The sequence below is a fragment of the Ruegeria arenilitoris genome (assembly GCF_013031355.1).
GTDB classification, from domain to species: Bacteria; Pseudomonadota; Alphaproteobacteria; order Rhodobacterales; family Rhodobacteraceae; genus Ruegeria; species Ruegeria arenilitoris_C.
This window is the reverse complement of sequence record NZ_WPZO01000002.1, coordinates 458,717-516,154: the sequence shown is the minus strand read 5'-3', so window position 1 is coordinate 516,154 and position 57,438 is coordinate 458,717. Positions and strand designations below refer to the sequence as shown.

Genomic DNA, 57,438 nt, shown 5'->3' with positions numbered 1-57,438 from the left:
TGTTGGCCAGAAGTCCAGAGTGGCAGGAGAAGCTGCTGGAGGAAGTGAACGATATCTGCGGCGATGCCCCACTACAGCCGGATCATATCGGCAAGCTGAAAAAACACGAAATGGTTGTGAAAGAGGCGATGCGACTATTCCCGCCGGTCTATGCGCAGGAAAGGGTTGCCTTAGAGGACGTGACGTTCCCGGATGGCACCTCTGTTCGCCGCGGCGACACCGTGGTTCTGGCTACATATCCGATGCACCGGCACGAAAAGCTTTGGGATAATCCCAACAGGTTCGAACCTGAGCGGTTCGCACCGGACCGAGCCAAAGGCCATCATCGTTTTCAGTTCATTCCGTTCTCGGGCGGACCCCGGATTTGTATTGGAATGGGACTTTCAATGCTGGAAGCTGTCTCTATCCTCGCCTCGATAGTCAGGTCGAATGAGATAAAACCTGTAGAAGGTCATACACCTTATCCGACATCTCGTATCGTGCTTCGTCCGGCCGGAGGGGTGAAGCTGTATGTAACGCCAAGAAAGTAGCCTTTGTTATAATGGGCGGTAGGCCGGACAAACCCCTCAAACAACCAATTGAACAATATACCACATGCTCAATTGAGTGCTTTGTTTATCAACGCCATCGTATCGATCCAGGCTTCGCGGGCGCCCCGTGATAACTCGGACATGCCGGTGAACCCGTGGATAAGGCTCGCGTAGACCCGTATTTCTACGTTGGCGCCGGCCTGTCGCAGTCGCTCAGCATAGGCCAGATTGTCGTCCAGATACGGGTCGAATCCCGCTGCCAAAATGATGGCTGGGCACACGCCAGTCAAATCATCGGATGCAGGTGTGGCAAGCGGATTCATTAGGTTCTTCGGATCCGGCGAGTATGCATCGTTGAATTCTTGAATCTCGTTCAAGTCCAAAAGGAACCCGGATCCGAGAGTTTCAAAAGATTGTCGCGCCGTTGATCGCTCGGTATTTGGATACCAAAGAATCTGCAGGCGTGGTCGGACGGGGGCTGATCGGCGGTGGTTGGCAACCACAGCCGCCAAATTACCACCAGCGCTGCCACCTGCTAAAGCGATCTTGGTTGGATCGATGCCTAACTCCTGATGGTTTTCGGCCACAAAATCGAAAACTGCGAGGCAGTCCTCGATCGCTGCGGGAAACGGGTTTTCCGGAGCAAGACGATAGTCAGGGACGACCACGATACTTTGCGTATCCTTGGCCATTCGATTGCTGGTTCTGCGATGGCTTTGAGGCGATCCCATTACGTGACCCCCACCGTGAAAATGAATAATTGCACGGCCCGAAGAAGGCAGTCCTGAAGGGCAATGCAACTCACACTTGATGTCGCCACCGGGTCCAGGAATGGTCAGGGTTTTGATGGATACATTCGGATCTATTTTGTGAGCCAGCCATGCTCCGCGGATATCCAGGTCCTTTCGTTTGGCTTCCAGAGGTGGAGGATTTTGTGGATCTGGCGCAAACTTCTGACAAATAATCTGCATCAACGGGTCAAGGCGTTTGCCTTCTACTTCTACCGGCTTCCCCGCAATAATCTTCAGTATCGGCATTGGCGCGCGTGCAATCGCACGTACCACATGCTCCAACAGTTTGTGCCGGAAAGTAATGGGAGTGGATGTAATCATCTCACTAGAAAGGACGAGATTTTCAATCAGGTTATCCCCTCGCTCAGGCTTGATTGTCAATTTGTCAAAACAAACTGCTAGCAAAACCTGATTTTGTCGGCAACACGCTGGAAATCTGAAATCATCTTGTCCACTTCCCGAATTCGCACCGATAGGGGATGCGACAGTTTTCATGCGCCGCAACTTCGAAGACTAAAGGATCAACTCCAAGCAAAAGCAACGCCGTATCGCTGCGCGCGGCTTGCGTGACATTACTTCCCAGCCAACTAGTGAATGAGCAAAACTCAGGGTTTCACCAAAGTGAACCTTGGTGCGTGGTGCAGCAATTGTCAAAGTGGGCTCATAGCCGGCCTCTGAGAAAGCACAGCAACCAAGATGGAATACGTCTCGAAAATAATCACTCTCGGAGAAAAGCGGGCATTTCGATTGTAAAGCCGGTCTTCCGTTGTTAGGCCCATTCCTGACGCTCGGCGTCGTAAACTACTGGCAGTAAGCAGATCGTCATGACTCCTTACGCCAACGTCTTCCATTCTAAGTCCAAGTTCTTTGCATTGACGCTCAGAAGGGATTTAGTGAATCCGGCCAGCGCCTTGGATGTTCAGTAATCACGAGCAGAACATCCGCATCAGTTAGTGCCTCGCGCGCGTCCTGAATCATGCGCAGGTTTAGGTCGTCGACAACTGCTGCGGAAACTGCTCGACCGGGGTCGTAATAAACCGTGACGAAGAAAACGCGACCCAACTTTGTGACAGACAGGTCTTGCAGTGATCCACCATCCTCGGCAATCGCGGCACGTAGCGACCTTCGTGCAGCGGCAATATGACTGGGGCTTGCACTGACGCCGGCTAATTCGCCCAATCCACCACGAAAATCCCTTAGGTATGATCCTATTGCCAACAAACACAGCAGCAATACGATCAATGAATCTCCTACGGGAGCTACCGGTGCCAGCGGCCCCTCTCGAAAATAATAGATTGCAGCCAACCCCACACCAGCTGAGGCTGTGATCAGTCCGTCGAACGCTGCGGCCTTGGCTTCGAGCTTAAGGATCGAGCTGCTCTTTCCAGTTTTTTTCCAGGTGAAGTGATGGAAGCCCCACAGGATGGCACAAGTAAGCCCAATCCCAACAAAATAGACGATCATCGGCGCAAAATTCAGCGGAGCTGGAACCATTCCATTGAGATAATTGTAGATACTCTTGATCGCATTTGTGATTGCGAACAGGACTAAACCAAGAAGTGAGAGTGAACGGAAAGTCGTGAATATCGCTTCGTCAGCTGCATACCCGAAGGGGCGGACTTTGTCGGGGCCAGCGTTGATGCGATGGCTGATCCGCCTTGCAAGCAGGGCCGAGCCAAACCCAATCAACGAAAACAATCCATCCATCATAACCGCGTTGGAGTTCGACAACACACCAGCGAATAAACCAGCTGCAGCCATAAACAGGTTGCCCCACATGGCCACAACAAGCGACCGGCTTTCGAGGTGCTTTTTGCTGTTTGTATTCGGAGTTGTCATACTGACGGTCCTGCCTTCAAATCGTACGTGGCTACTAATATCCGCTCGTAGAGACCGGGCCAACAATCACATCGCGAGAGAGTTTGATCCTTCGAAAATTCGGAGATCTCGACGGCGGCCGTGCTGGATGTGTAGCCTTTTTTGCGGATATGGCAGAGGTTTGACGTTTCAAAACTCCGACGGCTGTCATTTTCTCACTAAACGGATATGGATTACAGGTATCTCTGCCAACTTACTCTAATGACGCGCTTCACCGCCCAGGTTGAAGAGTGGACAAGGGCTATGGTTCATTTCCCAAAAGCTACGAAGTCCGCAAGTTGCGTGTTGCAGACCTTAGCGCAGCCCGCAGCATCGATCGCTTCGGGCTCTTTGCCGACCTCAGGGGCAGCGCAGCAACCTTTCAGAAATTCCTTTTCGCTCCGACAAAGTCGGCCTATTGCGGACATTTGCCATACTGAATGTGCCGCGTCGCAGCGTTCCCAAAACAGACCTTGGTTGGCTGCAGAGAAAGTACTGAGGAACGTTCAGATGTCTCAAATTATGACTGTTCAGACGCAAATTATTCGCGTCTTTCAGACCACCCCCTTCTGAATGAAGTTGGCGCTTCGCCGTAGCGTTTCTTGAACCGTACTGTAAGTTGTGTAGCGCTGCTAAAGCCTGTGGCTGCCGCGATTTCCGCGACCGCCATCTCGGTTTCGCTGAGCAATGCGTAAGCCCTCGAAACGCGCAGCTCAATATAAAACTGTACAGGCGAAATTTCGACATACTTTTGAAATAGACGCTCTAACTGGCGACGTGATATCTGCACGGCTTCTGCTATTTCAGAGATATCTAACGGCTCTTCCAGGTTGTCTTGCATGATCTGCATCGCGTTGATGAGGTACTGGTTGCGACTACCCAAAGCTACCGAAAAGGCTGATTTTTGGAGCGTTTTACTATTGTTGGACCGAAAGTGGATGCACATGTCCGAAACAATGACCGCCAGGTCATTTCCGAAATCGGATTCGATCATGTCCAACATCATGTCGGTTGCGGCATTTCCGCCGCCACATGTCATAAGCTCATTGTCGATCTCATACAGGTTTGACGATGGCTCCAAGTCATCAAAATGTTCGATGAAAGCAGGGTGGTTTTCCCAGTGCAATGTGAATCTTTTACCTGACAGAACTCCAGCCTTGGCAAGGGCGAAAGCTCCCGTGCAAATACCACCCAGATTACATCCAAAGGTTCTTTGGCGGCTGATCCACGACAGGACCTTGGGGTTCGTACTTTCCGCCGGTTCAATACCCGAGCAAACAAACAGCCGCGACGATCGCGGTAGGTTGTGCAACGCAAAATCCGGCGTAATTTCAATCCCATTCGAACAAGAGACCGGATTTCCATCTTCGGTGATCAGAAACCATTTATACAGTTCTTTGTTTGTAACCTGATTAGCGATCCTCAGAGGTTCCACTGCGGCGCTAAAGGCCAGCATGGTCAGCTTTGGCAGCAGAAGGAAATAGATTTCCTTGGCCGATCCATCATAGTCTATGCGATAGCTGGCCGCGCCCTTTGGGACAAAGTTTCTCGGGTCCATATGCTCTCCTCCCAGTATCGACCAAGGCGGATGAAGGGCACCAACACCTCATTTGGTGTTGGTGCAGAAAGATTAGGCACTCATCTGCGCAACAGGTTCGCCACTTTCCTCCCAGGAGCGGATTTCTTCTTCGCTTGCTTTAGGCGAAAAGAGCCCTGTCATGGCATAGAAGATACCGATGACCGGTGACAGCCAGCAAGCGAATGCAAGCGGAATATACAGCAGGTTTTCGAAGTTGCCGTCTGCGATACCCAAGCCAAGCGCCGTGATGACAAACGCTCCACCCGCATTCCACGGGATCAGAGGGGAAACCAGAGTTCCGCCTTCCTCGACCGCCCGGGATAGGTTCAGTGGGGAATAGCTCATCGCGCGATAGACCGGTGCATACATCCGTCCTGGCAGTGCAATTGACAGATAGGGGTCACCTGCAACGGTGTTGGTCGCGACAGACGTCAGGATGGCCGAGGTTTGAATTCCGGCAAACGTTTTCACCTTCGAGATGACAACTTTGATAATGGCCTGAAGACAACCTACGCGTTCAAGCGCTCCGCCAAACCCCAAAGCCAGCAGCACCAGTGAAATCGTCCACATCATCGACTGAATACCTCCGCGGTTCAACAGAGGATCGATCTCCGGAACCCCGGTATCGATCGCGTAACCGCTATTGGCGAAGGTGAACGTCTCATGCAGCCCAGCCCCCTGACAGAAGATAGCCATGATGCCGCCCGCAACGGCGCCTGCAAACAGTGACGGGATCGGAGGTTGTTTCATGACTGCCAGAACGATGACCAGAACAGCCGGAAACAGCATGATCGGCGAAATCCAAAACGCGTCATCCAGTGCAGTTGTGATTGCATGAATGCGGTCAAACGAAACCTGAGACGTGTCGATCAGAGTGAAACCAACGACAAAGTAAATCACCAGCGCAATCAACATCGAAGGAACTGTCGTCGGAAGCATATTCCGAATGTGATCGAACAGATTAGTCCCTGTCACGGCAGGAGCCAAGTTGGTTGTATCGGACAAAGGCGAGATCTTGTCTCCAAAGAATGCACCAGAGACCACCGCCCCCGCCGTCCAGTACATGGGAATACCGAACCCGGCACCGATCCCCATCAACGCGAGGCCCACCGTGCCAGTCGTTCCCCACGAGGTACCCAATGAAACAGAGACAATGGAGCAGAGAACCATTCCTGCGGCGAGGAAAAGCTCAGGCGACAAAATCTTGAGGCCATAGTAAATCAGCGTCGGGACAGTGCCGCTTGCGATCCACACACCAATGATCATTCCCACTGTGATCAGTATCGACACTGACGGCAGGGAGATATTGATGACGTGGAACACGCCTTCTTCGATGCTCGGCCATTTGTGACCCAACATGAGGCCAACGATGCCAGTGATCGCGATCCCGAATGCCAGTGGTATGTGCGGGGTAAAGTCCCCGAAATAGAAAAGCTGCAGTCCAAGCACACACAGGGTAAGTACTATTGGCACAAGGGCCAGCACTAAGCCGGGCTGCCGTATGTTGTCTTCATTCGCAGGCATATGGGTCTCCTCCTTTGGATTAATCCAGATCCGTGATGATCTGCGGAAGAAACCAAGTTTGGCGGAGTGAGACTGTCGGTCAGAGCGCACATCTTGTTAGAATTTGCGACATTGGGGCGTCGGATTTCGGCGTCTTCGAATGAACTGAAGATCGACCATTGCGATCACGCCAAACAAATTACCTGCGTTCAGGTCATCTCACCTCCTTTATTGGAGCACCTTACAAACTTTGCTCGAATTGGAGAGGTTCTGTTGGTCACAGCCCAGAGCTGCCGTTGATCGATGGGTTTCGTTACTGCGGCACGGCCCGTCAAAGGAGACAATCGCTGCGCGAGCGAAGCTGGAAGACGGACGGAGGTCCGAAGAGCGGACAATGCGGTCTTGTAGTTAGAGAGATTTGACCAACCGATAAAGTTCTTGTTGATTAATCCGCATCGCTGCAAGGTCGCTTTGAGCCCAGCCAGGTTAAGGCTGCACCGCAGCGTGCGATCCAGCGTTCCGATCAAAAAAAAGGGCGAACCCGAGAAGGGTTCTCAGTTTTCTCGACGTTAAATGACGAGCACGTTTGGCCGCTAATATTCGGTCACCTGCCTTACAGATTTTTAACGCCCGTGAAAAGCGTGAGAAATTTAAGCTCTAGCACACTCAGGCTGATCAGGTGCGGTGTGTGAATCGCGAACTGGCGGAACGGTTCGCTGCCGCCGATATTGCCGAATGCTTGGGATCAATACTGGTGCAGCATCAATATTGAAAAAATCCATCATGCCGAAAGTCACTCCAATCATCCACATTACCTCGCTTCTCGCCAGCTGCATGGGGTGCCTGATGATCCTTTGCGGGCTCGTGGACCAGCACTTTGATTTCTCGCCGATCAGTACGCTGACCAAAAGCGGTCTCGCAATTGCGTCCACGGGATTGCTTCTCGCTATAGCCACGTCGCGACCTGAAATCACCACCATAAACCGCAACCAAGCCTACGCGTTGACTGCAGTGGTTTGGGTCGCGCTACCGATGTTTGGTGCAGTTCCCTTATTTCTTGGCATACAGCACGCTGGGATAACCGACGCCTATTTCGAAGCCGTTTCAGGTATGACCACAACTGGTTCAACGGTATTTCATAACCTTAGCTCTCTGCCACCAGGGATTCAGCTGTGGAGAGGTATTCTTCAATGGCTAGGCGGGCTTGGTATCGTCATTGTTGCAATGATTTTCTTACCGATGATGCGTGTCGGTGGCATGCAGTTTTTTTTGACTGAAGGATTTGATACGCAGGGCAAACTACTCCCTCGTACGCTGGACATCGCCAAGTCACTGCTGGCGATTTACATCTGTTTCACTGTGATTTGTGCGGCTGCTTACGCCGCAATGGGAATGTCGGCATTGGACGCTGTCGTTCATGCCATGACAACGATTTCGACAGGCGGGTTTTCAACAACAGATCAATCCTTCATACGGTTTGAAGGAGCGCTGGAATACGCCTGCATCATTTTCATGCTCGCCGCTAGTTTACCGCTTGTACGTTTCGTTCAGTTGGCGAGAGGGAACGCCCAACCTTTATTGAATGACCCGCAAGTTAGAGGATACTTCCTGGCGATACTTGCCCTGGTCACAGTCTTAGTAGCTTTTCGGACGGCGACGAGTGACGAGCCGTTTTTTGAAATCGTACGCGAGTCGTTGTTTAATGTAGTTTCGGTTATTTCAGGCACTGGGTACGCTAGCGAAGATATCTCTCAATGGGGAAGTTTCGCTCTAACGCTCGTATTGGTCGCTGGATTTCTGGGAGGTTGTACCGGCTCTACAGCCTGCTCGGTCAAGATATTTCGGTGGCAGGTGAGCTTGGCGGCGATAGCAACCCGGATCAAGCAGGTGCGCTATCCGAACGTTGTTAGCCAACCAATGTATAGCGGGAAGAAGCTCTCAAAAGATGTAGTCGACTCTGTTGGGACATTTATGACTCTCTTTGCGGCGACTGTGTGGTTCGTTGCTGCTGCGCTTTCGTTGACCGGCCTGACAATCGAGACCTCCTTCACTTCGGCCTGGACTGCTGTAGCTAATATTGGTCCTGCTTTTGGCCCAAAGGTGGAAAGCTCAGGCTCACTCGAACACTTTAGTCAAGCCGCCAAGTGGATCATGATATTTGGTATGATCGCAGGGCGTCTGGAATTGCTTTCATTGTATGTGATGTTCACTCGACGATTTTGGGATCAGTGGTAACGGGTTGAAGCATCAACCAGAGATACGTTGCGCAACAACCAATACAATGAATGGGTCGAGAGCCTTTGTGTCAGAGCTTCCAATAGGGCATCGGGCATTTTCTGGTAAAATAGCAGCGCCCCCCTTTTAGAGGATTTTGGTGTTATAAGGGTGGGCGCTGCATTTGGCCGAGGAAAGCTTGCTTACGAGTGAGTGGCCCGCGTCTTCACGGTGCCGGTGACACCTTTTCGGAGGGGGTACGAAAGCTTCCTTGACCAAGTATATTGAACTAACTCGAACGATGTGCCCAATGTGAGTGACAGAACTCTCACAGAATTTTCATCGAGTTTACATTTTAGAAATATTTCAACCTGTCTATCTCTCAAATCGTGAGCAAGCCGAGGTTGCAATTAACCTTTTTCACAGTGTCCGTGATCTTCGATGGCAGTCGCTCCATGGGTGGATAATTCGTAGGTCATGGTTGGAAAATGGAGGACCAGCGTCCAGACTTCGTCGGGTTTGATGTGGATGAAAGTCAACCCATCAAGGCCGTGTGCAACGGAGGCTGTGCCTTCTGTTCCCTGAACAATCATACGCGCTTCTGAGAGGTCTCCGTTCCGAAAAACCTGAAGCTCCTCTCCGGATACATCCGATGTGCATCTGAATTCAGTTTCCTCGGCAGTGGCCGTAGATGCAGATATGATTGCTATCAAGATTACGGCTTTATTCATCTTTTTGTTTCCTCGTTTTTTTGGGTTTGAGTGATCCAGCAAGCGGATGGACCCAAGGGGTGGTGTGAAGTGTTCTTCTTACGTGTACTCAAGCGGCCGCGGGGGTAGTTCCAAAGCTCACGCAAACCCTCAAACCTGGTTCATTGTCCTCCGCGACGACTATTGCCCCATGCCGTACTGCAACCGCCTTTACGAGGGATAAGCCAAGCCCGTTTCCCGCTTCGTTTTTGGTGCTGTCTGCCCTGAAGAATGCGTCAAAGACCTTGCTGATTTGTGATGGGGGAACTCCCGGTCCATTGTCTTCCACGACAAGCTCGACGCAATCGGATTTGGCCATCAGGGTAATCTTGATCCAAGAACCTGATGGGCAATACCGGAGTGAGTTATTTACAAGATTGACGAGCAGCTGCTTCAGCATGTTTTCATCGCCACGGATCAATACCGTATCGGCGTTACACTCTGCCGAGATGTGTTTATCCTCGTCTATCGCAACTGGATAGAAGGTTTCGACAATGTCCTCGACGATTGCGCTCAGGTTTACTGTCGCAAAGTGGTTCTTGTACCCGCCAGTCTCGATACGAGAAATTCTCAGGATCGTGTCGAAGACAGCGCTGAGACGTTTCAGTTCGCTTTCCAGTTCGTAAAGCTTTGGACGCGGGTCGCCGCCATAATCGACTTCGCTATAGACCTGCTGCAATGCCAAAAAACCATGGGATAACGGCGTCTTCAGGTCATGGGCAATTGTGACGGCGGTTGTCTGCGTGCTGATGAGCAGACTCGACAGCCGGTCGAGATGCCGGTTTATCAAACGGGAAACCCGATCAATCTGATCGTTTGCTTCTGAAACGGGCAAGCGAATGTCTGTGTCCCCTTGTGAGACAAGATCAAGGGTTCGCTCAATCCGCTGGAGTTTGCGATAGCTTTGCGAACTGACGTAGTATCCCAACCCCAAAACGGTGGCGGTCGTCGCCAGAGTCAATAGCAACAATCCTTCCCAAAGCGTCGTCAAAGCTTGATTGAGTGATGTCAGGCTGCGGGCGACCACCGTGCGATAACCAAGGTAGTCGGACGCATGAAGCAGATAGACAGGAGCAGCCCCACCCGTCGCCACGAAATCCGGATCCACCTCATGCCAGCCATTTGTGTCGGGTACTTTCGCGACAGATCCGGCAAGTGCCGAATTGTGTTTGTCAAACAGCGCGATCATGTGAAGCCCGGATCGATTGGGACTGTTTAGGTGTTCAATTGCCCGCTGAACTGCGTCTGCGCCACCGTCCAACAGTATCTCATGAAGCAGAAGCTCTTCTTCAAGGATTTGTTGCTCGAGGTTAAGGCGGAGCCGATCTTCTAGCGCCAGATAAGCCGCGTACCCGAAAATGGCAGTGATGATCCAGACCACCAGCGCAGCGTAGCAAGCTGTCCGGAACGGGGCGCCTGAAAAAATGCTAGCGCGGTCCATGAAGGCTGTATCCAACATTTCGGGATGTATGCAGAAGAGGCGTGTCAAAGGGCTTATCAATCTTTGACCTCAGCCGACTGATATAGGTCTCGATCACGGTCGAGTTCGGGTCGAAATTGTAGTCCCAGACTTGTTCCAGAAGCATGGTGCGGGTCACGATCCGTCCTGAGTTTCGCATTAGAACTTCAAGAAGCGCGAACTCACGCGGCAACAATTCTATTGTCTCACTTTGCCGCTTGACGACCCTGCTGAGCAGATTCATCGAAAGGTCGTGGACGTGAAGTTCGGTCGTTGTAACCCCGGCAGAGTGGCGTTTGATAATACTATGTAATCGCGCAAGTAGTTCAGAGAAATGAAACGGCTTCACCAGATAATCATCGGCTCCCTCAGTCAAACCCTCAACTCTGTCCTGAACATCTCCAATCGATGTGAGAAACAGAACAGGGGTCAGCCTCTTGGCCGCCCGCAGGGCTTTCAGAACGGAAAGACCGTCCATTCCCGGCAACATGCGATCAAGGATGATGGCGTCACAGTCATTATACAGGCAGTAGGAAAGTGCATCGCGACCATCTTCGTACCACTCCACACTGAAGCCGTTGGCTTGCAGGCCTGAGTTGACAAAATCAGCGGTCTTTTTGTCGTCTTCTGCAACGAGTACTTTCATTCTGTGCGCCTCCAAAACAGTCGGTGCCTGTTCCAAGAAACGTGACTGAACCAACTTTAGAATGGACCCAGCCACATCAAGATGGTCGAGTCCATTTGGCAAATCGCTGCAGATCAGAGGCTCAGCGTTTCCTCAACCGCTTTGACTCGCAACCGCGCTAGGCCCAGGTTGGCCGATTTCTTATCCAACGCGACATATACAAAAATGTTGGAATTTTTTTCCAGCGGACGGACAAGATGAAACTGCTTACCCAGCGTGATCAGAATGTCTTCGATGGAATCGTTGAGCTTCAGAGCTTCGATAGCCTGCAGTTTTGCGCGAACCACCTCAACATTAGCCGCGCCAGCTGTTTCGAGATCAATCTTGGAACCGCCCTCCGTGCCGAGTATGAGGCCGGTGTCACTGTCAACGAGACATGCTCCTAACAGACCTTTAATTTCACCGAGTTTCGAAATGTCTAATGACATGATTGGCTCCTTTTTTGTCTTGGAATCGTTTGCCTGACCCACACGCGGCTTCTGAGGAGGCGGACGGTTCAGATCGTTTGCGGGTGGAATGGTGATCGTGTATTTCTGAACCAGGCCAGCCTTTTCGCCGAACCTGGAAATCACAGAGGCTATGTTGCCCTTGGACTTTGGCATTCGTTATCCAATCTCTGTGATTGTGGGAGTGGTGTGCCCAAGCGCAGATTCACCATTTTGGAATACTTGAGCACGGAGGAACAACTGGTCGACCAGCGGGTCGTCTAAGCTTGGAAGGATATTCGGTTTCTGCGCGGCCCGGTGTTTCAAACATGGCGCAGTCTTCGAAGACGGCATGTCTGGGTTTCGTATGTTCCTGCGGGCGTTGTTCAGGAATTTCAGCGCAGTAACAGAGGTGAGGCTCAAGTATTGGGCGTGGCTGGCCGAGACAATAAGACCGTTTTCAGCATTCAAGTAGAACGTGGACCACAGATATTCGATTTCGAATGTGACACTAGCCAATCCAGATAGCACTAGACTCAGCATTGGACCCCCGTCTCGTTACTCAACAATCAAGCAGCAACCAGAACGTTGGGGCTTTTAACTGACCTTTCGGCAAACTTAAAAAATTGTAAGGTTTCGAGCACACAAAATCGACAAACTGATCTTCGACAATTACGATGCAAAAAGTTTGAAATTCGTTCCCGACTTTTAGCACCCTACATAAATGTCCGCTTTTAGAGCGGACCTGCCGAATGCTACCACCGCAGCCAGCACACCCAGCAATGTTGGCAATGGGCTCAAATGACGCATCTGCTCAGCCGCTAGTAACGAAAGAGGGAGTCTCTTTGTGACCATTTTCTACAACCTGCAAATCTTCACGGCAGAGTGGTCGCATTGATATCGATCAAGTTGGCAGTGGCTCTAAGGATTAGGTTAATTGCGTCACAACCCCTGATTTAATTCGGAGAAGGCCAAATATGCATCAGTCTCCAAGTTGGGTTCGTCCGGTAGCAATAGTCGCTGCGCTTTTTGGCATTTTGACTGTCTTTTCCGGGGGAACGGCATTGTTTGGCGGTTCCGCAGCCAAAGCTGCCTTCGGGGACGCGGTTCCGTTGGTGCTTTGGTTTAATTTCTTTGCTGGTTTCATCTATGTGCTTGGCGCGTTCACGCTCAATAAATCCGTATTCTGGGCCCAGCGAATTGCTTGGTTGATTGGTGTCTGCACACTCCTGGTGTTTGTTATACTGATAGCAATGGCTGTTACCGGCACCCCATTCGAATGGCGAACAATTGGGGCTATGACCTTACGTTCGGCCTTCTGGCTGGCGATAGCAATAGCGCTATCTAAGAATGCGTGAAGCAATCAAAACACATTGCACCCGCGCCAGTTTGAACACCAGCTTTGCCCGCCGATTGCTATTGGCTAACTGCGCAGGAGATGTCCGGTTGGCGCGATTCGCAACGTGCCGCACATGCGAATGACTGCAGTGTGATCAACGGCCGCTCAGGGCTCAAAGGTCCTGTTCTGTTCTACCGGAGAGAACGGCTGCAGTGAGCCCTTTCCAGCTATTTAACGTGGTCCAGCCTTTTGCTTGTGCAGCAGGTCACAAAACTGCGAAAACCGGACATTCGGAGTGCCGGCGAGTAAAGGCACGTGGCGGACAAACAGAGTTATCGCTGCAACCCCATCAAGGAGCCATTGTGGACGGGCGATCAACATTGATCGTTTTTGTCATACATGTATGCCAAGCGCTGGCCGGTTTGGCTGAAACGGCAGCCCGTCACCTGAGAAAATAATGCGCCAAGGCTTCGTGTCTGGCACCTTCTGGACGCAAGGTTGATTGGTATAGGGTAAAGCCGGTCACCGGCATCTTTGGCAAGGCGCTCATAGTGCGCGGACGTTGGACGAGCTGAACCGCTTCGCGTTGCCCTGGTTTGAAGCGAGCAATAGTCACATGCGGGCGAAAGCGCCGGCGGGGCAGCACGATCCCGGCTCGCCGCAAAGCAGTCTGGATTTTTTGGTGCAATGCTACGAGTGCCGGACAATCCTCCACCACGACAGCCAGGACCTGCCCAAAACTTTCGATCCCTGAAAAGGTGACGTCAAAGGGTGGAGCTGAAAGTATCGAAAGCTCTTCATGCAATTCCTCTAACGTCTCCTCGGTCTGATCATCCAGAAAGGCGAGCGTCAAATGCATATTGTCCGACGATACTGGTCGGCCGACCGGCAGCGCGCGTTGCAAGGGCGCAAAAGCTGCCTTTACGTCGTCGTTAAGCGATATCGCAATGAAAGACCGCATAGAGACCTTTGTGGACCTTTGACACGATGTCGAATTCGCTTGCGCAACATGTTGCGAACAGCCCAAACATGAAACGCACATCCTTGCGAAAGCGGCAGCCCATCTGAAAGACCAAAATAAGACGTGTCCGAGACCAATTGCGCATAACAAATGTCTGAACAGACTGCCCCGTCAATCTGATGCAAAAGGTTGCGATACAGCCGGAAGGAGAGCGAAAGTCGAATTCCTTGGACAGTACCAAGCCTCACTTTAAATGCAAATCGCCTTAGACGTTCCCTTTTATATTGTTTGCAAAGCGCGGCCGGGTGAAAACGAAGTTTTCCAGCTCGACGTTGTCCAAGCCTACCTTAAAGCGAGGGACAAACGTGTTGGACGTCTCGACCAGGATGAGCGTGTTCTGATCCGACATCGGCGGCAGCGCATCTTGATATTGACCGATATTAGCGTTCGTCAGCTTTTCGGTATATCCACCGCGAATTGCTGACCAGTTCACCGAGTGGCTTTTGTCGGCCGCGTCATAAAGAACTAACGAGATTCGGATTTTCAGATCGGCATGATTGACCACCATCAACCTGAACATTTCTTCCATCGAGTCGATGTAGGCGCTGTTGATTTCACGGGTTTCACGGGAAATCAGGTCACCAATCGTATGCGCCGCTTTGATGTTCGAGGCATTCTGCCTGTAGGCTTCGAAAAACGTATAGCCCGCCATGATCGTCCATACGAGGATTGGGAAAATGAGGACTGCTTCGACAGAAATCGAGCCGTTTTCCCGTGCTAGGAAACGTTTAGGACGGAGTGTCGGAAATCGCTTGATCCTCATATTAACTAGGCTCCTGTACGAAGACGGTTGTCGCAGTCAGAGCGTATTGGCCTTCGTCGTTGACTAATGCCTTGCCCATTGCAGACGTTGGGAAAACGGGGCTGATCTTGGCGCAGGCCCGAAGAACCATCAACTCGTTCTCAAGCCCATTTTGGAATGTCCGCACGGGTCGAGCCACTTCCGAAAGGTCAGTGCAGTCAGGGGTGGCGGGCACTGAGATAGAGGAAAAAGGATCCTGCCGGATCATTTCCAGACGCAAGTTGGCTTCGCAATTGCCGATAAATCCGGCACGGCTGCAGATGAGAGACTTAATGTCGTCATGTTGCGGGTCAATGCCGGTGTTCAGCCGAATGTCGCGCACAGTCAGGTCGACAGCACGCTCTAGCTGCGCGTGTTTCAGCGTTACCAGGCCAAGCTCTACCCCCGAAAGAATCAAAAATAGGATGGCCGGGAAGACGATAGCAAACTCGACGGTCACACTTCCATCTTCTTGCCTGTGGAGCTTGTTCAGAGCGGAAATCAATCTACGCATCATTGCGTCAACCTCAGCATGCGGACAGAAGACGCGATCGAGGTAAAGGCATCTTTGAGATCAGGGGCCGACGCTTTGTAATAATGACTGGCGGAGCTTGCGCAGTCTTGCAGTACCTTTTGGCCGTTGGTCGGCGCGTCGACGCTGACACTAAAGACGATCACCCCTTCATCCTTGGCGGCCTTGCACACGTGTTTGGTGCGCGCGTCCTTGGCAGTCGCATTTTTCTTGCTGAACGCGCTGCTTTCCCATTGACCATAAGCACTTGGCGACTGGGTGAAGATGTTGTTCTCGATATATTCCAACGATACAAGGTTCAGCAGCTCAACGTAGGACAGTTGTACCGCCTTGCCCGGTTCTTCTTCCTTCACACATGTTGTTTTGCTGCCCTTGGTCGCGCAACGCGAGTCTCCATTGCCGTAGGGGTGATCCTGCCAGCTATTGTCGTGCGGCCACCAGTACATGGGTTTGCCATTCGATTGGAATACCGAGAAACGATCGGCCTCCTCATTGTACCACAAATCCGACATGGTGGTGCGCTTCGACGGGTTAAGCATGTGCTGATCAGTATTGTCTCCATCGGATACAAGGATCAGTACCTTTTGGACATTGTCGCCGTAAGCCACAGGGCGGCCTTTAAACGTGTCCGGAACGATATTGTCGATGGTGGCGAGTTTGTTGATGACCGGACGTGTACCTGGGTCTAGCAGGATAAGGCCCCAATTCGCGCCATTGTCCAAGCCCGAGTCCTCGTCCGCCACTGGGTTGCTGAGCTTGGTCAGGCCGTCGACGTAGTCATGAAGCACCGTTTTATTGTTTTGGAATGGCAATATCGCTGATCCGGGCCGGACAGGGCAAACAGGATGTTCAATCGGCTCTTTTGTCTCGGTGTAAGGATCGAAATGAGCCGTTTGTTCCAGCAATCTGGTCAGCGAAAGATCAGGTTTGCTGAACTCGTTGTCGATAAAGTTGACACAGTGCGAGTGGTCATGGAAGCGGTCCAGATTGTAGTACTGCAACAAGCTCTCGCCAGCGTTAACCTGACTGGAATAGGGGATCAGTGAGAATGAAACCTCGCTGCTCCAAGTACCGTTTTTCGTTCCAATCTGTGTTATGATGCTTTTCGTAGCATCCTTCAGTTCTTGCAGCGCAATCGAGGTCGAGACATCCATAACAATTGAGATTTCGGCCAAACCGACGCTTTCCTCGGCAGTGCTCGCTGCGGGCGCGCTCAATGTCTCGTAGCCAGATAGGCGCATGAATTGGGTCGGGAATTCGGACATGGCTGTAGCCGACACCTCGCGATACCCAGCGCTGTTAACCACATCGATGCTGGTCACGTGCTCCAGAAGGCCCGCCCTTTCAAGGTACGCCCGAACGACGGATTTTGGCTCTTCCTTTTGATCGAGGTCCGCTGCGGCCAAAACAGATCGGTCCAGCGTATACTGCAATTCTGCCCGTTCACTCTCAAAGCGCATAAAATCTATGCCAATGCCCACAAAGGCAACAATAACCAAAAACATAAGGAGGGCGAAAATGGTAAGCGCACCACTCTCGTCACTGGCAAAATGTCGAGCACCTTTTTGCACACGAACTGAAGGGGTAACGCAAGTGCCTATTGTTCTCTCGAAATCCATGGGCATTTTTATCCTCACTCGGCCGAGGAAACCGGCCACAAGACTATTTCTAGGGAAGGCAAACTAGCAGACGCAGGCAGTGCGATTGCGGAAACTCGTAACTGTAACTAAGATTCAGCACCTTCTTAACCCAACAAAATAAGGTTAGCGGCGAGCTGTAACCGTCACCATAAAACCTGTGGTTAAAAAAAGGTTAAAATGTGGCGACGTCCCGGCATTTTGGGGTGATTATTTTTAATGGAATATAACTTCTGGTTAATATTCGATTAATATACGGGCTGAAACGAGAAAAAGCAGGAAATAAGCATTAATAGTTAGATCGTGTTGAATGAGAAAAAGGAAATAACCCTCATTTCCGCCTCTAAAAACGCCAAGATCGCAACATTTATCTCAAGCAGAAGTGGGTTTTTAAATCCAATAAAGCAATAAAAATTAGAACAACAAACCCAAGTGTGCCGAACTTTCTTTTTTTAAACCCTTTAATTAAATTCCTAACTTATTAATTTACAGCCTAAACTACCCCATTGGTGCTGACATCCGACAAGCCCTGCAAAAGCAGGGTGCGGACATAGTTCGTAAATCGGTTGCCAATCCTAGTTTAGCTGGAAACTTGGCAACAGACTTTGCAACGTCCCTTTACTGCGCTTCACTGTCCTTAGAGCAACATGCAGCATCCTGTGATATTTTGTTGCGTCAACGTCGGATTGTCGTTGTGGGCAGGCATGGCGGACCGGAGGACCAGCCATGGAAACCCCAAACTTACCTGCCATTCGCGCTCTTCGCCCAGCCTCGAACAAAGGGCGCATTGCTGTTCAAAAGCGCCCGCTGAAACCAAAACATGTCTGGGCGATCCGAGAGCGCCTCGAACTTGCCGACAACCATCGCGATCTTGCGCTCTTCAACTTGGCAATCGACAGTAAGCTGCGCGGCTGCGATCTGGTGAGGATGAAGATGGGCGATGTCGTGTCATCGGGTCAGATCAAGGAACGAGCTTCACTACTGTAAAGCAAGACGAAGAAACCTGTGCGCTTCGAAACACCCCACGGCGCCCGCGCCTCTATTAAGAAATGGGTGGAAGAAGAACTCATGGTCGGGTCAGAATACTTTTGGCCCAGTCCATTTCACGAACGATTGCACATCTCGACGCGTCAATACGCGCGGATTGTTCGAGACTGGGTCGCATCGGTCGGCGTCGAACTCGAGGATGCCTTGGTCATCGCTGAAGCCACTGAGATATAATGCTAACGGGTCGCTCTCGCGGGCGGCCCATAAGAGACCTTCATAGTGCTTTTGTGATGCTGCATCGCGGCCCATCAAACCTGCCGTGTGCGGCAAGCGCAAAGTCGAGAGTCCCATGAAATCACACATCGCGGGAACCAAGTAAGCTTCCGTCGCGCGGACATCAGCGGCTGCTTTTTGGCGCACTCTCCTCAGCGTCTTTGATACCTTTCGGCATTAACCCGTTTACTTTTTTCGTGACAAGATCACTTGAACTGTAAAAATTTGCTCAAACTCACAGACGGAGACTCAGCATGGAAGTCGGAAGTCGGCCGAACGTCATATTAATCTTAGCCGATGATATGGGCTTTGCAGATTTGGGGGTCACCGGATCAGAAATACTCACCCCAAACCTCGACGCACTCGCACGTGATGGCGTGCTGCTGACTTCAATGTACAACTGCGCCAGATGTTGTCCGACGCGCGCCTCTCTTTTGACCGGTCTTTATCCGCATGATGCGGGTGTCGGTCATATGGGTGCCAATCTTGGTACGCCCGCCTATCAGGGGTTTCTGCGCAATGACAGCGCCACTATTGCGGAACACCTGAGGGCAAACGGTTACCGAACCCTTATGTCAGGCAAGTGGCATGTTGCCGGGGATTTCATGGCCCGAGAGATTGACAGTTGGCGCGTCGGTGATGTGGAGCATCCAACACCGCGTCAGCGCGGCTTCGATCGGTTCTATGGGATCGTTGACGGGGTCACACATTTCTTCTCGCCCCACTACATGCTTGAGGATGACAGCCGTGTCGAAACCTTCCCGGATGACTTCTATTTCACAGATGCAATCACCAACAAAGCCATAGGAATGATCGAAGAAACACCAGACAATCAGCCCTTCTTTCTTTACCTCGCTCACACCGCACCGCATTGGCCCTTGCATGCCCACCCAGAAGATATCGCGCGCTATGACGGCGTGTATTCCAAGGGCTGGGATGCGACGCGCACAGCCCGACATGAAAGCATGAACGGGATGAATGTATTTCAAACGAACTGGGACATTTCACCTCGCGACGCCGACGTGCATCCATGGGCCAATGAGGAAAACACCGATTGGGAGGCACGCAAAATGGCGACCTATGCGGCCATGGTGGACCGCATGGATCAATCCATCGGCAGATTGATTGCTGAGTTAAAACGCATGGGTCAGTTCGAGAACACGCTGATCATGTTTTTGTCTGACAACGGTGGCTGCGCGGAGTTCATGGCAGAAGACGGTTGGGCCAAGTTCTTTCCCGACACGACGCAGGATGGGCGGCAAATTACAATGGGAAACCGCCCGGACGTGATGCCGGGTGATGCTCTGACGTATCAAAGCTATGACAAACCATGGGCGAATGTCTCAAATGCTCCGTTTCGTCTGTTTAAGCATTATGTCCATGAAGGCGGTATCTCGACCCCGCTGATTGCCCATTGGCCAAAAGGGATTGTACCGACTTCCAACGCGCATGCAGCCTGTCACGTTGTCGACATCCTGCCCACTATTCTGGAGGCCACGGGATGTGCCTACCAAACCGAAGTGGGTGGTCACGCAATTCAGCCCATGCAAGGGCAATCGTTGATGGACGTCTTTCGCGGCAAGGACTGGGTCCGAGAAGAACCTATCTTTTTTGAACATGAGGGCAATTCTGCCATCAGGCTAGGGCACTTCAAACTTGTCAGGCAGCACGGTCGGGATTGGGAGCTCTACGATATCGAAGCGGACCGAACAGAGCTGACGAATTTGCGAGGCAGCAATGCCAAATTAGAAGCGAAGCTGATCAAGCAATACGAAAGCTGGGCGCAGAAGACGGGTGTTTTGGATTGGAACGTCGCGCTTCCCAAACTTCTTGAAGCGTGGAAGATCGAAACCGCCGAAGGTTAGTTGGTGTCAGACAAAATCGAACCAGTCTCAACTAGGCCAGTATAGCTGCCCTTTTTGACGCACCAAGTACGCGCCAATCTGCGAGAGCGGCGGGGCGTGTCAGCTTGAAAATGTCTCTGCTAGCGATCTTTCCTGGTTGAAGTGGTCGTAGCCGTAGGAATGGACGAAGGCGAATTTTTGCAAACTTCATATACGCCTGAAACGCTGCATGGCGCGTTCTCTTCGTCGGAACGGCAGGTGCGAATTCTCAACGCGGTTGTTGAGCCACCTGCCCGTCTTTTGTTTTTCGAGTGCTCCCAATTGTCTGAGCGCAGCCTTACACGTAAACAATTGAACTGAAACTTGTGACACGCACCACGACAAGTAGCCTTACCAAAGCGCAAAACCTATGCGTCGCTATCAATCAAGTATTACTCGACTGGTGACCAATTAGTGTCGGGGTCGTAAGTAGAGATTTCTGCTGCAATATTAAGTGTTTCCGAGCCAAAATCTGCCTCGTAAACTATACCGTTTTCGCCAACCAGAAAGGAGTGGATACCAGTTTGTCCATAATCTGAAGGCACTGCGAGCAATGCATGTCCCGCGACGAAGCGATCACCGACAAAGTAGGAGTAGGCACCCCCAGGTGCATTCGCTCCCTGACCCTGCAAGATCCTGTAGTAATACCCTAAAAATGGCTCGGCTTCATAGTCGACCTCACCGTCGCTCCACCCGGAAGCTGCTGCTCGGGCAAGCGCCGCTCCAACGAAACTATCGTCTTCTGGCCAGAAAAGCCCATTTCGCTTTCCTGGGTCGGAAATGATCGTCTGAGCAAATTCCATAACGCCATCACCGTTATGATCCAAAAGCCGGAAAGCGGCTTGTAGGTCAACATAGGCCTCAAGCAGTTCGATCACTTCCAACTCATTCAACCCGATTTCTCTGGCAGAGAGTTCCTCGATCCCAGCTTCCAGGTCAAAGCGCCAGCCATCTTCCATTCTTAGAATTGGGATCGGGAAGGGCCAACTGTCTTCACCCAGAAGAAGTACAACCCCTTTATCCTCGGGCTGAAAGCGATACCCCTCAGCGTACATACCAAGCACTTCGTGCCTTCTTTCTTGGTCTTCCGCGGGGTCACCCGTTCCAACTAAATCCTCGGCTTCGGGCCCGAAAATTTCGAGCAGCTTGCTCTGATCATTAACCTTCAACGCATCTACAAAAGCGTCCAGTGCCATTTGCGGCGTATCAAATCGGGCTCCTTCAGAGAGCACCGGGCTTGTTGTCGCGGCAAGCAATAAAACTGAATATACTAACCTACGCATCTTACCGTCTCCGCTTGCCTTTGGCGGCGTGTCCGCGCTTGGACGCGCTTTGAGTTCTGCTGCCGGACGCATTTTTCTTCATCGCCTGCCCTTTGGACGCCGTGGGCTTGCGCTGCGTCGACGCCGCTTTCTTCGCCTGGGGCTTTTTGGCCGCCTGCGGTCTTTGTGCGACTGGTTTTTTCGTTGCATCCGGACGTTTGGTGCGATCGATCGCCTGTTGTTTTGCAACAGCCTTGTCCCGATCGGCGTTGCCACGGTTCACCTGTGGCAAGGACTTGTTCCCGCCACCCCGGTTCGCAAGAGCTCCTCCAGCGACGGCCCCTGCCCCGGCGCCAGCTGCAACCGCTGCCGCGGCACGGTCCCGGCTGATGTCTGCTGCACCAGACTCGCGGCTCAACTTAGCACGCAGTTCATCCGTGCGACCCTCGGGACGGTTGACCGGCATGTCGCCACGTCCACCTTCAGGTCTTTTGTGATCTGCGATCTTGTCCCGGGCTTCCTTTTGACGATCAGGATCGGGGTTCCAGCCGATATCGGTACGGTCGCCTAAATCTATGTCATTGCCGATGTTGACATTGCCATCGACGTCTATGTCGATGTCCGGGTTTCGGTAGATTGGGCCCCCGCCCCAGCCACCACAATTTCGGCAGCCCCAATAGTCATACCAATCGTCGTCATCGTCAAAAATCTCGTCGATCAGGGCCACAGTTCCAAAAGTCAGCAATGCCGCGCCCACAACATCTCCAGCAGACGGGCCAGTATAAACTGTCTCTGGATTGTATTGCGGGACGTATACTGTTTCGGGTTCAGTCGGTGTGATTACGACTGTTTCGTCCTCAGACACCTCGACAGTTTGCTCGGGCCCTGAAACAAGAGCGCCGCTGTCAATCGCCTGGTCCCGCATTACCTGCACTGCATCCATCACATCATCGGACTGGGCCAGCATGGCGGTGCCGACGGTCTCGGTCCAATCGATGTGGGTGGCCATCTGACCAACGACTTCGGGGAACGCTGTCGCCAAAACACTAACAGAAGGATCCCAGCCCATTGCTTCGATTTCCGGCTCAAGCTCAGCAGGGTCGCGGTCCGCGTTATCCAGCAAATACCGTTCGGCTTTTACAATCTCCAATGGTTGTGTAGCCGCGACAAATATCTGTATGAGCAGCGTGTCAGGGTAAAGAGCCACAGGGGCGACCAAGGTCTGCAACTCTGCGTCAGTCAGAAGGCTGGCCGAAATCGCCGAGGTATCTTCTTCTGCAGCGACACCCTCAGATTCCACTTGCGCGAATAGGGCAGTAGATACGCTCATACCGAAAGCAATTAATAGAAACCTAAACATATTGCGATCCTTCGATTTCTTGAAGGATCACCTAAGACTGCGATTCTGGCAACCGGCCGGGAAAAAAGGCGGTTTTGGGTTAGTTACGGCCTTCGAAGAATGAAGGGAACGCTACAACACCAAACAACCACACAGTGCACTGGGCTATCGCGCTCCGACACCGGAAACCATCATCCCGATGGAACACAGGCCGATCATGCACAAACAATCACGTTGGACCCGTCAGATAGGGCTGCTCAATCGCCTTAGTTGACGGACCTCAGATTCTGTTCAATCTCGTGTTTGGTCTGCGTGCCAGAGGGATCGACTTTGCGTGTTTTGATAAAGGATCCTCTTCTAGAAAGGAACTTTGGTCGGTCAGTCTATCTAGGACGATTTCTGTCGGTTGAGCTTTGCAGCTTCGAAACGGCAAACGCGGCGTACCTTCCACCAGTAATGAGCCCACACCAAGCTCATCGACCCTGAACGGCCGTTGAACGAAGAGTATCGGCGCTGCGGTGCGACTCGTCAGAGGAGACATTCGCTGCAGTAGCGAAGATGCTGTCAGACAAAATCGAACCCGTCTCAGCTAGGCCAGTATCGCTGCCCTTTATGCCGCACCAAGTTCGCGCCACTCGGCGATAGCAGCGGTGCGTGTCAGCTTGAAGGTGTCTCGGCTGGTGAGAGATCTTTCCTGGTCGAAGTGGTTGTAGACAGAGGAATGGACGGCAGCGAACTTCTGCAAACTTCGCATCCGCCTAATACGCTGCATTGCGCGTTCGCTGTGTCGTGCCGCTTCATCAATTTCCTGAGGAATTTCAATGCTGCCAGCTTGTTTCGACGTTTGGTGACCACAACTTCAAGCAGCTCGCCTTCATGATCTACTGCGCGCCACAGATAATGCCGCTTGCCGTTCACCTTTACGAAGACTTCATCCACTTGCCATTTCGACTTTGAGTATGCCCGCAGCTGGTGGACCCGTTTTCTCCGGATTTCCGATGCGAACATCGGGCCGAAACGGTTCCACCGAAACCGCACTGTCTCGTGGCTGAGTTCGATGCCACGCTCATGCAGCAGGTCTTCTACATTGCGAAACGATAGTGGGAACCGAACATATAGCAATGCGGCTAGCCGAATGATCTCGGGGTTAGTTGAAAAGTACTTAAATGGCGATTGTCTTTTCATGAATAGAAGCTGCGAAAACCCCCTGCCCGCCTCAAGACAAGTTCTTCTGACAAGACCCAAGGCTACTGAATGTGGTCGTCACTTTCCTGCAAACGACTACCTGAACGAACCTATTAATCGTTCGCCGTGTAGCAGAAAGCCGTGACAGAACTCGCATTTTTTTGGCGCGCGGTCTGTCCGCAAATAGTAAAAACGGCTCCCAATGTCTATCGGGAGCCGTGTTTATTGAATAGGTGGATTTTTGGGAAATCAGGCGTGTCCACCACCGATCAAGCCGATACCTGAAGTCAGACCGAACCAAGCTTTGACCCGCAGACCAACCGCCTTGATGATACCCATTGCCTGGATCCCATGAGCGACAAGTGTTCCTTCCATGTCACCTTCAAAACTGGTGGTGTAGGATTGGACGATGCAACCACTTCCTGGCACCAGAAGATCGCGGTGCTCTGGGTGTACGAGGTCAAGATGAACGACGATCTGACCCCGTTTCGCCTTTTCACTAGGCTCGATCAGTCGACCGCTGGGCGCAAGCTGACCGGACGAAATCGACTCCTGAATGCGTACGATCCTTGCAGGAAGAACGGTATTGCGCATTGAGATATTGAAGTTGCTTTCACACGCCACTTCCGCGGCCATACCTTCGTACAGTTCGGTGCGGGAAACCTGGGAGAATCCGGCAACGATACGTCCTCGTTCAACATCTTTCCGATCTGGTACGATCAGCATGGCGGGGCTCATTGCGGCTTGTGCTGCGCGCGATCCGACATTCAGGGTGACTTGTTCCACCACACCGTCGACAGAACTGAGCGTCAGTGTCTTTGACAGTTCTACCTGAGCCTGCTTCAACGACGCTCGCGCCGATGCAAGTTGGGCTGGCAGAACGGCTGTCGCTTGGACTTGAGCCACGCCGAGCTGCGTTTCTGCAGCCTCAACCTCTGCTTCCCGGGTGCTCAAGGTTGCCTGGGCACGCTCCAGCTGGCTCACTTGAAATGCTGCAGAGGATTTCGCTCGCAGTGCCTCGTGATCCATTAGCACCAGTTCGGCCTGTTCTCTGGCAGTAGTCGCGGCATCCAGCACGGCCTGCGCAGTCTGGACCTGCAACTCAGCTGCCAGTTTCGCGCTTTCAATTTCCTCGACTTTGCGGGTCGCGAAATCTACTGCGGCTTGTTCTGACGCATTCTCGACGGCAAACAGCGGATCGCCTGGTTCCACATGATCACCGCCCTTAACGTAGATTTCGGTCACTGTTCCACCATTCTCGGCGACGACAGGAACGGTTCTGAAGGGCACAAGGCCAGTGTAGGATTTGGGATAGTAATAGAATACCGCAAAGAACACGATCAGGGCCAAGACGAACCACATGAACAGCGCCCGGTGAACGTTGTACAGGGTGACAGGCAGCCCGCGCCATTTCAGATAGATCACGCGCAGGACAAACGGAAAAGATGTGACGAGTAGCTCAATCATTTTACCAACTCCTCTTGCGAAGGGCGCCACCACAACATGAAGTCGCGGGCGATTGCGGTTAGGATCAGGGCGCCTGGCAGCAGAATACTGAAGTGGCTGAGTGCCGGCATCAGTTCATAAGCCAACGCTACGGTTAGCATCATCGGAATGGTTGTACGCAGCGGAGTGCCTTTTGATTTGTGCTCGGTATAGCGCTCAAAGCGCGCATAGAGGTGTACGACCAGTAAGATCGCAAGGAAGAGAACAACCAGGCCGACCCAGGCATAGGTATCGGTTTGATTGGGTGCGACCCACCATCTGGGGTCGCCCCCAGCGGCGAAGACAGGAGTTGAGATGACGCCAAGCAAGGGCGCCATCAGGAACGCGGGTGGTTTCATATGTCTGGTCCTTTCGTACACAGCCACGCTGCGTAAGAAGATTGATGATTTTGAGAACGTCAGTTCTCGGTTGGTTGTTGAGCGGGTTCTGAAGGCTGTTCCGTTGGGCTGTAGGGAGGGTCCCAGCGACGCCCGTTCGGAGATTTCTCGCCAAGCGTCGATGCGTGCAGGCCTTGAACGTTGCCACCAGACCATTCCTGTCTGGCGGAGTCGTGGATTGCTTTAAAAACGCGGTAGTACCTTGCGAAGTAGATCATTGCGTTGTCCTTTCTGATGACCCGGACTTAACCGTCATCGGGTCAGCGATCCTGAGGGTTCTGGACATTTGTTATTGCCTTCTGGACAATTGCGGTGACTGCAGGGGGTTGCGTGCCAGTCAGAGGAGGACGCAAAAGTGCCACGCATCAGCGCTTACAGGCTGCAAAATGTCGGATTGCGTTATGCGCAAGAACCCGGCGCGCGCATTCCGTTTCCTGAGGTCCTGGAAATGGCGGGGGCACCCTCTGATATCATCGACAGCCCCGACGCCACTGTCGAGCTGCTGCATGAAGCTGGCGCAGTTGAAACCGCCTGTCGGGTTCTGGACGACAAAACCTTCGCTGCTCGGGTAGGGCTTTCGGCGCAAGGTCCCGGAACGCTTCTGGCCTACATCGTGCGAGCGGCCGAAACGGTCGAAGACGCGTTGGCATTGACACAACGCTTTTATGCCATGCAAGACCCTGACCTGCGCCTGAACGTTGTAGGGGCTCCTGACGAACCTGGGATCACGCTCGAAAGTTATGTGATCCCGGCGCACCAATACCCTCGCCATCGTGAGATGCTGATTTTCGGGCTCTATAAGCGTGTTCAACAAATCACCTCTGGCGGGCTTGCTCCGATCTCCATCGAGTTAGAAACGGACGATGCCGACCACTGTAGGCTGCTGGCGGATTTGGCGGGATGCGAAGTCGTAGGCTTCAAGTCCGGATACGCCTTAGCTCTGCCCCCCAACGGCATGAGTTTTCGGATTCCAACGGCTGACCCTACTTTGTTGGGGCATTTACGTAGGCACGGGGAAGAGCAACTGAAGGCTCAGCCTGATGCAGTCCGAAGCCTGTCCGACCGCATTGTGGACATGCTCGGGGAGCGTCTTCCCGGACCGATACCAAACGGCGACGATATAGCCGGAGAGCTTGGACTGACGCGGCGTACTATGACCCGACATCTGTCGGCTGAGGGAACAAGTTTTAAGGCACTACTGGAAGGGGTGTTGTGCGACCTGTCCAAGCGGATGCTTCGTAGCGGCGAGGGCGTCGCCCGCGTGGCCTTCATGCTCGGTTTCGCCGACCAGGCTGCTTTCTCAGTGGCGTTCAAACGGTGGACAGGTGAAACGCCGGCAAGGTTCCGTAAAACGGGCCGGTAGTTTTTTTCTGGTCCATGCAATCCAGAAAGCGCCCAGATGTCCAAGATCCACAAAACCTTGTCCCGCTTCCAAAAGAAAGCGGGTCATCGGGTCACCTAGTTCAATGGCACACAGCAGCCGCAGTGGTTGCTAACCAAGAACAAGGATGAACCCTATGAAGACCTCGAAGAAATTCTTTATCGCCCCGATTTCAGGTGCACTTCTGATTACCATGGCTGCTACAGCCCATGCTGACTACGTCACCGACAAAGCAATCAAAGGCGCAGTTGTCGGTGCAACGGTCGCGGGCATCGCTGGCGAAAGCATCGTAGGTGGCGCGACCGCTGGTGCCGCAGTCGGAGCCGTAGGCGGTGCGATCCAGAAGGACAATTTCGAAGACGCGCGGGACGAAGCCCAAGAGCGTCGCGACGACTTCAAAGAAGAACACAAAGACTGGAACGACTAAAGCTCGACCGCCAGCGAAATAGAAAAAGGAGAAACAAAGCCGAACAAACCTTACCGGTCAGCATGCGCTGTTAGCATCCAGACACAGTTTGACTGACCATCCCGCACAGAACTCGCACAGTTTCTGAGAGGTTGCCATCCAGCTCGTAAAACGAGCCGGGTGGCAACTTTGCTTTGGACCCTCAAACGTAACTCGTTTGCGGAAGCCGCGGATCCGGACTTCAGTCGCCCATCTAGACGCGGGTTTTGTCCAAAACCCAAAAACAACCGTCCAGAACCCAAACGAACTGAAACAGGCAACAACCCAAATCCGGCTCATCTGAAGGACATCGACGAGTTGGCATCCTAGGCACTTCTGTTCACTGCCGCTCTTTGCAACCCAATGCCAAAGGATACGGCAATGAACCTATTCGCAAACTTCGACGCAGAGACCCTGGCACGCATCCAGTTTGCCTTTACTGTGTCGTTTCACATTATCTTCCCGGCCTTTTCCATCGGCTTGGCGAGCTTCTTGGCCGTCCTCAATGGCCTCTGGTTGTGGCGCAAGGACAGGACTTACCTCAACCTCTTCAATTACTGGAAAAAAATCTTCACAGTTGGTTTTGCGATGGGTGTCGTGTCCGGCATCGTGATGTCGTACCAATTCGGCACGAACTGGAGCACATTCTCGGATACCGCAGGCCCTGTAATCGGGCCCTTGATGGCTTACGAGGTCATGACAGCCTTCTTCCTCGAGGCAGGCTTCCTCGGCGTTATGCTTTTCGGTCGCGAACGCGTCGGTCCCAGTTTGCACATGATGGCCACGGCGATGGTCGCCCTTGGCACTCTGATTTCAGCTACGTGGATCTTGTCGGTCAATTCCTGGATGCAAACCCCGGTTGGGTTCGACATCAACGAACTGGGGCAGTTCATTCCCGTTGACTGGTGGTCGATTGTCTTCAATCCGTCCTTCCCCTACCGCCTGATACACATGGTTCTTGCCGCCTATCTCACCACTGCTTTTGTGGTGGCCGGGGTTGCGGCATGGCATTTGCTGCGCCGCAATCGCACGGCTGAGGTCACCCGAATGTTTTCGATGGCAATGTGGATGGCTGTTCTGGTCACCCCTCTGCAGATCGTTGCCGGCGACCTTCATGGTTTGAACACGCTGGAGCATCAGCCGCAGAAAGTAATGGCGATGGAGGGTCACTTTGACAGTCATCCCGAAGGTGCACCGCTGATCCTGTTCGGCATTCCAAACGAAGATGAAAAGCGCGTGGACTATGCCATCGAAATCCCGAGACTATCATCACTGATCCTGAAACATGATCCCAACGCGCCACTTGACGGGCTGGACACTATCCCCGACGACGAAGAACCCCCGGTCGCGATCGTGTTCTACAGCTTCCGCATCATGCTCGCTATCGGTTTTGCCATGCTGAGCGTCGGCTTGTGGTCGCTTGTGCAGCGAGTTCGGGGCCGCCTCAACGAAGATCGCTGGTTGCACCGGACCTCCGTTCTGTTGGCGCCCAGCGGGTTTGTGGCGGTACTGGCCGGTTGGATCACCACCGAAGTGGGGCGCCAGCCGTACACAGTGTACGGGCTGATGCGGACATCGGACTCACTCTCGCAAGTTGATGCACCTACAGTTGCCGCGTCTCTGATAGCCTTCATCGTCGTGTATTTCGCCGTGTTTGGAGCGGGCACGTTCTACATGCTGCGCCTCATGGGGAAACCACCTGTTGAAGGCTTCCAGAAAAGTCACAAACCCATTGAAATCTCTACTTTGGCGGAGGCAGCGTAATGCTTGAACTTTCGACAATCTGGGCAGGTATCATTGCCTTTGCCGTTCTGACTTATGTGATCCTGGACGGTTTTGATCTTGGAATTGGAATCCTCTTTCCATTCGCGAAAACCGACAAAGATCGCGATGTCATGATGAACTCGGTCACGCCTGTATGGGACGGGAACGAGACCTGGCTGGTCATGGGGGGCGGAGGTTTGTTCGCCGTTTTCCCGCTGGCCTATTCTGTGGTGATGCCTGCGATCTATATTCCCGTCATTATCATGCTTCTTGCGCTTGTCTTCCGGGGTGTCGCCTTCGAATACCGGTGGAGAACGGTGCGCGGGCGCTGGCTGTGGGATGTTGCGTTTCACGGTGGGTCAACTGTGGCCACCCTCTGCCAGGGCATCGCGCTTGGTGCGCTGGTCCAGGGTGTCCCGGTTGAAGATCGGCTGTACGCAGGTGGACAATGGGATTGGCTGACGCCGTTCTCTGTCCTGACGGGTGTGGCCTTGGTGATCGGGTATGCCTTGCTGGGAGCGACCTGGCTCAATATGAAAACCACCGGCAAGATTCAGCGCCAGATGCGTTCCTGTGCACGTCCACTGATGCTCATGACGCTTGCGTTGATTGGCCTCGTCAGCCTTTTGACCCCACTCCAAGACCCGATCTATCTGATCAGATGGTTTTCGTGGCCCGGTGTCGTTTTCTCTGTTCTAGTGCCGGCTATCGTTACTGTCATTGCATGGATGCTTGATCGCGGCCTGAAAGAACAGCGAGACTATCAACCCTTCTTCTGCGCCATTGCCTTGTTCGTCGTCTGCTTCATCGGCATTGGGATCAGTTTCTATCCCTATATGCTACCCTCAAGCCTCACGATTGCTGAAGCCGCAGCGCCAGATAGCAGTTTGTCCTTTGCTCTCGTCGGAGCAGTCGTTCTGCTGCCTGTGATCCTAGCCTACACCGCCTACACGTACTGGGTTTTCCGCGGGAAGATCGATCCAGAGGAGAGCTACCATTGAAACCGTTAAAGCAAGTTTTTTGGTTCGGTGCGATCTGGTTCAGCAGCGTTTTGTGCCTAGCGACCGTCGCTTACGTGATCAAGTTGTGCATCAGCTGAAATGGCAAGGATACCAATGCCCGCGCTTCAGCGTGTCCAACTCGCGCAAACATTAGTCCAAGCGCCGAAAGAGACCCCGCTCCAGCTTACCGGGTCCCCAATAACACGCGGCTGGCTGGGTCGCCTCATATTTAACAATTCTAGGGGGCTGTGATGCTTTCTCGTCCAAAACCAATGTCCGTGCAGCGGGATCAGATCGATCCAGCTCTGCCCATTCCACCTAAGCAAAAGAACCGTGGCGGTAGCCGCCCGTCTGGGATGTTACCAAAATTGTTCACAGGGCTCCTTGCTGCAGGGCTTACGACCTTCGTTCTTTTGCCTTTCACCTCGGCCCTTACAGGAACTGTCACGAAAGACTTCTCCCCTATTGTGGACATGTGGCTCGCCCTGCTCTCTGCACTTGTCGTTTTTTCTTCCACAGCCGCAGTAGTTCTGAAAGGGTCAACACTGCGGGCCGTCCTTGGGCGAGGATTGGCCTCCCTCGGCGTAGCGCTAATCATTTCGCCCGTGGGGATTTCGGTCCTGTTCGCACTTTACCTACAAGACTGGGTATCAGTCATAGCAGACACGTTTATCGAGCAGGCGGGAAGAACAGCGGCATCTCTGTTTGGCGGTCTATTCGCTGTAAATGCCCTCGCAATGGGATTGGCATTGGGATGTTTGTCTCTGCTGCTTGGGTTTAGGCTAATGCAAATTCGTCCAGAACCACTTGTTTCGCCTTAGGCGAGTGGACTTCCGCTTTGGGCTCAAACCAGACTTGCGGCGACGCTGCGCGAAATCAGGCTTGGACGGTTGATCTGCGGGACGAAGCGAAACCATGCGGAATTCTGTCAAGATCAGCGCAAAAAACCGCATGATAGACCCTGCGGTGCTAGACTTGGATCAGCGTGCAGGACCTTCTGAACAAAGATCCACGTCTTGAAAGGCAGCCAATTGGAAAGGAGCCGCGACAAAAATGGTTTCATCTCGCGGAGGCTGTTCGGGTAAGGTTTGGTTGAGTGTCTGGTCCGCAAGAAAAGCTTGGTCACTTGAAGCAGCCTTGACTACCCTCAACGTCTCGGACAATCGCCCCAGTTTTCGACTTTTCATTTCAGGAGCGTCAGTCCCGAAGTGCAGGAGTATGAAACGGCCGGGTACGAAATTTGCTCTTTACCGGCCCAAAGCCGCCATCGAGCGTCGTGGTTAAATACTGCGATGGCAGCCCGCATTGCCGCCATTCGTGCACAGCGCACCAACTCAATAACAGGCAATGTTGAACAGAACATCTTTCGAATGTAATGCTCCAAATTCAAGGCCGGTTTAGGACAAAGTTTGGTATTATCTCTGCATTCTTGATAGCTGCTTCAACGTCATGCCCTGCGAAGAACCCAAATCCTGATATGAGAGCGGAATCTATGCCTACATTTTGTGCGCCGAGAACGTCGGTGTGCAGACTGTCGCCAACCATCAGAACTCGGGACTTGTCGATGTGCCCGAGACGTTGGAAAGCAAGATCATAGATGTTGCTAAAAGGCTTTCCAAAGAACTGGGGGGCGACGCCTGTCCGGTCTGCCAGCCGGTGCGCGAAAAGACCGGGCTCCTTGGAAAATCCGTACTCGCGGGGAGCGGCAATATCAGGGTTGCCGACCATTACCGGGCGGGGACGCTCTAGCAAGGCGGACTCTAACATGGTTTGCCGGGATTCAGACCATGCCGCTGAACCGATCATCAGGAATCCATCAACGGTTTCGTAGGGATTCGGGTCATCTTCCAGATAGGTGAGCTTCAACCCCTCCAGGTCGCGAAGACCGGCGCTGGGTGTCGCCATCAACCCCCAATGCAAATCACTTTGGCCGTTTAGCTCTGACAATAATGTGGCCCGACTGGTAATCACGTCCTGTGGCGCAAAGTCATAACCTAGTCGAGCATATTTCTCCAAAAGAGAAGCGTGAGGAAACCCTGCGGCATTTGACACGACCAGAACACGTTTGCCATCGGCTTTCAGTGACCTGACCCGATCTGGTGTTTCTGGGATCGCCGTATCACCGATATTAAGAACCCCGAAGGCGTCGAGGAGGAACACGTCGAACTCATGAGCGATGTCCTCTAGCGTCTCAGCCTGACGATAGTTCACTTCGGTAGTTTTGTTTTCCGGAAGGCGATGTCGTACAGCCTCGTAGGCATCAAAAGCCTCTTGCGCAGAGAACCCGGTCAAATGATGGCCCCTCTTACTTTCGCAGAAACCCATTCACTGATCATGACCGCGACAAGAATTACAATCAGGATCAGGCTGACTTGCGGCCAGGCCAGAACATTGAGCGAAGCCGACAATTGCAACCCGATGCCCCCGGCGCCGACCAACCCCAGAACCGTGGACTCGCGGATATTGATATCCCAACGAAAGACAGCAATGCCTGCGAAAGCGGGCAGGATTTGTGGAACGATTCCGTAAGCCATGACCTGCCACCGTGAAGCACCGGTTGCCGTGATTGCTTCGACCTGAGTGTGATCAATTTCCTCAATCGCTTCATAAAGAAGCTTTGCGCAAAACCCAATTGAACGGATGGCGATTGCTATGACACCGGCAAAGACGCCAGGACCAATAATCGCGATCAAAAGAAGCGCCCAGATCAGCGAGTTGATAGAGCGGGTCGAGACAATGACCAACAGGGCAATTGGCCGGATGAACAAAGCCGAAGGCGTGGTATTGCGGGCCGCTAAAAAGGCAACCGGCACCGCCATACACAGGGCGATGATTGTACCCAATGTGGCGATGTTCAGAGTATCCCAAATCGGACGACCCAGCTGGGTAATGTAGTCCCATTTGGGAGGCGTTGCACGGGTCCAGATATCGTTGGCGATGCGGGGCGCGTCCCAGACGAAAAACCAGGTCGTCGATTCCGAGATCAGCTGCCAGCAGTAAACAAAGATCGCCACGCCCAACAGCCAGCCGAACCAACGGACCAAGCTCTGACCCGTTGTCCGGCGGCGCCAGATTTGCGCATCGTCGCGTTCAAGTATCGGCATTACTGAACCCTCGCTCGTATAATTCCCGAAAGGTATTCAAGAGCCATCACGATGCCGATGATAAGAATGAGAATGGCTGCCGCAGTGTCGTATTCATAGCGGTCGAATGCGGTGTTCAAAGTCGCACCAATTCCACCAGCCCCCACGAGCCCGAGGATCGCGCTTTCTCGGAAGTTGATGTCGATCCGATACATGGAAAGCCCCACAAGCCGCGGCATAACCTGAGGCTGAACTCCATAGTTGATCCATTGTGGCCAACGCGCTCCAGAGGCCTTAATCGCCTCGGCCTGAACCTTGTCCATAGCTTCGATATCTTCAGCCAGAAGTTTAGAGAGAAACCCGATGGTGGCGAAGGAAAGCGTTAGAAATCCGGCCAGCGGGCCAAAGCCGAAGATGGCCACAAGCAAAATGGCAACGATAATCTCTTGCAATGCCCGACTTATCGCAACAATGCCTCGGCAAATCATGTAGATTGGTAATGGCGCGATATTGCGTGCAGCCCCCAGGCCAATCGGAATCGAAATCAGGATGCCCACGACCGACGCAGCCACGGTCATCACGATACTTTCCAGAAGGCCACTCCAAATATCTGACCACCGTGAAATGAAGTCTGGGCTGGTAAACGCAAGTACAAATGCCCATCCCCGATCCAGCCCTTCATAGACCCGGCCCCAATCAACTTCGATGGTCATGAAGGCCGCGATCAGGTAGGCGAAAAAACCCAGGAACAATGCCCAGCGAAGTACCGGGTTTTTGACAAATGCAGGCTTGCGCCAGCCTTTCCCCAGCATGTCGTCAAGTTCTCGATGGCTCATTCCGCGGCCTCAATGCCTTCATCTTCGTCCACTTTTTCGATGGTCGCTTCCCAATCTTCCTCCCCATAGATCTCAGTCAGCTTCTCGGGAGTAAGGCCGGTCGGAAGACCATCATATACAATTTCGCCAAAACGGAGGCCCACTACGCGAGGAACGAACATCTGGGCGAGTGCCACGTCATGAATATTGATGATCGCCGCCAATCCGCGTTCCTGACACAGTTCGGTGATTAGTCGCATGATCTGACGGCTGGTTTTCGGGTCGAGCGACGCAGTCGGTTCATCGACCAGCAACAGTTTCGGGTTTTGAATCAAGGCGCGGCAAATGCCGACCCTTTGGCGCTGCCCACCCGACAGTTCGTCCGCCCGTTTGTCGGCCATGTGTAACAGCCCAACTCGATCAAGCAGACGGAAGGCCTCGTCGACATCCGACTGCGGATACCGTCGCAAGAAGCTGCGCCAGAATCCAACGTATCCTAATCGTCCCGAAAGAACGTTTTCCATCACCGTGAGGCGTTCGACCAAGGCATATTCCTGAAAGATCATACCCATTTCACGGCGCGCTTTCCGTAAGGCTCCAGATCCGAGTTTGGTCAGGTCCACGTCATCCAAAAGGACACTACCGCTTGTGGGTTCAACCAACCGGTTGATGCAGCGGATCATGGTCGATTTGCCTGCCCCCGAGGGCCCGATCAACGCAAGAACCTGTCCTTTTGGAACCTCAAGATCAATGGCCTTCAGCGCCTGATCTCCGGTCTTATATGTTTTCGTCAGCTTTTGAAGACGCAGCATAAAATGCCCCAGATTAGGGTGAGTAGCGGGCCCTTTCAGGCCCGCAAGATCGGCCAAGGGTTACTGGCAGGCGTAGGAGACGCCATTTGCCGCGTCAATTTTTCGAATGACGTCCCAGAATTCCTGATAGGTCATCTCAAGGAATTGACCTTCATTCGATTTCGAGAACTCGGCTTCAAGTGTCGTGCCCTCCCAGTCGAAGTTAAAGAAAGCATTGCGGATCTTCTCCTGCAACTCGGGCGTCAGGTTGTAAACCGTGCCAAACCCGGTCGTTGGGAAGGTCTGCGACTTGTAAATCGTCACGACATCATCTTCCTTGATCACATCGCGCAAGATCATTCGGGATTTAACCGAGTTCGCGATCGAGGCCGCCAGGTAATCCTTGTTGGCAACACCCAGGATCGAGTTGTCGTGCTTGCCCGAATAAACAGGTTCGAAATCGCGTTCGGGCAGAAGATCAAAGTCGCTTTTCAGGATCGCAGAGGGCGCTTTGAACCCCGAGTTGGATGTGGGCGACGTAAATGCCAATTGCTTGCCCTTGATATCCTCGACCTTTTCGATGCCCGAGCCCGGATAGGTAATGATTTCCATCTCATATCCGAAATTACCGTCTTTCGAAGCCATGATCGTGAAGGGGCGGAACCCGGCGCAGTTTACCGCCAGCGGGTTGGAGCCAGTGTTAAAGCCCGCAATATGCAGACGCCCCGAACGCATCGCTTCAATCTGGGCCGCGTTGTTCTGAACTGGAAAGAAGACAACGTCCTTGCCTGTTTCCGCTTTCAAATGGTCAAGAAAATCCGACCACGCAGTTTTGTAAACAGCAGGGTCTTCAACCGGTGTATAGGCAAAGATCAAGGTGTCAGGATCTATTTGCTCGGAGGGATCTGTTGGGATATCCGCGATCAAATCCCCGTCGGCGTCACAAAACCGCTCATCTAGGTCACCGCGCGGACAATCTTGCGCCGACGCTGTTCCGCTCAGTGACATGAGCGCAATTGCGGATGCCCCAATCAATAGTTTTATATCGATCTTCATGTTTTCCTCCCAGTCATGCGCGGTCTTTTTTGATCCGCCGTTAATCAATCATGTCATGCCTACCCGGCGACGAGAACATCGACCTCGGCGCCCTCAATAGCGTTACGCAATTCTCCTGTTGGTTTTTTGTCGGTTACTATGGAATCCAGACCGCTAAGGTCTCCCACGTGAGACAGGCCTTTGCGACCGAACTTCCCGGAATCAATTAGAAGATGCCGCTTCTCGGCACGCGTCAGCATCATTCTCTTTACCGCAGCAAAGCCCCGCACCGTTTCTGAAGGACCTTCGGCTGAAAGGCCCGAGGAACCGATCATACATCTGTCGACGTTGAAGCGTGACAGGAATTCCAGTGTCTCGGTTCCGATCGTTGCAGATTCAGTTGCCAGATATTCCCCAGGGCATAGCAGGACTTGGGCCGTTCCATGGCCAAGGGTCATAGCGATGGGAATTGAGTTGGTGATCACTGTGCAATGGGTGCCGAGATAAGCCAAAGCACGTGCCATCTCTATGGTGGTCGAGCCGGAATCGATCATGACCGTTTCACCGCCCTGGATCAGTTCTGCTGCGCTAACACCTATTCGCTCGCGTTCCTCAACCTGGGCGTTTGTCCGTTCATCCAAACCCGGAAACTGTCCTTGCGCGGGGGCTGATGCCCCGCCGTGCGCACGCGCTATCAAGCCGTCATTCGACAGAGCGTCGAAATCCCTGCGTACTGTCTCGTTGGAGACGTTGAATCGCTGTGCCAGTTCGCTGATGCGGACGTGCGGGCGTAGCTTCAACTCCAACAGTATCTGTTGGCGCCGGTCGGACTTCTTTACCCGGCTCTGGTTCTTTTCAGACATTTTGCCGCGCGTTTTAGTTTTTGACATCCGACGATCCGACTAGGTTTCGAATTCTACCTTTGTGGGCTTTCGGGCATATTGCAATAATTTTTGTTGCATAACCCTCGGAAGGTTGTGAGAATTCGAGAGATTGCAAGTATTTCAAAGCGCAGAGCAAAAAATGCACAGGCTGATCAAATTCAGAATGGAAATCGACGGAGCGCCTTTACCGACCAGCTTCCTATCAAGTCAGTTTCCTTTTGGTTTTTGATCGTGTGGCATTGAGGGACAGCATGAGCGACAGCGAAACGGCAGATCAGATTGCGGCGCTTCCGATGCGCTGGGACAAGGTTGGCAAGTTGCGTGTGCTGATGGTCACTTCGCGAGATACTGGCCGGTGGGTTATCCCAAAGGGATGGCTAATGGACGGCAAAAAACCATGGCATGCCGCTGAAATAGAAGCTCAGGAAGAAGCGGGTGCGGTTGGTGCCATCGCGAAACGGCCGATCGGCCATTTTTTCTACGACAAGCGATATGAAGGCAGAAGCAGCGTTCGCTGCCGCGTCACCCTTTATCCACTGGTCGTTGAAAAGCTGAAGCGACGCTGGAAGGAAGAAGGTGAGCGGACGCGTCACTGGTTTTCACCAGCAAAAGCCGCAAAGCTGGTTGAAGAAAAAGACCTGTCACAATTGCTGAAAAATCTAACAGACAACCAAGAAGTCAAATCGGTCGCGAAGAAGCTTCGAAAGGCTGCTTGAGGAAGGGCATAAAAGAACCGGGAAGCCCGGACGAAATAAGCACAAAGGGAGGAAAAAATGAGAAAATTGACAACAACAGCGGTTGGGTCTGTTATTGCCCTGGCCGCGTCACTGTCGGCGGCACAGGCCGACAAGCTTACGCTCTATTGTTCGGCACAAGAAGATTGGTGCCAACTCATGGCACGCAGCTTTGAAGATGCGACTGGCATCGACGTCAACATGACTCGAAAATCGTCAGGTGAGACCTTTGCGCAAATTCGCGCTGAGAGTTCGAACCCGAAAGGAGACGTTTGGTGGGGTGGTACAGGCGATCCGCATTTGCAGGCCGCCGAAGAGGGCCTGACTATGGAATACATGTCACCGATGCGTGACCAGCTTCATGATTGGGCGATTTCTCAGGCCGAAAGTGCTGGTAACAGGACGATCGGCATTTATTCAGGTGCGCTTGGCTATGGCTACAACGCAGACCTCGTTGCTGCGAACAATCTGCCCGAACCTGCCTGTTGGAAAGACCTTCTGAAGCCCGAATACAAGGGTCACGTTCAGATGGCGAACCCGAACTCGTCTGGTACAGCCTATACGACGCTGGCCTCGATGGTGCAGATCTTTGGCGAAGATGAAGGCTTTGAATTCATGAAAGGCCTACACGCGAACATCAACCAATATACTAAATCTGGTTCTGCGCCGATCAAAGCCGCCGGTCGCGGTGAGAACACCATCGGTATCGTCTTCATGCACGATGCCGTTAAACAGGCGGTTTCCGGGTTCCCGATCAAGGTCGTCGCACCATGCGAGGGTACAGGATACGAGATCGGCTCGATGTCGATTATTGAAGGAGCCCGCAACGAGGAAGAGGCGAAGAAGTTCTATGACTGGGCCCTGTCGCCGGAAGCGCAAAATCTTGCCCTTCAGGTCAATGCGTTTCAGGTGCCATCGAACAAAGGTTCCGAAACGTCTGACAGCGCTCCTGACATGAGCCAGATCAAGCTGATTGACTATGACTTCAAAAAGTATGGGTCCTCAGACGAGCGGAAGCGCCTATTACAAAAATGGGACGAAGAGGTTTCGACGCTGCCGCAGTAAATGACAGACCAGACTTCAAAAACGACCCATCCGGTCCTGATCTTCTGGATCACCGCCGGATGGGTCGGGTTCTGCCTGCTGCCATGGTACATGGTTGACGGTGGATTGTGGTCGTTCGAGTGGCTTGTGGATGGCTACCCGTTCGATGAAGATTTTGCCCCTGCCGCCTTTCTGATTGGACAGGGAGAGAAACTTTGGCTTGCTCCATTCCTGATCGCGCTCGCGTTGCCGCTTCTGGCGTTGAAACGCGCTAAATCTGACCCGCTTTACGCCCGCATTCTTATCCTGTCCGGTGCACTCGGCTTCGGCTGGCTGATCGTCCAGGGATTCAGCATTGGTATCAGAGGCTTCAACTTCGACTGGTTGGAAGCATTGTTCGGCGAGCTTGGCGACCGTCAATTTGGAATGGGCTATGGCGCAATGATTTGCGCATCTAGCTTTCTGTTCCTGCTTACCCAGGGGATCGCTGCAAGGGGTGCCATTAACGGTGACGTTTTCGTCGTAAGTGCTATTGGCGGTGTGATAACAATCGTCACCGCATTTGTCTTTTTCCCCATCGCCAAGATGCTTTTCGCGGCCTTCGTCACTGAAGACGGCGCGTATTCCATCGCGGTATTCTTCTCGAAGTTTTTTGATGATCGACTGTGGGGTTTGGGCTGTTTTCGGGGTGCGCGCTGCGGCGCCGCCTGGAATTCACTGTTCCTCGCCATACTCGTGGGCGTCATCACCACGGTCCTGGGTCTGTGTTTCGCGTTAGTCGTGACGCGCTCGGGCTTTCGCTACAAGCGCGCGCTTCGGGCCTTGACCGTACTGCCAATAATCACCCCGCCATTCGTGATCGGCCTTGCGCTCATCCTGCTTTTTGGCTTGTCCGGTTCTGTCACCCGGTTCTTTGCCGAGCTTTTCGGCACGCAGCCGACACGTTGGCTTTACGGGATGCCGGGCATCCTGATCGCGCAAACACTCGCGTTTACGCCAATTGCGTTTCTCGTACTGATAGGCGTGGTGGAAGGCGTCTCTCCGTCGATGGAGGAAGCGGCCCAGACCCTTCGGGCCAGCAGATGGCAGACGTTCAAGACGGTTTCCTTGCCCTTGATGCGGCCTGGTCTGGCGAATGCATTTCTTCTGGGCTTCATCGAAAGCATGGCGGATTTCGGCAACCCGCTTGTATTGGGCGGGAATTTCGACGTGCTGTCGACCGAGATATTCTTCGCCATCGTCGGTGCTCAATATGATCAAGGTCGGGCTGCGGTTCTGGCTATGGTGCTGCTGTTCTTTACCCTTTCTGCCTTTTACGCGCAGCGCGTCTGGCTGGGAAAGAAGAGCTACACGACCGTCACCGGCAAAGGCGATGCGGGTGTTCATCCACTGATGCCAACCGGCCTTTCGGTTCCCGTTTTGCTCATTGCACTGGGCTGGGGGATGTTCACAATCATTGTCTATGCGATGATCATCTACGGCAGTGTGGTCGAGTTGTGGGGGGTCGATAACTCGCTGACCATCAAACACTACATCACCGCATTCTCGGTCCGCTTCGAAGAAGAGGGCATTCGTTGGACCGGTGCCGCTTGGGACAGTTTCTGGACCACCATCACAATCGCAGCCATTGCAGCACCATTGACGGCCGCCGTTGGACTCGTGACCGCTTATCTGCTGACCCGGCAGAGCTTTGCGGGCAAGAACGCCTTTGAATTCGGCACCATGTTGTCGTTCGCGATCCCAGGTACCGTAATCGGCGTCAGCTACATCCTTGCCTTCAATGTTCCGCCAATCGAAATAACGGGCACAGGTGTCATCCTCGTGGTCAGCTTCATCTTCCGAAATATGCCGGTTGGTGTTCGCGCGGGCATCGCGAGCATGTCGCAACTGGACCGCAGTCTTGATGAATCTTCGCTGACCCTTGGCGCAAACTCATGGCAGACGTTCCGAAACGTCATCCTACCGCTGTTGCGCCCCGCGATCCTTGCTGCTCTTGTCTACAGCTTTGTCCGCGCCATGACGGCGATCTCAGCTGTCATCTTTCTGGTCAGCGCGGAGTATGACATGGCAACCAGCTATATCATCGGTCGGGTCGAGAATAACGACTATGGCCTTGCTATCGCCTATTCGACAACGCTGATCTTTGTGATGCTCGCGGCGGTCGGCTTATTGCAACTTCTCGTCGGTCGGGTCCAGATTGGCCGGCGCACGCAGCACGGAACGGAGACATCGCCATGACCGACACCAAAATCGGTTCAAAGGCCGCCCCGGTACGCTTTGAAAACGTGTCGAAAGTGTTCGGCAAGGATGTCGTCGCCGTCGATAACATCAATCTTCACGTAGACGCTGGAAAACTCGTCACGCTGCTTGGTCCGTCGGGCTGTGGAAAAACGACGACGCTGCGCATGATTGCGGGGTTGGAGATGGCGAGCTCCGGCAAGATCCTGATTGGCGATCGGGACGTGACCAAACTGCCTGCCACCGACCGCGATGTATCTATGGTGTTTCAGTCATACGCGCTGTTCCCTCATATGAGTGTGTTGGAGAACGTGAAGTATGGCCTCACATTCTCGGGCTTTGCGAAGGATGAGGCCCGCAGTCGCGCGTTGCATGGTTTGGAGTTGGTTGGTCTTCAGGGGTTCGACAACCGTCTTCCCTCTGAACTGTCGGGGGGTCAACAACAGCGTGTTGCCGTCGCCCGCGCGCTGGTTCTTGAGCCGCAAGTGCTGCTGTTCGACGAGCCGCTGTCCAACCTGGACGCCAAATTGCGCCGTCAGGTGCGCGAGGACATCCGGGCAATCCAGCAAGACCTTGGCTTAACAGTTGTCTACGTCACCCACGATCAGGAAGAGGCGCTGGCGGTCTCCGATGAGATTGTTGTTATGCGCAACGCAGCGATCGCTCAGAAGGGCACACCTCGCCAACTTTATGATGCCCCTAATGACCGCTTTGTTGCCGACTTCATCGGCGAGGCAAACCTTCTGAGCTGCCAAATCGTTGATTCCGATGGCGGCGAGGCAACCATCGAAATCGAAGGCTACCGCCACACACTGCCAAGCCGCGGTTTGTCCGAAGGGACCGCAACCATCGCCGTGCGGCCCTCACGTTTGGTGATTGGTTCAGACCAGGGCATACCGGCCACGGTAGCCAAGGCGACCTATGTCGGCGTCCGGATGGAATACACGCTAACAGGTGCATTTGGTCAGGTTTTTGCCGTCCACGATGATGTCGATGCACCGCTTGAACCCGGTGCTCAAATCAGGATGGGTTTTGCCGACAAAGGGCCTGTGCTTTTGCCGGACTAATTACCGAGTTTTATGCTTATCACACATCCCTAGGTCTCTATCGGTCCGGCCGTCCCTATGGCAGATTGGGGACTGAGTGCGACGGGCGGCAAACGCGCTACTGAATTCGCATCCAGTGATGTCTTTTCGAATGTCATGCAGATTTGGATCGGTGGCGAGCGAAAGGCCCGCGAAACAGGCGAGGTTCTCGCGGCTCCACGAACGCTACCCTTAAATATCAACCTGGGTCTTGGTGAGAACAACCGTAGCGCAAACGGTTATTTGCTTCGGGACATTTCGAGGCAACGGCTGATGCCTACTTCGCCAAGCCGGAAATCAGCTATCGTGATTTGGCAGGCGGATTAATCGACGCTCAAACCTCATACATGTTGGGTCTTATTGGCGAGGACGTGAAGCGCTCCAAGCGTTCTCTGCGATTTCAAGCAACGTCTCGAACACATCCGGAGTACCCACGATTACACGCCCACCTTCTCGGATCATCGTATCGGCGTTCTGATCCTCAACAACGCCACCCGCTTCCGAGACAAGCAGTTGCCCAGCCAGACAATCCCAGGCGTTCATGTGTTCCTCCATGTAGCCCAGGAGTCGCCCGGCAGCGACGTAGGCCAATGAAAGCGCCCCACTGGCGTTTCTGTGAAACATGGCCCCTTGCTCGATTAGGTTCTCGACAACAAGTAAAGCGTGGCGGGAGTCGATCCGGTTCGAATACCCCACGGAAACTGTTCCGTCCTTCAGAGCTACTCCGGCGGAGACTCGCATAGGAAAACTGTTCAATGTCGCTCCCTCTCCGCGTATCGCCACAAAGGTCTCATCCATGTTTGGATCGCGGATCACGCCAACTTCGGTGTGCCCTTCGGTGACTCCGGCAAGAACAATGGTCCATACGGGAATACCGTTCACGAAATTTGTTGTCCCATCAATTGGGTCTATCACCCAATCAAAGCCGCTCTCTCCCGCAGCCGCGCCGTGCTCTTCACCAAAAACCCCATCGTCTGGCCACGCCTCCGCGATCCTTTGACGAATGAAAGTTTCGACATTCCTGTCCGCCTCGCTGACCCAGTCCTGAGTGCCTTTTTGATCAACAACAAGATTAACCCGATCTGCGAAGTACTTTTTGGCAATTTCCCCAGCCTCCTCGCAGACTCCGATGGCAAAGTCTCTGCGTTCTGAAAGTCTAGACATAGATGCTCCCTTATTTGGTTGGAGAATTGCCTTACAACATTGCAGGCTAAGCGAATGTCAGGAAATTACAGAGTCATTTCTCTTGTTTCCGGAAGCAACTTCGCCGCCTCAAACCTAGAGTTTCCAGTGTTGGTGATCTCTTCCGCGATCACCCCCCAAGTCGAAGGTTCGCTAATTACTGTCTTCATTTGGGCTCATTGTCGGCATCTTCTGCATATTGGATCAATGTCCGCTATGAGGCTGAAGTGGTGGTTTGTTTGGTCCGCAGATAAGGCATGCACTCAACCAGAGATCGCTTCACATAACACCGGTATTCAGCTATGTTCGCGGTTCATTACGATGCGGTAAATCATCCAGTGGTTGCGGTAGCATGCCATTCGGGACTCTGTCCGGCGAAAACCGCAGTGCGGACGAAGCTGACACTCTGGCTCACCCTGTGTATCCTGACGGCATCGATTAGGGAGGCTTCAATATGACCATTCCCAACGAAGTCGCGCACCATTACCATTCCGGTCACTTGCTCAAACGGATTTCCGATGGTTGCGCAGCACTGGACCTGACCCCGCCAATTTCCCACGACGCTTTGGCGCCGGTTGACGAGTTTCACATTGGCGGGCGTCTCGCGACCGAACCATTTGTGAAGGCTCTCAGCCTTTCACCTGAAAGCCGGGTTGTCGATTTGGGATGTGGGCTTGGGGGTCCGGCACGCTATGTGGCGGCGGCCACCGGGGCGTATGTAACCGGTGTCGATTTAACCGCCGAGTTTGTGGAAACCGGTCGCGCTCTTACAGAATGGACGGGCTTGTCAGACCGAGTTCAACTCATCGAAGGCAGCGTGTTGGAATTGCCGCTGGACATTGACTCCATGGACGCCGCTTACATGATCCATGTCGGCATGAACATCGCGGACAAAGTCGGCATCGCCCGTGAGGCGAAGCGAGTGCTCAGGCCAGGCGGAATTTTTGCGATTTACGATGTGATGCAAGTCGGAGAGGGGCAAATGGACTATCCCGCACCCTGGGCGTCATCTGCAGATCAAAGCGCACTGACTCCTCCGGAAACATATGAAGCTGCTTTGAAATCCGTCGGTTTCGACGTTAGTGACCGGATCGACCGCACTGCATTCGCCAAACAGTTCTTTGCAGATCTGGCAGCTGCGCAAAGCCGTTCAGATGGCCCTCCACCTTTGGGTCTTCATCTTATAATGGGCGATGACACCGCGCTTAAGGTTCAACATATGGTCAGGAATATCGAACGTGGTTTGATTGCCCCAATTGCAATCCACGCGCGCCTTCCAGTTTAGCTGCTTTGACTAACAGGTCAGGTTTGGCCTTATTTAAGTGGGGTGGCGGTTTGTGGTAATCTTCCATAAGCAAACCGGGGATTGCACATGGCTGAAACAGCTCTGATTACGGGTGCCTCAAGTTGAATAGGCCGGGCAACGGCCATCGACCTGGCTTCGAAAGGCTGGAACATACTCGCGCATGGACGCTGCGAGGACGCGCTGCAAGAAACAATTGCCATGGTTGAGGCCGCAGGTGGCACGGGCGAATTTTTTGCCGCAGAAATGGGTGACATGACTTCTGTGGCCGCTCTCGCAGACTGGGCGCTGCAAAGCGAGCGGTTGGACGCGATGGTTCACTGCGCCGCCAGTTTCACCCACGGCGCTGTTTCGATTGACCGCTTTTTCAGATTGGGACACATCCATCGACCAAGTGCTGCGGGCAACCATCCGACTGACCGCGCATTTCTTGCCTGCGATCCGTGAAACAGGGGGGCATTTGTCTATATCTGCGGGCCTACATCCTGGCTGGGCTGGAAAATCACGCCATTCATTGTGCCCTGCGGCATGCGCAGGCTGGTTTCGCCAAGGCTCTGTTCCAAGATGTCCGCGAAGACGGTGTTCGGGTCACCCTTGTGCACCCGGGGTTTGTCAGCACTCCAGACGTGTCCGACGCAGGCAAAGACCGCTCCAAAATGATTAAGCTTGAAGAAATTTCAACGCTAATCTCGACTGCTGTATTGCTGCCCAACAACGCCTGCGTCACGGAACTCACAGTGCGCCCCCAAAGGACGCCATATCTATGACAGGCTCTATCTGGTTGGTCGTTCAGAAAGTGTTGACCCACGCGCAAAGCTACATCCGCATGATCATGCGTGCATCCTCCAACAACGGCGATGCCTGGATACTTGCCTGCCTAAATCGGGCGCATCGTAGCACCATCTATTTTGCGCGTTCGTAAGGGCACGGAGCGGTAACCAAGCCCTTTCAATTGACGGGCTGGTAAGACGAGATAGCACCATAAAAGTCGTTGAGTGGTGGCCCCAGCATTGATCAAAGCTGCCATGCCCCATCGACGAAGCGAACATGTTGGAACTCCATTGACGTCAGGACGTTTGCTGCGGCAGCGCCACGATAGCTTGGAGCCCTGCCGCACGTTGTGAAGATCGTCCTGGTTCGGTCCTGCAATTCCGAACTCCGATACTCGCTCTCCAGATCTGCCATCCAAGCAACTGCGCGGCCGGGCGCAGCTACGGCGTTTGGGTACACACCGGTGGTGTCCATTTCCGCGGTGTCACTTACATCGACCAAGAGTACTTTTTTGGTCATTCTCCAATGTTACGAGTGCTTCGGCAGCGGAGATGCCTTCAGCAGCCGAAATTTCCTCTTCTTCCATTTGAGCAAATGTGCGCGCCATGTCGACCCCCAGTCGTCTGTGCTAGGGCACGTTTCAGACGTTCACGGGTTTAATCAAGGTCGCCAGATATGCCCGTGTTTCACCATCCCAATCAGCAGGGTTTTCGCCATGAGCAACTTGCGCATGAAGTTCCATAAGTTTCCAAACTTCATCCTTGGTCTCGGCGACCACGCTTGCGGGACAGGCCGCCATCCCTTCACAATCCCGACAAGCATATGAAAACGCGTTCGCCATCTAGTTTCTCCCCCTTGTTTGAATCGAGGATAGCAGATTGGGCATTATTCACCGAATCCGGCAGGTAGATTGACTGTTTGTGAGACGTTGTCATCGCTGTGAAAGTCGCCTTTGGGGCTCTCCTGGCACCTTCGCCGCGATCTGCGCCAAGGGCCAGTTTGGTATGGATCGACTTTCGCTGCTCGCCGGATGAACTCGTCAGACGCGGACAGGGCCGCCGTCCACTCAGCACAAGGCAATGACCGTTCTCCAGCCCGAACCGGACAGGATTGAATGATGTTGCAGGCGCTCAACCAGATTTTCACAACGTGCGCGCAACTTGGGATATATTCGGCTAGTGTTCACGTCCTATGCCCGAAGAAACGACGGCGAGCAGCATGCGACCGCACTGGCGCAGGTTTTTCGGCCCCGTTCTTTTACCGTTTTCTTAAAATCCGACGGCGACATTCCAGACCATTTTCGGAAGGCCCTCGAAAACGCAGTGGGGTCTGCGTAGCCAAGCCGTAGTGCAGTCTCACCAACGGACTTCCCTACCGGACCCAGCAGCTTCTTTGCTTCTTCCAGTTTGACACCAGATATGACCTGAGAGGCTGATTGCCCGTAAGGTGCCAGCCGATTGTTCAATGTCTCCCGGTGGAAACCGCATAGGCGCGCCAGTTCGTCTACACCAAATCCCGGCTCGCCAAGATGAATTCGGATCAGGCCCTGAAGCCCGGCTAAGAAATCTTGAGGCGCATGCTGGCCGAGGGTAGCGCCTGTTAGGTCTGACGGGTTTTCCAATGTTTCCGAGAGCATCTGATGGCTCAGCCAAGTTGAGGGAAACCGAATCGAAAAGCCCTGTGGGCTGCACTTGATGGCTTGAACACCATGAAAGTGCCTAGGTAGCACGTCAGGTTCGCTGACCCGTAAGATGATCTGGCTCGGGTCCCACCTAAAATCCAGAACCCGGTGCAGCAATGATATCCAGATGCTCGCTAGAAATGCGTCGGTCTGTCCCGGCGAAACTGAAAACTTGAAATTCCGCTTGGCACTGAAATAAGCGTGCTCGCGTTCCACAAGCAGCGATTGCGTGACCGCGTTGGATTCTTTCGAGACGGCTTGAGTGTAGCGCGTAAAGAAGTCGCCCAGCGTCAACGCCTCGGCCAACATGTCACCAAGAGGCAGAAACCTAACAAGGTCAATTGATTGACCAACTTGCGCGCAGAAGTCCGGTGATGTTGCGTCAGCAGCGGCTTGATGGATTTTATAGATCGTCTCGTGTGGCAGGAAATTCTGGCGATCCATCACTTGGGATTCGCTTACACCAAGAGGGTCTAGAACGAAAGCCGGTTCAACACCGAAATCACGCAATGCAGCTACCACGGGTGCAGCAACCGATGCCCGAACCAACGGCAAAGCCTTCTTTGTGTTTTGGTCAAATGCGTCCATGTCGCCCTCAAATATCATGAAGTTAACGACAGAAAGACAGCAAACACATAAAAAGGCGCCAAAAGCTTGCAGAATGCCAAATTAATTTGGCAAAGCCTGTCATACTGTCAGGCAATATCCGGCAATCGTTCTAAAATCACATTCAGAAATATACATTTGTGATTCGTATTTGGAGGGCCTCAATGACACCGAAACTCATACATATGGTGGCCACAACGGCCTTTTCTGCAAGCCTGGCAATCGCGGGCCAAGGTTTTGCGCAGGAAGAGAGCTTTCCGATCCTATTTACCAATGTGCACGTGTTTAACGGTGTCGATGAAAAACGAATTGAGAACGCAAACGTTCTGGTAGTGGACAACCTGATCGCAGAAGTATCGGTGGAACCGCTGGCCGTCGCCAATGCCCAGATTGTTGACGGTGGAGGTCGAACACTGATGCCGGGATTGATCGATGCTCACGTGCATATGGCAATCACCGAGCCCGTCGCGGACCTGAGGGACAATTTTGACTGGATGTATTGGGGCGCGGTTTCCACAATTGAAGCTGAGAAAATGCTGCTGCGTGGTTTCACAACCGTTCGGGATGCGGGTGGCCCGGCAATTGGTCTGCAAAAAGCTATAGACCGCGGCAAGGCCGTGGGGCCAAGGATTTACGCATCAGGGCCGGTAATTTCGCAAACTTCCGGACATGGTGAGCATCGGGTCTATACCGAACCCCACCCGAACTTCATGGGGGCGCAGCCGTCTTTCTTCAACCAGCATGTCGAGTTCCTGGCCGATGGCGTGCCCGAAGTCTTGCGTGCAACGCGCGAAGCCCTGCGCATGGGCGCGGTGCAGATCAAGGTAATGGCAGGCGGTGGTGTGTCATCTTCGGTTGATCCGCTGCACACCGTTCAAGGATTGCCGGAAGAGTTGGAGGCATCGGTTCGCGCGGCGGCTGATTGGGGGACCTATGTCATGGTCCACGCCTATAACGACGACTCGATCCTGCGGTCACTGGAAGCGGGCGTCATCAGCATAGAACATGGGCAACTGATGACTGAAGTATCAGCGCAGGCCATCAAGGATTCTGGCGCCTGGATTGTCCCGTTCTATTCTCTGCTTGGGCTTGATGAGGAAGTTGTCAAGAAGGCGCTTGGCACTGCGGCAGCTCCCAAATTCCTTGATGTTCAGGCAGGTGCGCGCAACCAAATGAAGCTGCTGAAAGAGTACGAGATCGAGAACATCGCATTCTCGACAGATATCATCGGCGACCCAGTGGCTCTGACGAAGCAGAATGACGAGTTCAAATACCGGCTGGAGGCGTGGACTTCGTATGAAATCCTGCAACAGGCCACGTCAAAATCGGCCGCACTTCTGGCACTGTCAGGAAAACTCAACCCCTACCAAGCGGGCCCGCTGGGCGTGATCGAACAGGGCGCATACGCTGATTTGCTGCTGGTCGAAGGAAACCCGGTCGAAGATGCCGAGATCCTGGTCGACTACACCAATAACATCGATCTGATCATGAAAGATGGCGTGATCTACAAAAATACACTCAATTGAGTGTCGCGCGGGGTGAATTTACCTCGGCATCCCGCGCATCCCTGGCTTTACAAATGGGAGCTTCTCACAATGAGAATTCGAGCCAAACTGACACTTGTTCCAACAGTTCTTGCATTTTTCTTGGCTTTGCCGGTTCATTCGGAAATTGCACGTATCGAATGGACAGACTTGATTGATGAAGCTGCTCAGAACTACGAAGATCCATTCGTCGAATTGACGGGCAAACAGCTTAACACGCTTCGAAAATTGGTCCGGTTGCGCGGGCAGCAAGAAAAAGGCGGGTCGACGCCAGAGCTGTTGGACCAGCTTCAAGTGGATATCGAGGCGACCGAAGCAACCCTTGCTGAGGAAGGCGTTGATGCGAACTGGCTGATTTCCCAACGCGGGGTTGTGATGGAAAGACGTGAGAAGGCGGGCACGGCCGCCAACCTTGATTATGATGGCGTGACCGTTTCATTGGGCGGATTTGTGATCCCAGCACCCCGCGACGAAGATGGCTCCCAAATGGCATATATCGTGCCGGAACGTGGAATGTGCAGCCACGTACCGCCTCCACCACCAAACCAGGTGGTGCGTTTGCGCCTAAGCGATTCATGGACGCCATCGACTGTCTACGAACCCATCGTTGTAACCGGTCAAATCAGGATCGACCCGACGCAGAAGGAAATGTTGGTTGTTGATGGTCCTGTCCTCATGAAGGCTGCGTTTACTTTAGAGGTCGATGACGTGCAAACTTTTGGACCAATCCAGACTTCCGAAGATGCTTCGACCAATAGGAAACGTGTGTTGATGGGAAGGATCAAGGCGACTGGCGGGGCTACCAGAGACGATTAGTGACACAGCCCAATTTACCTGAATATGGTTCAGAACGAGCGTTCAAGCTGGTGAGCTAAATTTCTGCTCGTGAAAGATTGAACGGCGAAAGCGGCGATAGGGGAGCGCATGAGGGTTTGGCTAATTAGAATAATTGGGCTTGTCGCAATTCTCGCTTTCACAACTGTCGCATTTGTTTGGTTGTTGCTTGCTGCTCCGATGTTCTCGGACATGCGACGTGACCTTGTAGAAAGAGTTCTTTCGGAACAAATTGGTCGGCCACTATTGGTCAACGATGATGTAAGCGTCGCGCTTGGCCGCATCAGTCACATTTACGTCGGTGGATTGATCATCCCGAGCCAGACAATGCCGGGGTCACCTCTTGTAGAATTGAACCTGCTGGAACTGGAGTTGGACATTGCCGCTTTGACCAACGGGCGTCTGCATTTTGACAATCTGGTAGTGGAAGGCCTCCAAGCGAATATTCTTACAGCCGCAGACGGCACCACAAGTTGGCGAAAAGACAAACCAACGTCCAAGCCCGTGCCCGAGGAAACTGTATCAGCGGATGATCCAAAAGACGTCGCGAGCGCTGATAGTACCAATGAGAACGACTCAGAAGGCAGCGGAATCCTGAACTTCCTGAGCGACAAGAACGTCAGTTTCACTTCAATCGGGTTAAACATCGACGACAAGGTCTCGGGCTTCTCATTTGTGTTTGACCTTCAGTCACTCGCGCTCGAACAAGTGGATAATGGACAAAGAACGAAGGTCTTTGGTTCCGGCTCCGTTAACGGTCAAGGCTTCGAAATCGAAGGCGACTATCCACACGCCGCACCGTTTACGACGCGGGCCAGTTTTGGCGAAATGACCGTAAGTTACGATGGCGAGCCCTTCACGGAAGACGAAGGCGGTGGCTATCGAGCTGTATTGGAGATGGACACCGGTGAATTCGGGGATTTTCTGGATGTCATTGGGCTGGAACGCGTTTTAGAAGGCAATGGGCAGTTACAGGCTGAACTCGTGTCTCAGGACGCTCTGAAGATCGAGGCGTTTACATCCACCGTAAGCCTGGAAGATGGGCAGAAACTCGAAGCTGAGGGCGCAATAGATGACCTCTACACCGCTCAGGGCGTTGATCTGCTTTTCAACGCGCGACTTCATCCGGAAGGACAGCCGCCGCCAGCAGCTAAAAGTATCCAGGAATTGAAGTTCACGGGCTTTGAAATGCATATGGTTGGATCCCTGGCTTCCTTCGAATTCGAGAAGTTGCTGTTCCAGACCAATGCGTTTAACCAGGGGTTAGACGTAATCGGTCCAGCCTCTATTGAAAGCATTCGCCGCATGCCAGACGGCCGGCTCGCCATGCTGGGCATCGCGCTGCAAGCCGGGCCAATTGAAGAGCCTGTCCTGAAAGCCGAAGGTGAAATCCTCGATCTGCTTCAGCTTCAGGACGTAACTTTCGATGGTGTGCTGAACGGGCCCGCCAAATTGATTTTGCCCAACCTCGATAAAGACTATGTTGACCAGTTCGGCGGCATCAAAGCCGATTTCAACATATCCAATGCGGGCGGGCCGGTTTCACTCAACAGGTTTAACGCGACCACTTACGACACCGATCTCTGGGCGCTCGATCTCGCACTATCCGTCAACGAGCTAAAAGGGCTGGCCGGTCTCGATTTTGATGTGGAACTGGATGTCGACGACGGTGCCCAGTTTTTGACCGCGCTCAAATTGCAACCTGTCGGAATTGGCGCACTGGCTATCGATGCTGAAACCTCTAGGCAGGGCGAAGACTTTGATGCCGCAATCAAGTTCGAAGCCGGATCTTCGCATCTTCTTGCAGCTTTGGATGCGCGGTTTCCCGAAGGTGCATCCGTCGTCCGTGGCAATATTACGAGCGAGAGGCTCGATCTCAACGACCTGAAGAACCTCACCTCCGTACTGGACCAATTGAAAAGCCTGGTAGGCGAGACCTCGCAAGAACCTGAAGCAGAAGTTCAGCCTTTGGTTCTGCCGAAGGAGACAGAGGTCCAGCCCCTAGTGTTGCCAAAGGAGAAAGGGAAACCTGCCGATCTTCTGGATGTGCAGCGAGCACTGAAAGAAGCTGACGTTGAGGTGCAGATCGACTTCAAAGAGATTGTAGGGCAAAAAGGCGTAACATCTGTTTCAAGCCAATTGTCTGCTAAAGAAGGAACTGTGGATTTCGGCCCACTCCAAATGGCTTATGGTGGCGGAAACTTCAGCGTCAGGGCGGTCATGGATCTGATAGACTCTCCTGATTGGCTTTCATTATCGGGATCGACCTCAGGATGGGAATTCGGCGAAATCCTTGATGAATTGGGAATTGGAATTGATGCCTATGGACGTTTGAGCGGTAAGTTCAACGTCTCTGGCAGTACTGCCTCTGGCAAGGCCTTCATCAACTCGATGCGCGGCAACGCGTCTTTGTCGATGTCGGAGGGCTACATCAGCACCAGCCTATTGGAACTAGCGGGGCTGGGCATATTCCCCTGGCTGTTTTCAGAAGAGTTTAGACAAGGTTACACTGGCATCACTTGCGTTGTAGCCCCAGTTAAAATCCAGGCCGGGCAAGTCACTTCAAACTCCATCGTCATTGAAACAGGATCGGTTCAATTGGTTGCAAGGGGGCAAGTGGATTGGCTGAACGATACGATAGCAATAAGAGCGGAGCCGCGGCGCGTTGGCAAACCCCTATCCCGGAGCGCCTGGCCCTTTGATGTGACGGGCCGGCTATCATCGCCAAAGTTCAAGCTGGATGTGGGCGGGTCCAGAAACAAGGCCCCAGAGGGCGCTGATGCTATGCCTGTCGACAGGCAACCCTGTGTGCCAGACATCAATCAACTTCAATAATTGGACGCTACCTAGTTCTTCAGTGGTTCCGGCTGTTCAGCCTGACACGTCAGAACCGCCTCAATGGCTTTTGCAGACCCGCTGAGGTCGAGTTCAACCTCCGTCCCGCTTTCGCCTATAATCGTAACGCTTTGGCGTTTTCCAAACTCGGTTACAAACGCCGGGTTGTCGAAAAATGCGTAGCCACCGGGCACGCCATTCTTGAAGACACCAACCGCTTCACCTTCGAATTTCGCATCACCAAAGTCGAACTGTACTACCCCGGTCGTGCCGTCCTCGATTTGAACCCAGGCCGGATTAAAAGCGGCAAAAAAGCCGCCGGCCTGATTGGGCGCTGCGCCAATTTCAACGGTCATGTCATTTTCAAACGGTTTCCACGCGAGACACCCGTTGCCCTTTTCAGGATCAATCAGGATTGTCCAGTCCCCGGATTCGCCCCACCGTTCCATACCGGCGGCCCACACCGCGCCAGTGGAGATCAATGCCATTGCTGTCAGCGCCAACTTGTTCATTCGATGCCCCACACTTGTTCCGAAGATATAAAGCTGCATTCAGAGTATCGCGCGGGGTTAATCAAATACAACCATTCAGTTTCTGGAATGTTGAGCCGGCGTCAACACGCCCTAGCCCTGAAAAAGCAATCATCTTAAACCCCTACCAGAGAAAATATGACTGCCTCCTCCCCTAGAATTTGCCAGAGTTGTTCCAGGTCTCCTTTGGACCAATCCGTTCCTGAACATCCCAATGTTCGACGATCTTTCCACCCTTGAGCCGGAACAAGTCAAAGACGGCCCAGTCGTTCTCATCTTGTTTTACATGGCTAAAGGCAACCACGAAATTTCCTTGGCCGAGTAGTCGGTGAACTTTGACGTAATGGGCGGTTTTTCCACTTTTCGACACCGCTCCAAGGTGCTTGGAGAATGCTCCCAATCCGTCGGCTATTTCTGGGTTGTGCTGATCGTATTTCTCGGTCGATATGTAGTCATTCACAAGATCGGTGCGCCCTGCCATAAGGACATTGTCGATGAACCCTTGCACCACGGTCTTGTTGGCCTCGGTGAATTCGAGATCCTCGATTTCGGTTGGGCCGTCCACCATGCTGCGGCCCGAGACGGTGGGCCATTTATACGCGGCAATCACATCCCAATGCTCGACGATTTTACCGTCCTCGTCGGTATCAAAGATATCGGCCGTCACCCACTGCGCTTCACCATCGTTGAGGCTTTGATAAACATGTACGAATACGAAGTTTCCATCCTCGATGGTGCACAGAACCTGGATATCGCGCACCGGATTCCGCTCAAGAAAAGGCGTGAAGAACTCGATGAAACCTTCTTTACCGTCGCGTACACCCGTTGAGTGTTGCGTGTAGCGATCCCCGGTATATTTATCGAGCGCTTCGACCATTTTGCCGTCTCGAATGCCTTTCAGATAAAGGCCCTTGGCATTTGCCACGCGAATACTGTCAGTCACAACATGACTCCTGTGTCATAGACTGGTTTTAGCTAATACCAACAACGCTCAACACCGTTTCACGGCCAGACCAAGCTACGATAGCGGACAAGGTGCCTGTGACCATGGCAGGAACAGCTTCTTTCCAGGTGTCCCAGATCAGATGGCAGCCAATTGCGCCGATGGACGCGCCAAGAATAGCCAGCGCGCCTAAAGTTCCGACCCAGGATCCCTGAAACCAGATCGCGATTGCACCAAACAATTCAACCACGCCAACCAAGGCCATGATCTGCCGATTTAACCCATACTTGATGAACATCGCCAGTTGGGTCTCGAATATGAACTTCTGCCAGCCGAAGATCTTGATCGAGCTTGCGAAGAGGAAGAAGACGGACAGCAATCCGACGAAAACAGTGATCACATTCATTCCGCAGCCTCCTGAACGGGGAAGGAGAATTCGGCGCCGAGAGCGTCCTGAAACCTCTCCTGCTTGGTGGCTGCGGCAGCATTCATTGCGTTGGCTAGAGCGCCTATGTCCGACGGGTCGACAATAGTTCTCAATGGTCTTTTGCCGTAGGGCAGGTTCAACAGATCGGCGACGGCATCGGCAACCATTGCAGGGGACGCCTCAACAAAGCTTTTTTGCGCCAACCCTATGAAGCGTCTAGCCATCGCCTGTGCTTGTTCCAAAGTTGGGCCGTATCCAGCCATGCGTTTCGGTTCATCCGTTGGCGGAGATTTCTGCATGATGCCAGTGTCAAATGCACCGGGCTGAACGATAAGAGATTCCAGTCCTAAAGGGGCGAGTTCAAGCGCATAGGTCTCGGCGACTAGTTCCAGCGCCGCTTTAGTGGCTGAGTAAAAACCGCTCATCGGCAAAGCTAACCGGGATATGTCACTGGTGATGCAGATCACCGTGCCAAAGCCCTGGTCCCTCATATTAGGAAGCACGGAGCGCAGCACGCGAACTGGTCCCAGCACGTTCACATTCAGCATGTTCTGAAATCGTGCCGAAGAAATGGTCTCGTTGAGTCCGCCAACATATATCCCGGCATTGTTGATCACGACATCAAGTGGGCCATCCAGCTTTAACATCAGATTGGCAATCGCGCTGTCTACGCCGGCGTCACTGCTGACATCCAGTTCAATAGGGAAAATTTGCCCGGATACTGCCTCCAGACTGGCCGCCACGTCGGCGTTTCGCCCCTTCAAAGCACGCATTCCGGCAAATACAGAATGACCTTCGTCTGCGAGTCTGATGGCCATTTCTTTTCCGAAGCCGCTGCTGGCCCCAGTGATCAGAATATTCATCTTTCCGTTCCTCTTGTGGTCGAGAGGAAAATGGCAATCAATAGACATAATTAGAAATAATCATTATTTCTTCCTAGTATGAATGGAATTGATGGACTTGATCTTAATCTACTGAAATCTCTGCAAGCCCTCATCTCGGAACGGCATGTCGGACGTGCTGCGCAGCGAATGAACGTAACGCAGCCTGCCATGAGTCACACTCTGGCAAGGCTGCGCCGCGTGTTTGACGACCCTCTGTTCGTCAAGCAAGGGCGCGAAATGGTGCCTACGACGCGCACTCTGGACCTTGCGGCGCGGTTAAACACGATCCTTTCTGAGATCAGCGTGCTGACTGCGCCAGTGACGTTCTCACCTGAAAACGCCACTGAGACTATTCGCATCCATGCCCATGATTTTATCGCCACTAGTTTCCTTGCAAACGCTGTTCGGCGTATTCGACAGCAGGCACCAGGGGTCGTGTTCGAAATTAACAGCTATTCCGATCACAGCTACCAAATGCTGGATACCGGTGATGCCGATTTGATTATTGGCGCAGGACTTCAGGCAAATCCGAAGTTTCTTCAAAAGCTGCTGCTGCGCGAGCGCCTTGTGTGCCTATTAGACCGAACCCACCCAGCGTTGAACAGTTGGAATGCTGAGACGGTCTTCCTATATCCACATGTCCGGCTGAACCTGATGGCCAAACAAGATGATCCAGTTCACCTTTATGGCAGGGATCAGGGTTTGCCCCCACGCCAAATTGGGCTGGTGACAGATAATCTGCATCTTCAACCGGCCTTCCTGGAAAGAACAAATCTAATCGCTTTTGTGCCGGAGACGCTCGCCCAAGCTGCTACCAACAACATGAACCTAGTCACGCGCGATTGCCCTTTTCCTCTGCCGGAATTGGGAATCCGTGCAATTTGGCATGAGCGAGACGCACGATCTCCCCTTCTCGGCTGGATCCGTAGCCAGCTGGAAACATAGCGTTTATTGGATCTAGTACTGTTCTTCGGCGCCAACTGTGCAATGAGGCCAGTAATGTTGTACGCCAACCTCGTAGGAAGGAGAACTTCAAGGGCAGCGTTGGTTCTTGTTAATCAAATTCGATCCTACTGAGTTTACCGCAGATTTCTGATTTCCCAGAGACTAGACTACAGCCTCCCGTAGATCAGCTTCGTCGTGCTCGAATGTCGGCTCCGCGAACTACGTCAACAGCATCCGGATAACCTGCCCGACGACAGCTCTGGGCTGCACGCCGAATATTTGCAAAGTCCGCTTTCTGCGCATTGCTGCCATTTGAAGTGACCGGCGCTGCAATCGCGGCGAATGCCTGCTTGGTGGCCGCTTGCCAAACAGGCGCTAAAGCCGCGAAGGTCAATGGTCGAAACCTTGCGACAACTTCATGTGTATTTTCCTGTTTCGGTGTGGGCAATTAACTAAAGCCGAATACTTGCTCCGGTAATCGCTTCACAGGCAAATCTTTTTGTTGAATTTAACAGTTGCGTGAGTTTTCAGCATTAAAGCGAAGTAAGCTTTGCTCTTCGAACTGTCTCAACTCAATACTAAAGCACATGTCGCTACTTGCGGAGTATTAGTGCGAATTAGCGTAGGCATCGCTGTATCAATACTTGTGGCTATATCCATCGGCGTGTCGACGGTTATAGTTCACTCCCTGTGGTGGAAAATAGCGCATGACAACAGCCGCATGCTCGCAGCCGAGATC

52 protein-coding genes and 3 pseudogenes (2 of these 55 only partly in view) are annotated in these 57,438 nt (G+C 53.0%); 22 read left to right on the top strand and 33 right to left on the bottom strand.

Annotation, left to right across the window (positions count from 1 at the left end):
* Positions 1-530, top strand: partial view of a cytochrome P450 gene (locus GOX63_RS08025; protein ID WP_170327359.1) — the final stretch only. The gene continues 844 nt to the left of window position 1, outside the view; only the last 530 of its 1,374 coding nucleotides appear in the window; its start codon lies off the left edge, out of view; its stop codon occupies positions 528-530.
* A gap of 68 nt (positions 531-598) precedes the next feature.
* Here GOX63_RS08025 and GOX63_RS08020 read toward each other — a convergent pair whose 3' ends face one another.
* The 4 genes from GOX63_RS08020 to nhaC form a co-directional block, all read right to left on the bottom strand.
* The gene (locus tag GOX63_RS08020) at positions 599-1,816 is read right to left on the bottom strand and encodes an alpha/beta hydrolase (RefSeq protein WP_170327361.1); all 1,218 of its coding nucleotides are present in this window, start codon (positions 1,814-1,816) and stop codon (positions 599-601) included.
* A 384-nt stretch (positions 1,817-2,200) separates the two neighbouring features.
* Positions 2,201-3,160, bottom strand: a complete 960-nt coding sequence (locus GOX63_RS08015) for a cation transporter (protein ID WP_170327362.1) — start codon at positions 3,158-3,160, stop codon at positions 2,201-2,203.
* 559 nt (positions 3,161-3,719) lie between these two features.
* A complete protein-coding gene (locus GOX63_RS08010) occupies positions 3,720-4,736 on the bottom strand; it encodes a GlxA family transcriptional regulator (RefSeq protein ID WP_170327364.1) in 1,017 nt (338 codons plus the stop codon).
* A 72-nt stretch (positions 4,737-4,808) separates the two neighbouring features.
* Entirely contained in the window at positions 4,809-6,281 is a 1,473-nt protein-coding gene (gene nhaC, locus GOX63_RS08005) for a Na+/H+ antiporter NhaC (protein WP_170327366.1), read from the bottom strand.
* 714 nt (positions 6,282-6,995) lie between these two features.
* On the opposite strand from nhaC, the gene GOX63_RS08000 reads away from it, so the two are divergent.
* The gene (locus tag GOX63_RS08000; RefSeq protein ID WP_254435891.1) at positions 6,996-8,495 is read left to right on the top strand and encodes a TrkH family potassium uptake protein; all 1,500 of its coding nucleotides are present in this window, start codon (positions 6,996-6,998) and stop codon (positions 8,493-8,495) included.
* 389 nt (positions 8,496-8,884) lie between these two features.
* On the opposite strand, the gene GOX63_RS07995 is transcribed toward GOX63_RS08000, so the two are convergent.
* From GOX63_RS07995 to GOX63_RS07980, 4 genes are all read right to left on the bottom strand, one after another.
* Complete coding sequence (locus GOX63_RS07995; protein ID WP_170327367.1) at positions 8,885-9,205, bottom strand: hypothetical protein; 321 nt, start codon at positions 9,203-9,205, stop codon at positions 8,885-8,887.
* Between the two features lie 88 nt (positions 9,206-9,293).
* Entirely contained in the window at positions 9,294-10,664 is a 1,371-nt protein-coding gene (locus GOX63_RS07990) for a sensor histidine kinase (protein WP_170327368.1), read from the bottom strand.
* Positions 10,651-11,328 (bottom strand): response regulator, encoded by a 678-nt coding sequence (locus tag GOX63_RS07985; protein WP_170327370.1) that lies wholly within the window; start codon positions 11,326-11,328, stop codon positions 10,651-10,653. The genes GOX63_RS07990 and GOX63_RS07985 overlap by 14 nt, the downstream gene beginning before the upstream one ends.
* 113 nt (positions 11,329-11,441) lie before the next feature.
* A complete protein-coding gene (locus tag GOX63_RS07980) occupies positions 11,442-11,969 on the bottom strand; it encodes a roadblock/LC7 domain-containing protein (protein WP_217356188.1) in 528 nt (175 codons plus the stop codon).
* 800 nt (positions 11,970-12,769) lie between these two features.
* Between GOX63_RS07980 and GOX63_RS07975 the strand changes: the two genes are divergently transcribed.
* On the top strand, positions 12,770-13,150 hold the full coding sequence (locus GOX63_RS07975) for a hypothetical protein (protein WP_170327372.1): 381 nt from the start codon (positions 12,770-12,772) through the stop codon (positions 13,148-13,150).
* Positions 13,151-13,573: 423 nt separating this feature from the next.
* Here GOX63_RS07975 and thpR read toward each other — a convergent pair whose 3' ends face one another.
* The 4 genes from thpR to GOX63_RS07955 form a co-directional block, all read right to left on the bottom strand.
* Entirely contained in the window at positions 13,574-14,092 is a 519-nt protein-coding gene (gene thpR, locus GOX63_RS07970; protein ID WP_170327374.1) for an RNA 2',3'-cyclic phosphodiesterase, read from the bottom strand.
* A 265-nt stretch (positions 14,093-14,357) separates the two neighbouring features.
* A complete protein-coding gene (locus tag GOX63_RS07965; protein WP_170327375.1) occupies positions 14,358-14,915 on the bottom strand; it encodes a TadE/TadG family type IV pilus assembly protein in 558 nt (185 codons plus the stop codon).
* A gap of 1 nt (position 14,916) precedes the next feature.
* A complete protein-coding gene (locus GOX63_RS07960; protein ID WP_170327377.1) occupies positions 14,917-15,450 on the bottom strand; it encodes a TadE/TadG family type IV pilus assembly protein in 534 nt (177 codons plus the stop codon).
* The gene (locus GOX63_RS07955; RefSeq protein WP_254435890.1) at positions 15,447-17,084 is read right to left on the bottom strand and encodes a TadE/TadG family type IV pilus assembly protein; all 1,638 of its coding nucleotides are present in this window, start codon (positions 17,082-17,084) and stop codon (positions 15,447-15,449) included. Before GOX63_RS07955 ends, GOX63_RS07960 begins: the two co-directional genes overlap by 4 nt.
* Positions 17,085-17,828: 744 nt before the next feature.
* Here GOX63_RS07955 and GOX63_RS07950 point away from each other — a divergent pair.
* Both GOX63_RS07950 and GOX63_RS07945 read left to right on the top strand, forming a co-directional pair.
* Positions 17,829-18,281: pseudogene (locus GOX63_RS07950) on the top strand (integrase); the annotation flags it as partial.
* A gap of 335 nt (positions 18,282-18,616) precedes the next feature.
* A complete protein-coding gene (locus GOX63_RS07945; protein WP_170545440.1) occupies positions 18,617-20,227 on the top strand; it encodes an arylsulfatase in 1,611 nt (536 codons plus the stop codon).
* Between the two features lie 31 nt (positions 20,228-20,258).
* Here the strand turns inward: GOX63_RS07945 and GOX63_RS23755 are convergent.
* The 6 genes and pseudogenes from GOX63_RS23755 to GOX63_RS07920 all read right to left on the bottom strand — a co-directional run.
* Positions 20,259-20,545: pseudogene (locus tag GOX63_RS23755) on the bottom strand (DDE-type integrase/transposase/recombinase); the annotation flags it as partial.
* Between the two features lie 92 nt (positions 20,546-20,637).
* Positions 20,638-21,528: a DUF2950 family protein gene (locus GOX63_RS07940; protein WP_170327381.1), complete on the bottom strand. Its 891-nt coding sequence runs from the start codon at positions 21,526-21,528 to the stop codon at positions 20,638-20,640.
* Between the two features lies 1 nt (position 21,529).
* Complete coding sequence (locus GOX63_RS07935) at positions 21,530-22,837, bottom strand: DUF3300 domain-containing protein (protein ID WP_170327383.1); 1,308 nt, start codon at positions 22,835-22,837, stop codon at positions 21,530-21,532.
* 619 nt (positions 22,838-23,456) lie between these two features.
* Positions 23,457-24,031: pseudogene (locus GOX63_RS07930) on the bottom strand (IS6 family transposase).
* A 249-nt stretch (positions 24,032-24,280) separates the two neighbouring features.
* A complete protein-coding gene (locus GOX63_RS07925; RefSeq protein WP_170545439.1) occupies positions 24,281-25,498 on the bottom strand; it encodes an HlyD family secretion protein in 1,218 nt (405 codons plus the stop codon).
* Complete coding sequence (locus GOX63_RS07920) at positions 25,495-25,875, bottom strand: hypothetical protein (protein WP_170327320.1); 381 nt, start codon at positions 25,873-25,875, stop codon at positions 25,495-25,497. The genes GOX63_RS07925 and GOX63_RS07920 overlap by 4 nt, the downstream gene beginning before the upstream one ends.
* 394 nt (positions 25,876-26,269) lie before the next feature.
* Here GOX63_RS07920 and GOX63_RS07915 point away from each other — a divergent pair, with 394 nt between their 5' ends.
* The 5 genes from GOX63_RS07915 (at position 26,270) to GOX63_RS07890 (ending at position 31,326) form a co-directional block, all read left to right on the top strand.
* Complete coding sequence (locus tag GOX63_RS07915) at positions 26,270-27,277, top strand: helix-turn-helix domain-containing protein (protein ID WP_170327386.1); 1,008 nt, start codon at positions 26,270-26,272, stop codon at positions 27,275-27,277.
* Positions 27,278-27,431: 154 nt separating this feature from the next.
* On the top strand, positions 27,432-27,722 hold the full coding sequence (locus GOX63_RS07910) for a glycine zipper domain-containing protein (protein WP_170327388.1): 291 nt from the start codon (positions 27,432-27,434) through the stop codon (positions 27,720-27,722).
* Positions 27,723-28,103: 381 nt separating this feature from the next.
* A complete protein-coding gene (locus GOX63_RS07905) occupies positions 28,104-29,504 on the top strand; it encodes a cytochrome ubiquinol oxidase subunit I (RefSeq protein WP_254435889.1) in 1,401 nt (466 codons plus the stop codon).
* A complete protein-coding gene (gene cydB / locus GOX63_RS07900) occupies positions 29,504-30,505 on the top strand; it encodes a cytochrome d ubiquinol oxidase subunit II (protein WP_170327392.1) in 1,002 nt (333 codons plus the stop codon). The genes GOX63_RS07905 and cydB overlap by 1 nt, the downstream gene beginning before the upstream one ends.
* Positions 30,506-30,756: 251 nt before the next feature.
* Positions 30,757-31,326: a hypothetical protein gene (locus GOX63_RS07890; protein WP_170327395.1), complete on the top strand. Its 570-nt coding sequence runs from the start codon at positions 30,757-30,759 to the stop codon at positions 31,324-31,326.
* A gap of 565 nt (positions 31,327-31,891) precedes the next feature.
* Here GOX63_RS07890 and GOX63_RS07885 read toward each other — a convergent pair.
* From GOX63_RS07885 to GOX63_RS07860, 6 genes are read right to left on the bottom strand one after another with little or no spacing between them, the layout of a single operon-like run.
* Positions 31,892-32,797, bottom strand: a complete 906-nt coding sequence (locus GOX63_RS07885) for an HAD-IIA family hydrolase (protein ID WP_254435888.1) — start codon at positions 32,795-32,797, stop codon at positions 31,892-31,894.
* A complete protein-coding gene (gene phnE / locus GOX63_RS07880; protein WP_170327399.1) occupies positions 32,794-33,609 on the bottom strand; it encodes a phosphonate ABC transporter, permease protein PhnE in 816 nt (271 codons plus the stop codon). The genes GOX63_RS07885 and phnE (GOX63_RS07880) overlap by 4 nt, the downstream gene beginning before the upstream one ends.
* The gene (phnE, locus tag GOX63_RS07875) at positions 33,609-34,424 is read right to left on the bottom strand and encodes a phosphonate ABC transporter, permease protein PhnE (protein ID WP_170327400.1); all 816 of its coding nucleotides are present in this window, start codon (positions 34,422-34,424) and stop codon (positions 33,609-33,611) included. Before phnE (GOX63_RS07875) ends, phnE (GOX63_RS07880) begins: the two co-directional genes overlap by 1 nt.
* Entirely contained in the window at positions 34,421-35,215 is a 795-nt protein-coding gene (gene phnC, locus GOX63_RS07870; protein ID WP_170327402.1) for a phosphonate ABC transporter ATP-binding protein, read from the bottom strand. The genes phnE (GOX63_RS07875) and phnC overlap by 4 nt, the downstream gene beginning before the upstream one ends.
* Positions 35,216-35,275: 60 nt before the next feature.
* Positions 35,276-36,250, bottom strand: coding sequence for a phosphate/phosphite/phosphonate ABC transporter substrate-binding protein (gene phnD, locus GOX63_RS07865; protein ID WP_170327404.1), 975 nt, complete (start codon positions 36,248-36,250; stop codon positions 35,276-35,278).
* Positions 36,251-36,309: 59 nt separating this feature from the next.
* Entirely contained in the window at positions 36,310-37,119 is an 810-nt protein-coding gene (locus tag GOX63_RS07860; protein ID WP_170327406.1) for a DeoR/GlpR family DNA-binding transcription regulator, read from the bottom strand.
* Between the two features lie 245 nt (positions 37,120-37,364).
* Between GOX63_RS07860 and GOX63_RS07855 the strand changes: the two genes are divergently transcribed.
* Genes GOX63_RS07855 through GOX63_RS07840 form a run of 4 tightly spaced genes read left to right on the top strand, consistent with a single transcriptional unit; the run spans position 37,365 to position 42,196 of the window.
* Complete coding sequence (locus GOX63_RS07855; RefSeq protein ID WP_170327408.1) at positions 37,365-37,829, top strand: NUDIX hydrolase; 465 nt, start codon at positions 37,365-37,367, stop codon at positions 37,827-37,829.
* A 57-nt stretch (positions 37,830-37,886) separates the two neighbouring features.
* Positions 37,887-38,912, top strand: a complete 1,026-nt coding sequence (locus tag GOX63_RS07850) for an ABC transporter substrate-binding protein (protein ID WP_170327410.1) — start codon at positions 37,887-37,889, stop codon at positions 38,910-38,912.
* On the top strand, positions 38,913-41,129 hold the full coding sequence (locus GOX63_RS07845; protein ID WP_170327411.1) for an ABC transporter permease: 2,217 nt from the start codon (positions 38,913-38,915) through the stop codon (positions 41,127-41,129).
* The gene (locus GOX63_RS07840; protein ID WP_170327413.1) at positions 41,126-42,196 is read left to right on the top strand and encodes an ABC transporter ATP-binding protein; all 1,071 of its coding nucleotides are present in this window, start codon (positions 41,126-41,128) and stop codon (positions 42,194-42,196) included. Before GOX63_RS07845 ends, GOX63_RS07840 begins: the two co-directional genes overlap by 4 nt.
* 375 nt (positions 42,197-42,571) lie before the next feature.
* Here GOX63_RS07840 and GOX63_RS07835 read toward each other — a convergent pair whose 3' ends face one another.
* The gene (locus GOX63_RS07835; protein WP_170327415.1) at positions 42,572-43,378 is read right to left on the bottom strand and encodes an inositol monophosphatase family protein; all 807 of its coding nucleotides are present in this window, start codon (positions 43,376-43,378) and stop codon (positions 42,572-42,574) included.
* A 472-nt stretch (positions 43,379-43,850) separates the two neighbouring features.
* Between GOX63_RS07835 and GOX63_RS07830 the strand changes: the two genes are divergently transcribed.
* The 3 genes from GOX63_RS07830 to GOX63_RS07820 all read left to right on the top strand — a co-directional run bounded on the left by GOX63_RS07830 (position 43,851) and on the right by GOX63_RS07820 (position 45,621).
* Complete coding sequence (locus GOX63_RS07830; RefSeq protein ID WP_170545436.1) at positions 43,851-44,681, top strand: class I SAM-dependent methyltransferase; 831 nt, start codon at positions 43,851-43,853, stop codon at positions 44,679-44,681.
* A gap of 126 nt (positions 44,682-44,807) precedes the next feature.
* Positions 44,808-45,146, top strand: coding sequence for an SDR family NAD(P)-dependent oxidoreductase (locus GOX63_RS07825; protein ID WP_170327548.1), 339 nt, complete (start codon positions 44,808-44,810; stop codon positions 45,144-45,146).
* A gap of 316 nt (positions 45,147-45,462) precedes the next feature.
* Positions 45,463-45,621, top strand: a complete 159-nt coding sequence (locus tag GOX63_RS07820) for a hypothetical protein (RefSeq protein ID WP_170327418.1) — start codon at positions 45,463-45,465, stop codon at positions 45,619-45,621.
* 92 nt (positions 45,622-45,713) lie between these two features.
* On the opposite strand, the gene GOX63_RS24085 is transcribed toward GOX63_RS07820, so the two are convergent.
* The 4 genes from GOX63_RS24085 to GOX63_RS07810 form a co-directional block, all read right to left on the bottom strand.
* Positions 45,714-45,944: a hypothetical protein gene (locus GOX63_RS24085; RefSeq protein WP_367647202.1), complete on the bottom strand. Its 231-nt coding sequence runs from the start codon at positions 45,942-45,944 to the stop codon at positions 45,714-45,716.
* Between the two features lie 10 nt (positions 45,945-45,954).
* Positions 45,955-46,077: a hypothetical protein gene (locus GOX63_RS23960; protein WP_302477144.1), complete on the bottom strand. Its 123-nt coding sequence runs from the start codon at positions 46,075-46,077 to the stop codon at positions 45,955-45,957.
* Between the two features lie 33 nt (positions 46,078-46,110).
* Entirely contained in the window at positions 46,111-46,311 is a 201-nt protein-coding gene (locus GOX63_RS07815) for a DUF1059 domain-containing protein (protein ID WP_170327419.1), read from the bottom strand.
* 348 nt (positions 46,312-46,659) lie between these two features.
* Positions 46,660-47,739: a helix-turn-helix domain-containing protein gene (locus tag GOX63_RS07810; protein WP_170327421.1), complete on the bottom strand. Its 1,080-nt coding sequence runs from the start codon at positions 47,737-47,739 to the stop codon at positions 46,660-46,662.
* Positions 47,740-47,921: 182 nt separating this feature from the next.
* On the opposite strand from GOX63_RS07810, the gene GOX63_RS07805 reads away from it, so the two are divergent.
* From GOX63_RS07805 to GOX63_RS07795, 3 genes are all read left to right on the top strand, one after another.
* Positions 47,922-49,283, top strand: a complete 1,362-nt coding sequence (locus GOX63_RS07805; RefSeq protein ID WP_170327423.1) for a metal-dependent hydrolase family protein — start codon at positions 47,922-47,924, stop codon at positions 49,281-49,283.
* A 69-nt stretch (positions 49,284-49,352) separates the two neighbouring features.
* Complete coding sequence (locus GOX63_RS07800) at positions 49,353-50,117, top strand: DUF3299 domain-containing protein (protein WP_170327424.1); 765 nt, start codon at positions 49,353-49,355, stop codon at positions 50,115-50,117.
* Between the two features lie 108 nt (positions 50,118-50,225).
* A complete protein-coding gene (locus GOX63_RS07795; RefSeq protein WP_170545434.1) occupies positions 50,226-52,970 on the top strand; it encodes an AsmA family protein in 2,745 nt (914 codons plus the stop codon).
* Between the two features lie 11 nt (positions 52,971-52,981).
* On the opposite strand, the gene GOX63_RS07790 is transcribed toward GOX63_RS07795, so the two are convergent.
* From GOX63_RS07790 to GOX63_RS07775, 4 genes are all read right to left on the bottom strand, one after another.
* Entirely contained in the window at positions 52,982-53,521 is a 540-nt protein-coding gene (locus tag GOX63_RS07790; RefSeq protein WP_254435887.1) for a hypothetical protein, read from the bottom strand.
* 133 nt (positions 53,522-53,654) lie between these two features.
* Positions 53,655-54,443 carry a nuclear transport factor 2 family protein gene (locus tag GOX63_RS07785; protein ID WP_217356187.1) on the bottom strand — a complete coding sequence of 263 codons (789 nt, stop codon included), beginning with the start codon at positions 54,441-54,443 and terminating at the stop codon, positions 53,655-53,657.
* A 28-nt stretch (positions 54,444-54,471) separates the two neighbouring features.
* Positions 54,472-54,849, bottom strand: a complete 378-nt coding sequence (locus GOX63_RS07780) for a DoxX family protein (RefSeq protein ID WP_170545431.1) — start codon at positions 54,847-54,849, stop codon at positions 54,472-54,474.
* Positions 54,846-55,733 carry an SDR family NAD(P)-dependent oxidoreductase gene (locus GOX63_RS07775; protein ID WP_170545428.1) on the bottom strand — a complete coding sequence of 296 codons (888 nt, stop codon included), beginning with the start codon at positions 55,731-55,733 and terminating at the stop codon, positions 54,846-54,848. The genes GOX63_RS07780 and GOX63_RS07775 overlap by 4 nt, the downstream gene beginning before the upstream one ends.
* A gap of 78 nt (positions 55,734-55,811) precedes the next feature.
* Between GOX63_RS07775 and GOX63_RS07770 the strand changes: the two genes are divergently transcribed.
* Positions 55,812-56,699: a LysR family transcriptional regulator gene (locus tag GOX63_RS07770; protein WP_170327429.1), complete on the top strand. Its 888-nt coding sequence runs from the start codon at positions 55,812-55,814 to the stop codon at positions 56,697-56,699.
* A 610-nt stretch (positions 56,700-57,309) separates the two neighbouring features.
* Positions 57,310-57,438, top strand: the 5' end (the start) of a protein-coding gene (locus GOX63_RS07765; RefSeq protein WP_367646738.1) for an adenylate/guanylate cyclase domain-containing protein. Its footprint extends 1,932 nt past the window's final position; 129 of the gene's 2,061 nt are visible here — the first part of the coding sequence; it begins with the start codon at positions 57,310-57,312; its stop codon lies beyond the right edge, outside the window.

Coding starts and splice junctions, on each gene's coding strand:
- GOX63_RS08020 (WP_170327361.1), bottom strand. CDS start 1,816: ATGAAAACTGTCGCATCCCCTATCGGTGCGAATTCGGGAAGTGGACAA.
- GOX63_RS08015 (WP_170327362.1), bottom strand. CDS start 3,160: ATGACAACTCCGAATACAAACAGCAAAAAGCACCTCGAAAGCCGGTCG.
- GOX63_RS08010 (WP_170327364.1), bottom strand. CDS start 4,736: ATGGACCCGAGAAACTTTGTCCCAAAGGGCGCGGCCAGCTATCGCATA.
- nhaC (WP_170327366.1), bottom strand. CDS start 6,281: ATGCCTGCGAATGAAGACAACATACGGCAGCCCGGCTTAGTGCTGGCC.
- GOX63_RS08000 (WP_254435891.1), top strand. CDS start 6,996: ATGCTTGGGATCAATACTGGTGCAGCATCAATATTGAAAAAATCCATC.
- GOX63_RS07995 (WP_170327367.1), bottom strand. CDS start 9,205: ATGAATAAAGCCGTAATCTTGATAGCAATCATATCTGCATCTACGGCC.
- GOX63_RS07990 (WP_170327368.1), bottom strand. CDS start 10,664: ATGGACCGCGCTAGCATTTTTTCAGGCGCCCCGTTCCGGACAGCTTGC.
- GOX63_RS07985 (WP_170327370.1), bottom strand. CDS start 11,328: ATGAAAGTACTCGTTGCAGAAGACGACAAAAAGACCGCTGATTTTGTC.
- GOX63_RS07980 (WP_217356188.1), bottom strand. CDS start 11,969: ATGCCAAAGTCCAAGGGCAACATAGCCTCTGTGATTTCCAGGTTCGGC.
- GOX63_RS07975 (WP_170327372.1), top strand. CDS start 12,770: ATGCATCAGTCTCCAAGTTGGGTTCGTCCGGTAGCAATAGTCGCTGCG.
- thpR (WP_170327374.1), bottom strand. CDS start 14,092: ATGCGGTCTTTCATTGCGATATCGCTTAACGACGACGTAAAGGCAGCT.
- GOX63_RS07965 (WP_170327375.1), bottom strand. CDS start 14,915: ATGAGGATCAAGCGATTTCCGACACTCCGTCCTAAACGTTTCCTAGCA.
- GOX63_RS07960 (WP_170327377.1), bottom strand. CDS start 15,450: ATGATGCGTAGATTGATTTCCGCTCTGAACAAGCTCCACAGGCAAGAA.
- GOX63_RS07955 (WP_254435890.1), bottom strand. CDS start 17,084: ATGGATTTCGAGAGAACAATAGGCACTTGCGTTACCCCTTCAGTTCGT.
- GOX63_RS07945 (WP_170545440.1), top strand. CDS start 18,617: ATGGAAGTCGGAAGTCGGCCGAACGTCATATTAATCTTAGCCGATGAT.
- GOX63_RS07940 (WP_170327381.1), bottom strand. CDS start 21,528: ATGCGTAGGTTAGTATATTCAGTTTTATTGCTTGCCGCGACAACAAGC.
- GOX63_RS07935 (WP_170327383.1), bottom strand. CDS start 22,837: ATGAGCGTATCTACTGCCCTATTCGCGCAAGTGGAATCTGAGGGTGTC.
- GOX63_RS07925 (WP_170545439.1), bottom strand. CDS start 25,498: ATGATTGAGCTACTCGTCACATCTTTTCCGTTTGTCCTGCGCGTGATC.
- GOX63_RS07920 (WP_170327320.1), bottom strand. CDS start 25,875: ATGAAACCACCCGCGTTCCTGATGGCGCCCTTGCTTGGCGTCATCTCA.
- GOX63_RS07910 (WP_170327388.1), top strand. CDS start 27,432: ATGAAGACCTCGAAGAAATTCTTTATCGCCCCGATTTCAGGTGCACTT.
- GOX63_RS07905 (WP_254435889.1), top strand. CDS start 28,104: ATGCCAAAGGATACGGCAATGAACCTATTCGCAAACTTCGACGCAGAG.
- cydB (WP_170327392.1), top strand. CDS start 29,504: ATGCTTGAACTTTCGACAATCTGGGCAGGTATCATTGCCTTTGCCGTT.
- GOX63_RS07890 (WP_170327395.1), top strand. CDS start 30,757: ATGCTTTCTCGTCCAAAACCAATGTCCGTGCAGCGGGATCAGATCGAT.
- phnE (WP_170327399.1), bottom strand. CDS start 33,609: ATGCCGATACTTGAACGCGACGATGCGCAAATCTGGCGCCGCCGGACA.
- phnE (WP_170327400.1), bottom strand. CDS start 34,424: ATGAGCCATCGAGAACTTGACGACATGCTGGGGAAAGGCTGGCGCAAG.
- phnC (WP_170327402.1), bottom strand. CDS start 35,215: ATGCTGCGTCTTCAAAAGCTGACGAAAACATATAAGACCGGAGATCAG.
- phnD (WP_170327404.1), bottom strand. CDS start 36,250: ATGAAGATCGATATAAAACTATTGATTGGGGCATCCGCAATTGCGCTC.
- GOX63_RS07860 (WP_170327406.1), bottom strand. CDS start 37,119: ATGTCAAAAACTAAAACGCGCGGCAAAATGTCTGAAAAGAACCAGAGC.
- GOX63_RS07855 (WP_170327408.1), top strand. CDS start 37,365: ATGAGCGACAGCGAAACGGCAGATCAGATTGCGGCGCTTCCGATGCGC.
- GOX63_RS07850 (WP_170327410.1), top strand. CDS start 37,887: ATGAGAAAATTGACAACAACAGCGGTTGGGTCTGTTATTGCCCTGGCC.
- GOX63_RS07845 (WP_170327411.1), top strand. CDS start 38,913: ATGACAGACCAGACTTCAAAAACGACCCATCCGGTCCTGATCTTCTGG.
- GOX63_RS07840 (WP_170327413.1), top strand. CDS start 41,126: ATGACCGACACCAAAATCGGTTCAAAGGCCGCCCCGGTACGCTTTGAA.
- GOX63_RS07835 (WP_170327415.1), bottom strand. CDS start 43,378: ATGTCTAGACTTTCAGAACGCAGAGACTTTGCCATCGGAGTCTGCGAG.
- GOX63_RS07830 (WP_170545436.1), top strand. CDS start 43,851: ATGACCATTCCCAACGAAGTCGCGCACCATTACCATTCCGGTCACTTG.
- GOX63_RS07820 (WP_170327418.1), top strand. CDS start 45,463: ATGACAGGCTCTATCTGGTTGGTCGTTCAGAAAGTGTTGACCCACGCG.
- GOX63_RS24085 (WP_367647202.1), bottom strand. CDS start 45,944: ATGGACACCACCGGTGTGTACCCAAACGCCGTAGCTGCGCCCGGCCGC.
- GOX63_RS23960 (WP_302477144.1), bottom strand. CDS start 46,077: ATGGCGCGCACATTTGCTCAAATGGAAGAAGAGGAAATTTCGGCTGCT.
- GOX63_RS07815 (WP_170327419.1), bottom strand. CDS start 46,311: ATGGCGAACGCGTTTTCATATGCTTGTCGGGATTGTGAAGGGATGGCG.
- GOX63_RS07810 (WP_170327421.1), bottom strand. CDS start 47,739: ATGGACGCATTTGACCAAAACACAAAGAAGGCTTTGCCGTTGGTTCGG.
- GOX63_RS07805 (WP_170327423.1), top strand. CDS start 47,922: ATGACACCGAAACTCATACATATGGTGGCCACAACGGCCTTTTCTGCA.
- GOX63_RS07800 (WP_170327424.1), top strand. CDS start 49,353: ATGAGAATTCGAGCCAAACTGACACTTGTTCCAACAGTTCTTGCATTT.
- GOX63_RS07795 (WP_170545434.1), top strand. CDS start 50,226: ATGAGGGTTTGGCTAATTAGAATAATTGGGCTTGTCGCAATTCTCGCT.
- GOX63_RS07790 (WP_254435887.1), bottom strand. CDS start 53,521: ATGCAGCTTTATATCTTCGGAACAAGTGTGGGGCATCGAATGAACAAG.
- GOX63_RS07780 (WP_170545431.1), bottom strand. CDS start 54,849: ATGAATGTGATCACTGTTTTCGTCGGATTGCTGTCCGTCTTCTTCCTC.
- GOX63_RS07775 (WP_170545428.1), bottom strand. CDS start 55,733: ATGAATATTCTGATCACTGGGGCCAGCAGCGGCTTCGGAAAAGAAATG.
- GOX63_RS07770 (WP_170327429.1), top strand. CDS start 55,812: ATGAATGGAATTGATGGACTTGATCTTAATCTACTGAAATCTCTGCAA.